Here is a 48,438-nt window from a genome sequence, read left to right as displayed (position 1 = left end):
ACCGTCCGCGCCCGCAAGGACCTCATCGCCGCCCGTGTCGCGATGGCCAATCAGCTCCGCGCCCACCTCGAACATGTTCTGCCCGGCGTGATCGGGCTGTTCCGCGACATCGACTCCGCGATCACCCTGAGTTTCCTCACCCGGTTCGCGACTCAGGACAAGGTCGACTGGCTGTCGCCACGCAGACTGCAGAACTGGCTGCGCGGCGTCTCCTACCCCAACCCGGCACGAGCCGGGCTGCTGCACGCCCATCTGCTTGCGGCTACCCGCGGGACCACCGGTCCTGAAGCCACCGCCCGGGCGCACGTCACCGCTGCGTTGGTGGCTGGGCTTACCGCCCTGCGGGAGCAGATCAGCGCGCTGCAGGAGCAGATCGAGATCCAGTTGCTGCAGCATGCCGACGCGGCGGTGTTCACGTCCCTGCCCCGGGCTGGGATCGTGCGAGCGGCCCGGCTTCTGGCTGAGATCGGTGACGCCCGCGGCCGCTTCCCGACGCCGGAGGCACTCACCTGCCTGGCCGGGGCTGCGCCCTCGACCAGGCAGTCCGGGAAGGTGAAAGTCGTCGGCTTTCGCTGGGCCGTCGACAAACAACTCCGTGCAGCGGTCATCGACTTCGCCGGCGACTCCCACCACGCCAACCCCTGGGCCGCCGACCTCTACCGGCGGGCCCGGGCTCGGGGCCACGACCACCCCCACGCCACGCGAATCCTCGCCCGCGCCTGGCTACACGTGATCTGGCGCTGCTGGCAAGACGGCGTCGCCTACGACCCCACCCGCCACCGAGCTCTGCAGGCCCTTCTCGCCTCCGCCGCTTGACACAGGGCTACTCATGCCTACCGCCCCGGGAGTTCCCCGCCCAGCCTCGGGCGGGCACGCACTGCCTTATGCCCGATCGCGTCCGCGTCCTATTCGGCCTCGGCCCTTGCGCAGCGATGCTGTCGGCAGCATCCCCTCAATTCACCAACTACAGGTAAGAAGGACCCGGCCGGCCTGGTGATCGGGCAGGTCACGCCTTGCAATCAGGGCAGACGTCGTCACCAGTGGTCGTCGTTGGTCGCTGACGATCGGCCTCCGACGGCCTGGTGACGGCCTGGACCTGGTCCTTGTCGACCCCTTGACCCCCAGGCAACCAACACTTCCACGTGAGCTGCGGCTTCGTGGCCCGTGGCCTGCCGCAACGGTCCGCTATCGTCCGCCCTTGTCCGCTGGCGTCCGCACCGGTCGTCACTCAGTTGGTCACCGAAGGGCATGTGACGCGATGACTATGCTGCCGCCGTGAGAGCTGTCTGGTTCATGTGGGCAGGTTCGTTTCTCAGCCTCGCCAACATCGCGGCCGGTTGGAGCTGGGCCTTAGCTGACGCCGATCTTCGTGTTGGAACCTCCGCCCCTCAGGGTATCGACTGGAGCCAGGCGAGCGCGTTGTTGGGCGTACCGGCCGCGGTGACGGTCGTTTTGATGACAGCCACTATCCGTCGTTCACTGGCTTTGCTATGGGTGGGTGCCGTCGCGATGGGATTGCTATTCATCCCGTGCGGTTGGGCGCTTCTCATCGACCACGCAGGGATGGACGGGGCCAGCCTCGCTCCATGGGCTTGGGCCGCCCATCTAATCGCCATTTTTCTCGCCCTGCCCACTGTGGTCATCGCGCCTTGGCTGCACGGCCGCGACACCCGACACTGAGGCCGACCGGTGTGGCCCGCCGGCCCGGTCGATGCCGGCCCGTCTTCCACGACATCGGTGCCGTGGTCCACTTCCTGCGGAAGGTGGTCTGGATCGTGCCCGACTTCACCGTCGAGCGGTACCGCGACCAGCTCGCCGCCCTGCACGAGCGGATCCAGACCGACGGGCCCTTCGTCGCGCACGCCCAGCGGATCCTGGTCGAGGCCGCAGGCCCGGTTGACCGATCCGCTGGGCATGCCCCGATCCGTGCGCCGCCGGGGTGACGTGGTCACCGCTGGCTGCCCCAGAGGTAGACGCCGAATCCGGCAAGCAGCAGGCTTACCACGCTCGCCCCGGCGCGCACGGTGTTCCACCAGGTCCAGCGAGAGGCGTAGTCCGCCCAGATCCGCGCCGCCTCCGCCGGGTCGGTCGGCACACCGGTCGCGTCGAGCGCATCGTTCATCGGCACGTTGAGGGTCACCGTCGGGATGAACGCGCCCACCAGGTACGCGGCCCCGGCCAGGAAGAACAGCAGCGCCGCCGGACGGTGGCCGAGGATCAGCAGCAGTACGCCGGTGATCGTAGCCGCGAGGATGGGACCGAAGAAGGTGACGAAGAAGAGCGGATTCTGGATCTTCTGGTTGATGCTCGTCATGGCCCGGATCGCGGTGCCGGCGTCGGTCGCGTTCAACCCGGGCATCACGGACACGGAGAAGGCGTAGTAGACCCCTGCGATCAGACCGGTCACCGCCAGGGTCACCGCCGCCGACCAGGCTGCCAGCGTACTCATGACGATCAGCCCCGATCCGGCTGTTCGGTCGCCCAGACGCCGGTGGCGGCGGCGTCCCGCGCATAGTCCGCGAAGTCCCGGGGCCGGCGGCCCAGAGCGCGTCGCACACCGTCGGTCAGGTGGGCGTTGCGCCCGTCCAGGACCTTGCCGAACAGGTCTGTCAGGACGGCCACCAGCTCGGCGGGCACCTGGTAACGCGCCATTACCTCGGCGTACTCCTGTGGGGAGACCGACTGGTAGGTGATCGGTCGCCCGACCGCCTTGGCGATCTCGGCGGTCGCCTCGGCGAAGGTGAGCAGCCGGGGCCCGGTCAGTTCGTAGAGCTGACCCACGTGGCCCGCCTCGGTCAGCGCCGCGACCGCGATCTCGGCGATGTCGTCGGCGTCGACGAAGGGCTCCCCGACGTCGCCGGCCGGGAGCACGATCTCGTCGCCGCGCACCGAGTCCACCAGGAAATCCTCGCTAAAGTTCTGGCTGAACCAGCTCGCCCGCAGGATCGTCCACTTCGCGCCGGATCGCTGTACCACCTGCTCGCAGAGCTGAGCCGCCTCCTCGCCCCGGCCGGAGAGCAGGACAATCCGCTCGACGCCGCCGGCCACCGCCTGCTCGACGAACGCGCGGATTGTGGCGGGGGCGTCCGGTGCGGCCAGGTCCGGGTAGTACACCAGGTACACCGACCCGACCCCTTCCAGCACGCCGGCCCAGGTGCTCTGGTCGGTCCAGTCGAACCGTGGCTCGCCGGAGCGGGAACCGACCCGTACCGGACGGCCGAGGGCGGTGAGGCGGTCCACCACGCGACGACCAGTCTTGCCGGTGCCGCCGAGGACCAGGATGGGCTGTTCGTGCACGTTCTCTCTCATGTCACTAGTCAAGCCGGGCGGGGCCTGACCGGGAATGAGTGAGACGCTCGGCTCCATGTCTGGGCGTCTCACCAGGGTTCTTCTAGCTTGGGGCGTGTGGACGCACTGGCGGGGCTGTTGGACGGGCCGAGAGCGCGCGGCGCGTTCCTGCTCCGATCGGTGTTCGACCCGCCGTGGTCGGTACGGATCCAGGATCGCGCACCACTCACCCTGGTGTCCGTGCTCCGTGGTGACGCGTGGGTGGTGCCGGACACCGGCGCCCCCGTCCGGCTTCGCCCCGGCGATGTGGCGGTCATCCGGGGTCCGGAGCCGTACACGATCGCCGACGATCCGGGCACTCCGCCGCAGGCGGTGATTCACCCCGGCGAGCGCAGCACCACTCCGGCCGGGGAAGAGTTATGCGCCGTGATGGACCTGGGCGTACGCACCTGGGGCGAGCGGCTGGACGGCTCGGCCGTGCTGCTCAGCGGCACCTACCAGTTCCACGGGGAGGTGAGCCAGCGCCTGCTGCGGGTGCTGCCGGCGCTGCTGGTGCTGCCGGATGAGGCGTGGAACAGCCCGCTGGTCCCGTTGCTCGCCGACGAGATGGACAAGGACGAGCCGGGCCAGGAGGTGGTCCTCGACCGGTTGCTGGACCTGCTGCTCATCGCCGTACTACGGGCCTGGTTCTCCCGTCCGGAGGCGGCGGCCGCGACCTGGTACCGGGCACACGGCGATCCGGTGGTGGGCCTGGCGCTGCGACTGCTGCACGACCAACCGGCCCACCCCTGGACAGTGGCGACGCTCGCCGCCCGTACCGGGGTGTCCCGGGCCGCGCTGGCCCGCCGGTTCACCGAGCTTGTCGGTGAGTCGCCGATGGCGTACCTCACCGGTTGGCGACTCGCCCTGGCGGCCGATCTGCTGAGAGAGCCGGACGCCACCATCAGCGCGGTGGCCCGCCGGGTCGGCTACGGCAGTCCGTTCGCGCTCAGCGCCGCGTTCAAGCGGGTACGCGGGGTCAGCCCGGCCGAACACCGGATCCACGTGGAGGGGTTGGCGGCGGTCTGAACCCGCTCGCCCTCCGGCGGTCACTGGGTCCGGGGCGACGGTGTCGTCGCCCCGGACCCGGTCGGCCGCGTCGGCGGCGGTCTAGAGACCGATCCTGCCGACGCCCACACCGGCCGTGACCCTCGCCGGGGCGGTGCCGGGATCATCGACCGTGTACGGGTAGTAGGTGCGCGGCTCGACCACGGTGCCGGCAGTCTGCGGAGTGCCGAGTTGACGTACCTGTTGTTGCGCTCGACCAGCCGGCCGGGGCCGCTCTTGTCGTAACCGACGTAGCTCGGGTGGGCCACGTTCTCGAAGTAGTTCCCCTCCACCAGCACGCCGGCGTTCTCGTGGAGGCGATCCCGTAGAGGGCGTTTCGGTAGTAGTTGTTCAGGACGTGCACCAGGTCGGCGAAACGCACCCGGGGGTGTCGTTGGTCGGTGCCGTCGAAGAAGTTGTGGTGGTACGTCACCCGCAGCTTGCCGAGGTCGGCCGGGTAGTTGTCCGAGTGGCCGACCAGGGCCGACTTGCTGTGGTGGTGGAAGTGGTTCCACGACACCATGATGAAGTCCGACTCGCGCTTGATGTCGAGCAGCCTGTCGTAGCCGTCGGACAGGTCGTTGCAGTCGATCCGAGACGGCACCCACCCGGCTCGGCGAGCAGTTCCTGTGAGCTGCTGTTCCTTGCTGCTGTACAAGATCGAAAAAGGCCGTCTCCGACTAGCGGAAACGGCCTTTGACCTGGGGTGGAGCTGAGGGGATTTGAACCCCTTACACCCGGCGTAGCGAGAGAACGTCATCAATCAGACCCATCGACGCTGTGAGCAGGGCGTGACCTGCCGATGTTTGCTAACGCTTGTCGCCGTTGATTGCTCTCAGTTGTAGTGGATCTGTACCTGATGATCTTGTCCGCCATGCCGCCACGCACCCTGCCGGCTCCCTCTCCCAGCCATCCCGGAGTGCCCGAGGCCCCGCCGGAGGCGCACCCGTCGTTGCCTATCGGCGGGCAGTAGTGGCAGGCATGACAAGCAGGGCGTTCGGTGTCCGTGTCGGAACTGTTCGGCGAACAGCGACGGCTGATTGCCCTTGTCGGTGAACACGTAGCCGCCGTCGCCGCGGCAGACATAGGTCGGCGGTGTCGGTCTGCGCGTGCGCGGCGTCGCCAGTAACCACCGCCCCGGTAGGTCCACCACGTCCGGTGGGGCGTCGACCTGGGTGACCTCGGTGGTGGTATCCGGGACGCGGGTCTGGGCGGATGACCACGGCCTGCCCATGCAGCATCGCCGAGAACAGCTTCCCAGCACGGGCCGCCCGCGCAAAAGGGTCGGCGGCCCACCGGGCGGTAACTCCGGCCCGTCGTTGGATCACGTCCCGAGTCAGTCTTTTACTAGTTAAGATACCTCAAAATAGAGGCTACTACCTAGAACGGACGTTTGGCACGGCGCATGCGGCGTCGAGCGCTGGAAAGCATCAATCGGCGGGAAGTGAACACGGCGCCATGCATGCCTCGTCAGGGATGGTGGCCAGCGGTAGAGGGATGGGTTATCCGCATAACCGAGCATGGGATGTGGCACGCGTCAACGTTAGACTGAAATAAATCTATAGGAGTACAGTCCGATGACGACGGCGCGGGCCAAGGTGCTACGCACTGAAGGGACGTCGCAACGTGCGACGTTCCTGGAACTCTTCTTCGACCTGGCGTTTGTGTTCACGCTTACCCGGCTGTCGCGCGAACTGGGAGAGCACCTCAGCTGGATCGGCGCCGTACAAACAATGGTATTGCTGCTAGCGGTATTCTCTATCTGGAGCCTTACCGCGGCTATGTGCGACGTGTTCGATCCTATGAAGCCGTCGATCGAACTGCTGATCTTCGCCACCATGGTGGGCAGCCTGGTGCTTGCCGCCGCCATGGCCGACGCGTTCGGCGAGCGAGGGCTACTCTTCGCCGGCACGTACATCGCAATCCACATCGGCCGCAATCTTTTCTTGATCATCGCCATAGGCGGTCAAGAGGTGCATCGCCGCGACGCCAGTCTGACGCTGATCTGGTACGGGATATCCGCCGTGCCGTGGATTACGGGGGCATTCGCACAAGGCACAGGACGCCTAGCGCTGTGGGCGGCCGCGGTAGTCCTGGAATACACCGCCACCAGGATCGGTTTCCCCGTACCCGGGCTCGGCCGCATGACCACGTCGTTGGTTGTCAACACAAGCGAGCATCTGGCTGAACGCTATCGGCAGTTGTTCACCGTCGCGCTCGGCGAGTTGATCCTGATCGCGGGAGTCGCACACGGCGCCGGCGACTTCGAGGCCCACCGCAACGCGGCGTTCGCGGTGGCATTCCTGATCACGGTGCTGTTGTGGCGGATCTATATCTACCGGGCCGGTGAGTTCATGGACGCAGCTGCCGCAAAGGCCCGCGCGCCGGTCCGGCTGGCCCGAGCGGTATCACAATCACACGTAATCATGGTGGCCGGAGTCGTGGTCACCGCTGTGGGCCAGGACCTCACCATCATCCATCCAACGGGACATACAGAACCGGCCTGGGTCGTCGTCATTCTCGGCGGGCCCGCGCTGTTTCTGCTCGGGCGTGCCGCCTTCGAACGCGCCGTCTTCGCCCGCGTACACGCAGGTCGGCTGATTTCTGCAATGCTTCTACTGGTCGCCATCGCACCGGCAGTGCTCATACTGGCCGCCAAGGCACCGGGGATGCTTCCACTGTCGCCGTTGGCAGTGGCAAGCGCCACCACCGCGGCCCTTCTCGGCACCGCCATCTCAGATACGGTCCGCATGCACCGACACCCGGCCATTGTGGCGCCGACAGGCGGACAATCTATCGCGACAGGCGAAAGCATGCCGCCGTAAGGCCGCCAACGGCGCCGCAACGGCCGGAGACCGTCAAGCCCACCTTGACACCGAATCCAACGCCTACGCCGGCCTGCGGCGCTGGGCACACATGCTCGGCCTTGGCGGTCACTTCGTCACCAAGGCCCGCCGCTACTCCGTCACCTTCGGCCTGCTTCCAGGTACCCGAGCCACCTACCGCCGCACCGGAGACGACGACACCACCAATGCCATCACCGGCGGCACCCTCACCTACATCGGGTCCGGCTGGCTTAGCGACGGTGACGCCCTGCTTGCCAACACCGCCGCCAGACAGCGACGAGAGAGCCGACGCGTCGGCCGGGAAGAAGTCGCCCACGCTGCATGGCTCGTCGGGGCCGCCGCATGAGCCGAGACCTCACCCCGCGCTGGTACTCGCCCGCCGAGGTCGCCGTCCTGCTCGGCTTCGGTCTGTCCAAGGTCAAGATGAAGATCGCCACCGGCGAGCCGCGCTCCATCAAGGACGGCAAGTACCGCCGCATCCTCCCCGAATGGGTCGACGACTACATCCGCGAACGGGTCGAACGCCGGGAGGCTGCCTGATGCCCGCACGCGCTCGTGCCAACGGCGAAGGCTCGATCTTCCCGTACCGGAACGGCTTCGCCGCGTACGTCTGGGTCGAGAAGCCGGACGGCAAGCGGGGCCGGAAGTGGGTCTACGGCAAGACCCGCGAGGAGGTCCACGACAAGTGGATCAAGTTGCACGGGCAGGCCAAGGCCGGCCCTGTGGCGACCCGCTCCCCGACGGTGGGGAGTACGCCGGCTACTGGCTGCGCGAGATCGTCAAGCCGAACCTCGCCCCGGGCAGCTACGTGACCTACGAGGTGGTGGTCCGGCTCTACCTCGTGCCGGGGCTGGGCCGGAAGCGCCTCGACAAGCTCCGGGTCAGCGATGTCCAGACGTGGATCAACGAGGTCGGGCGGACCTGCCAGTGCTGCGCCCAGGGCAAGGACGAGCGGCGCAAGCCTGCCCAACGTCGCTGCTGTGCCCTCGGCCGCTGCTGCCAGGACCTGCCCTCGGCAACCAGCGTCACGCACCTGCGAACCGTGCTCCGGACGCTGCTGTCCCAGGCGATCACCGAAGGGCTGATCACCCGCAACGTCGCCTCCCTGGTGAAGCTGCCCCCGGTACGGAAGCGGAAGCGGAAGGCATGGACGAGCGACGAGGCTCGGCGGTTTCTGGAGTCGGCCCGCGCCGACGACGACCCGCTCTACGCCGCGTACGTCCTGGTCCTGGTGCTCGGTCTGCCCAAGGGCGAGATTTTGGGGCTCACCTGGGCTGATGTCGACCTCGACGCGGGGGAGTTGACCATCGATCGGCAGCTCCAGCGGGTCGGTGCCGAACTGCTGCACCGGGAGACTAAGACGGCCGCCTCGGACGCCACCCTGCCGCTGCCGGACGTCTGCACCGTGGCGCTCGGCCGCCGCTGTGCCGCCCAGAACGCCTCCCGGGACGCCGCCGGCTCGGCCTGGCAGCCGTCGGACCTCATCTTCACCACCCGCTACGGCCGCCCGGTCGAGCCGCGCAACGTGAACCGCTTCTGTGACCGGCGTTGCGACGCGGCCGGGGTCCGACGGATCACCGTCCGGGACGCCCGGCGGACCTGCGCGTCACTCCTGGCCGACCTGGACGTGCACCCCCGGGTGGCGATGCAGATCCTCCGGCACGCGCAGTTCGCCATCACCATGGAGATCTACACGGTGGTCTCCTCGGCGGCCACCCGTGACGCCCTCAAGCGGCTCGGCAGCGCGCTGGACCGGTAAGGCGCTACTGCTGTACTTCGCCGCTGTACCAGCCAAGATCGCGGCTCCAGCGGCCCTCGAAAGGGCCGCTGACCTGCGGAGGAGTGGGCCGCCAGGGACTCGAACCCTGAACCTATGGATTAAAAGTCCACAGCTCTGCCATTGAGCTAGCGGCCCGCGCGCTCAGGTTACCGGACGGTGCCCGCCGACGACTCTCGGCTTCCGGCCGGTCGGTCGATGCCTGCCTGCCGCACGTTGCATGGGTGCGGGCGGGTGGGGAACCAGACCGGGCATGAAACTGAGCGGCACCCCGGCGGTGGCGGCGTCCGGCGAGGAGGTCGGGCCGGACGGCGTACGTGGGCCGGGCGGGGAAGTGCACGCCTGGCTGCCCGGCCAGAACCAGACCGTCTGCGGGTTGGCGCTCAGCCGGACCCGTCTGCGGCGCTTTCCGCACGTGCGCTTCGACTACTCGGGCACCGACGTGCTCACCGAGGCCGACCCGATCGGTTGGATCTGCCCTCGCTGTCTCGCGGCGACGGCCGGGCGGCGGGGAAAGGAGAAGCACGGCTGGGTCCGGGACTCGCCCCGCCCTTGATCCCGAGTCGATCAAACCGCGCCGCGCCGCGCCGCGCCGGGCCGGGCGGTTGGCGGGCGGCTGGGCGGGTACGGGGTCGGACATGCGGATCGTGGTGGTGGGGGCGAGCGGCAACGTCGGTACGGCGCTGCTGCGGCGGCTGCGCCGGGAGCGGGGCGTGGAGCTGGTGGGGGTGGCTCGGCGGCTGCCCGGCCCGGAGGCTGGCGAGCCGTACGACCAGGTGGAGTGGCACTCCTGCGACATCGGCTCTCCCGGGGCGGTCGGGCAGCTCGCTGAGGTGTTCGCCGGCGCGGACGCGGTGGTGCATCTGGCCTGGCAGATCCAGCCCAGTCACGACCAGCGGGTGCTGCGCCGCACCAACGTCGACGGCAGCCGGGCGGTCTTCGACGCGCTGGTCCGGGTGGGCGTGCCGGCGCTGGTGTACGCCTCCTCGGTCGGGACGTACGCTCCCGGCCCGAAGGACCACCCGGTGAGTGAGCGCTGGCCGGCGACCGGGGTGCCCGGCTCGTCGTACAGCGAGAACAAGGCGGAGGTGGAGGCGCTGCTGGACGGGATCGAGCAGGACCACCCGACGCTGCGGGTGGTTCGGCTGCGACCCGGGCTGATCTTCCAGCGGGACGCCGGCGCGGAGATCACCCGCTATTTTCTCGGCCCGCTGGCGCCGGTGCGGCTGCTGCGCTTCGGCCGGATCCCGCTGGTGCCCACCCACCGCCGGCTGCGGATGCAGGCGGTGCACGCCGACGACGTGGCTGACGCGTACGCCAGGGCGGTGCTGGGTGACGCGCGCGGCGCCTTCAACGTCGCCGCGGACCCGGTGCTCACCCCGGAGCTGGTGGCCCGGCACTTCCATGGCTGGACGGTGCCCGTCGCCGCGCCGGTGCTGCGGGTGGCGGCGGCGCTGACCTGGCGGGCGCGGCTGCAACCCGTGGACGCGGGCTGGGTCGAGCTGGGCCTGAACGCGCCGCTGATGTCCAGCGAGCGGGCGGAGACGGAGCTGGACTGGCATCCCAAGATCAGTTCGCTCACCGCGCTCAAGGAACTTTTTGCCGGGATGGCCGGCGGTGACCACACCACCAGCCCGCCGCTGTCCGGCGCGTCGAACCTGCCCGGCCGGCCGGGCGGTCTGCTCCGCGCCCGCGCCGCCGGCCAGGGCAACCCGTACTGAGGTCAGCTCAGTTTCGAGCCGCTCACGGTGGGGTTGCGGGCGCCGAGGAAGAAGATGCCGGGGAAGCCGCGGGTTTCGAACTTGGCGCTCGGATTGCGGCGCAGGGTGGACTTCTCGATCGTCATGGTGCCGGTGCGGTTGTTGCTGACGAAGAAGATCGCGCCGCCGCCCTCGTTGGCCTTGTTGTTCTCGATGATGGTGCCGGCGATCCGCACGGTGAACTCGTTGCCGTCGCAGTAGATCGCGCCGCCGCTGCCGCCGCCGGGCGTGCCGGACTTGGCCGGGTTGGCGCCGCTACCGATCGCCTCGTTGTGGCTGAGCACGCTGTTCAGCACCACCCAGGAGACGCCGATGCTGCTCAGCGCGCCCCCGTTGGAGCAGGAGCCGCCCTGGCCGGCGGAGCCGCCGAAGGTGCTGCCAACCACGTACACCGGCTTGTTCTCGTACTGGCTGAGCACCCGGATGGCCGCGCCGCCCAGGTCGGGGCCGGTCCGGTCGCAGCGGTTGCGGACGAACCGCGAGTTGACCACCTTGAGCCGCCCGCCGCGTACGAAGATCGCCCCACCGCCGCCGCCCTCGACCTTGTCCCCGGTCGAGTTGCCGTCGGCGAAGGTCAGGTTCTGCACGGTCAGCTGCGGATGGTCCTGGTTCTGGCAGTGCGATGTGGTCCAGCCCTGGGCCTCGTCGCAGGTGTTCATGTAGAGGATGCGGCGCTTCCCCTGGCCGCTCAGCGTCACCCTGCCGCCGCCGTCCAGCACCACCTTCGGCCCGTTGGCGTTGCGGACCTTCGCGGTGGCGGCCATCTTGATCGTCACCGGGGCCGGCCCGCAGTTGAACGTGATGATGCCGCCGGCGGCGACGGCCTTCACCACCGCCGCGGAGGTGCAGCTCGCCGGGGTGCCGGAGCCGATGGTCCGGGTCGACTTCGAGGTGTCCACCGCCCGTGCCTCGGCCGGCACGGTGGCGTTGCCGTTCGGGTTGCCGGCCGCGAGCGCCTTGCCGGCCGGCTTCGGGCTCGGGCTGGCCCCCGGGCCACCGAGGCCGTCCCGGGCCGCCGGGGCGACGCCCTGCTCGCCGGTGGCCAGCGCCTCCGGCTCGGCCGACGGGCTGGGCTGCGAGGCGGCCGGAGCCGGGTCGTCGGGCGCGCAGGCGGGCAGGGTCGCGGTGGCGACACCGAGGACGAGCAGGGCGACAAGCGACGTCATGCGCACCCCGTGATGCTAGGAGCCGCGACGGCGCGGGAGCGAATTCGCCATGCGGGTTTAACCCGTGGCTAAGGCTGGGGGGGTCAGAAGTCGGCGAAGAGGTACGGCACTCCGCGCGGGAAGATGCTCCGCAGCTCCGCGGCGGCGTCCGCCGGCACCTCGCCCAACCCCCGCAACGGCAGCTCCGCCGGATCCAGCACCCCGTACGCCAGGGCGGAGAGCCCGGCGGCCGTGAGCGTGGCGGTCGGCGCGCTGCCGGCGGTGTCGGCGACCAGCTCCAGCGCACCGGTCGTGCCGTCCAGCAGGTGGGTGCCGGCCAACCAGCGGTCCCCGGTCAGCTCGATCCGTACCCGGCCGGGCCCGGCGGGCAGCCCTCGCAACGCGTCCAGCGACAGCACCCGGGCCATCGGGGCGGACGAGCTCGGCACGACCGTTCGCGCCTCGACGTGCACGTCCAGGTCGGTCAACCACAGCTCCGGCAACTCGTCCGGCGGGACCTGGACGGTGATCCGCTCGACCTGGTCGACGTGCCGGGCGAAGAACTGCAACAGCAGCGTCCGCGCGAGCGGGTCGGTGACCAGCAGTTCGTTGCCGTGCAGCGTGCCGCCGTGCTCGTCGATCCGGTAGGTCACCGCGCCGGTGACCTCGCCGGCCACCCGGGCGGTGACCAGCCAGTACTCGTCCCGGTCGCGCAGCCCGACGGCCCGGTAGTCCGGGAAGGTCGAGAACCCGTGCCGCTCGTGGAGGCAGCGCTCGGTAAAGGCGCGCCACGCCGGATAGCCGGCGGCGATGCGCTCCCAGCCCACCTCGCCGGGCAGGTCCGCGCGGAGCAGCGACCCCAGGTTCGCCGGGGTGAAGGTGGCCCTGCGCGGCTTGGGCAACCCGACGTAGCCGAACCGGGCGTAGAAGCTGGGCCGGAACGGGTAGAGCGCACTGAGCGCGTGCCCCTCGTCGCGCATCTCGTCGAGGAGTTGGTGCAGCAGCGTCCGGACGTGCCCCTGGCGGCGGGCCAGTGGATGGGTGGCCACCCCGGCGACGCCGGCCATCGGCAGCACCATCCCGCGCAGGTTCTGCCGCATCGGGATGGCCGTGACGGCGGCCAGCGTGTCGCCGTTCTCCTCGGCGATCAGCGTCCGGTTGCCCTCGTGGTAGGGCAGGTAGTCGCGGAACTCCTGAATCCGGGCGGCGCCGAGCGGCGACGACTCGAAGGCGTATGCGGCCAGCGGGAAGCTGGTGGTGAGACGGTCGTCGTCGGTCACCCGGCGGATGGTCATCGACCCATCCCAACCGGCTCCGACATCGGCCGCAACCGGATTGGGTGAATCCGTCAACGGGTGCCGACGTCGGAGACGACGACGGTGACGTTGTCCGGTGCGCCGGCGTGGTGGGCGAGCTTCACCAGTTGCTCGCCGCACTGCTGGCGGTCGGTGTACATGCCCAGCGTCGCGCCGATGGCTTCGTCCTCGACGTAGTCGGAGAGCCCGTCGCTGCACAGCAGCAGCCGGTCGCCGGGGACCACGGTCAGCACGCCGATCGCCGGTGGGGTGTCGGCGCCCTGCACGGCCCGGGTCACCAGGGACCGCTGAGGGTGGTGCCGGGCCTGCTCGGGGGAGAGCGAGCCCTGGTCGACCAGCGACTGGACGAAGGTGTCGTCCCGGGTGAGCTGGGTCAGCTCCCCGTCGCGCAGCAGGTAGCAGCGGGAGTCGCCGACCTGGGCCAGCACCAGCGTCTCGCCGGCCAGCAGCGCCGCGGTGAGCGTGGTGCCCATCCCCTCGCGGGTCGGGTCGACCGTGATGGCGGCGTGGATGCGCTGGTTGGCGGTGCTGACGACGGCGCGCAGGGCGTCGGCGGCCCCGTCGGAGTCGGTGGGTGGGGCCAGCTCGTCCAGGATCCGGATCACGATCTCGCTCGCCACCTCGCCCGCGGGCAGCCCGCCCATGCCGTCGGCGACTGCGATCAGGCGGTCACCGGCGAGGGCGGAGTCCTCGTTGTTGGTCCGGATCAGGCCGATGTCGTTGAGGATGACCGAGCGGAGGATCAGCGTCATGGGGTCAAGCTTGCCAAGAACACCCCGTCTTCGTCTCTACGCACTACTGCGAAGGGTCGAGAAATGCTGCCGATGTGCACGTTCGGGCCCACCGGGCCGTGGCTCAGCGGCGTGGATAGCGCAGCAGCAGGCTGGCCGCGACCTCCTCGTCACCCACCGCCGTGTAGCTGTGCGGCACGTCGGAGACCCAGCGGATGTGACCGCCGGCCGGTGCGGTCAGCGGCGCGTCGGCCGGGCCGGCGCGCAACACTCCGGCGAAGACGGTGATGTGCTCGGTGACCCCCGGCTGGTGGGCGGGGGAGAGCTGCCCCGGCCCGGGCGCGACCCGCATCCGGTACAGCTCGTAGGTCGCGTCGGCGTCGGTGAACACCTCCAGCAGGGTGGCGCTGACCGCGGTGCCGTGCACGGTGGTGGGCGCGGCGGCCGGCTCGGCCAGCACTGCGGTCAGCGGTACGCCGAGCTGCGCGGTGACCGCCCAGAGCGTCTCCAGGGTCGGGTTGCGGGTGCCGTGCTCCAGGCCGGAGAGGGTGGCCTTCCCGACGCCGGCGAGTCGGGCGAGTGTGGACAGCGAGATCCCCCGCTCCTCGCGCAGGGCGCGGACCCGGCGGCCGACGACGGCGGGATCCACGTCGAGGCCCGGACGGCGGGCTGGTGGTCGGTGCGGCACCCGGCTATCGTGCTACACGCTGTCGTTCCGTAAACGGAACAGTGGGAGGTTGGGATGGCCGGACGGGTGCAACCGCTGCTGGCCGGGGTGGTGACCGCCCTGGTCGGCTTCGCCAGCTCGTTCACCGTCGTGCTGGCCGGCCTCCGGGCAGCCGGCGCGTCGGACGCGCAGGCGGCCTCCGGCCTGCTCGCCCTCTGCGTGGCGTCCGGGCTGGCCGCCGCCTGGCTCGGCTGGCGGTACCGGATGCCGATGAGCGTCGCCTGGTCGACGCCGGGCGCGGCACTGCTGGTGGCGACCGGGTCACCGCCGGGCGGGTGGCCGGTCGCGGTGGGCGCCTTCCTCGTCTCCGGCCTGCTGATCGTGGCGGCCGGACTGTTCCCGCCACTCGGTCGGGCGGTGGCGGCCATCCCGAAGCCGGTGGCCGGCGCGATGCTCGCCGGGGTGCTGCTGCCGCTGTGCACCGCGCCGGTCCGCGCGCTGGTCGAGCTGCCCACGGTGGCCGGCCCGGTGGTGGTCGGCTGGCTGCTGCTGCACCGGTACGCCCGCCGCTGGGCGGTACCCGGCGCGCTGCTGGTGGCGGTGGCGGCGATCGCGCTGACCGCGCCGCCGGCGGGCCTGACCGGTGCCGCACTGACCCCGTCGGTCGCCCTGACCGCGCCGGCCTGGAACGCGTCCGCGCTGGTCGGGCTCGCCCTCCCGCTGTTCCTGGTCACCATGGCGGCGCAGAACGTGCCCGGCATGGCGGTGCTGGTCGGCTACGGCTACCGCCCACCGTTCGGCGCCGCGCTGCGGGCCACCGGTCTGGCCAGCCTGCTGGCCGTCCCGGCCGGCGGGCACGCGGTGAACCTCGCGGCCATCACCGCCGCGTTGGCCGCCGGCCCCGACGCGCACCCGGACCCGGAGCGCCGGTGGGTCGCCTCGGTAACCGCCGGCGTCGGCCTGGCCGTGCTCGGGCTGGGTGCCGGCGTCGCCACCGCGCTGGTCGCGGTCGCCCCGCCGATCCTCATCGAGGCGGTCGCCGGGCTGGCGCTGCTGGGCGCGCTGGCCACCGCGCTCGCCTCGGCGGTGACCGACCCGGCGACCCGGGAGGCCGCCGTGGTCACCTTCGTGGTGACCGCCTCCGGGGTGACGCTGCTCGGTGTGGGCGGCGCGTTCTGGGGTCTGGTCGCCGGCTGCCTGATGCTGCTGCTCTTCCGCCGCGCAGGGGATCAGGCGGGGACTCACTCCTCGGCGGGCAGGTCGGCCACGCCGACCGCGAGGCGCACCCGGCCGTCCGAGACGGCGGCGATCCGGTCGGCCGGGACGTACACCGCGCCGGCGTCCACCAACTCGGTGGAGACCTTCAGGTAGCCGCTGTGCAGCAGCCGTGCCGCCAGATCGGCCGGCACGTCGGGCTCCTCGACCGCGGTGGCCTCGATCAGCTCGTCCAGGCTGCTGCCCGGGTCGGTGGCCGGTGTCTGGACGGTCACCGCGTACGGGTCGCCCCGCTGGACGAGATCCACCGTGCCGACCTCGGCGCCGGCGGGGTCGATCACCGGCATCCCGGTGGTGATCCGCGAGATGGTCGCCTGCTGCTCGTCCTGCTGATCCATCCCATCGCGGTTCCCGGGGCGGTACGCCGCTAAACGCCGTCGCCGCCCCGCCCGACGCTCAGTCAGCCGGCCGCTCCCGCCCGTTCAGCTGTTGGGGAGGGTCCAGCCGCCCGGCGGGCGCGGGGACAGCTCGCGCCAGGTGTCCGGGCCGTCGAGCAGCGCCCGGACCGTCTCCTCGGCCTCGTCCGCACTGCCGTACTCGTAGAACCGGGAGATGCCCTCGGCGCCGCCGGCCCGCTGCTCGACGTGCCACCGGTCGGCGTCCACCCGGAGGAAGACGTCCCGCCGGGCCAGCCGCCCCCATTTCCCGTTCCACCAGTGCTTCCGCTGCTCCATGGGCGGACTCTATCGAACACACGTACGAGAAGGTGCGGCCCCTGCGGGAATCCCACAGGGGCCGATGTGCATCCGTCGGTCAGCGCGGCGCCGGCGGCTCCGTGCGGCGGCCCAGCACGTCGTCGAGCGCACCGCGCTGCTGGCCAGGGGTGGCGTGACCGGCGGAGAGCAGCGCGTCCCGGATCTCGGTGAGCAGCTTGATCTCCTCGCTCGGCGCCGCCGGTGGCGGCTCCTCGCCCCGCTGCCGCCGCTCGGCGAGCTTGTTCATCGGGAACACCACGAAGAAGTAGAGCACCGCCGCGGTGAGCAGGAAGGTAATCAGGGCGTTGATGAACCCCGCCCAGTCCATGAAGTTGCCCTTGCTGATCTCCCACTGGCCAGCGAACTGGTCTTCCCCGCCGCCGACCAGCTTGATGATCGGCTTGAGGAACGAGTTCGTGAGAGCGGTGACCACGCCCGTGAACGCGGCGCCGATGACGACACCGACCGCCAGGTCGATGACGTTGCCGCGCATGATGAAGTCTTTGAAGCCCTTGAGCATCCGTACTCCCGAGGTGTCCGGTTTTCCGTCCGGCACAACCTATGCCCCTCCGGCGGGCTCCAGAAAAGCGCCGGCTTCGATCGCTGCCCGCCCCGGGTCGCCGGCCCGGATCGCCTCGACCAGCCGGGTGTGGTCGACGTAGCGCTCGGGGGTGAGCGCGTCCCCCATCGCCTGGGCGACCGTGCTGCGCAGGGCGGTGCCGACCGAGGCGTACAGCTCGGCGAGCATGGCGTTGTGCGCGGCGGCGACCACCGCGGTGTGCAGCGCCGCGTCCGCCTCGACGAACACGTCCACCCGGCCGCCGCGCCAGGCCGCCTCGCGCTCGGCGAGCGCGCCGTCGAGCGCCGCCATGTCCTCCGGGGTACGCCGCAGCGCGGCGAGCCGGGCGGCCTCCACCTCGAAGGCGCGCCGTACCTCGATCACCTCGGTCATCCGGTCGTCGCCGAGCCGGCGGGCCACGACCGGCGCCAGCTCGTCGGTGGACACCACGTACGTGCCGGAGCCCTGCCGGCACTCCAGCACCCCGGCGTGCACCAGGGCGCGGACCGCCTCGCGGACCGTGTTGCGCCCGACGCCCAGCGCGGCGACCAGCTGTGGCTCGGTGGGGATGCGCCCGCCGACCGGCCACTCGCCGCCCAGGATCCGGGCCCGGAGCTGCTCAGTGGTCTGCCGGACCCGATGGCCGCGGGGCGGCACGGGCGGCGCGGAGGAGGAATCGACCGACGGTGGCACTGGTTACATCACCGGTCCCGAATTCATCCCATGATTGTAGGTTAGAGGTCATGACCCCGCCACCGACCGCCGCTCCGGCGCCGCCCGCCCCCGTCGATCCCGCCCTGGCGAGCGACCCCGGCGCGGGCCGCCGGACCCACCCGGCGACCGGCGGCGCGCTCGTGCTGGTCGGGATGCTGCTGGTCGCGCTCAACCTGCGCGCCGCGGTGACCAGCCTCGGCGCCCTACTCGACGAGGTCCGCGACGGGCTGGGGCTCTCCGGAACCACCGCCGGCCTGGTCACCACCCTGCCGACCATCGCGTTCGCCGGCCTCGGCGCGCTCACCCCGTGGCTGGTCCGCCGGGTGGCGCCGGCCCGGATCCTGGTGGTCGCCATGCTCGCCCTCGTCGCCGGTCAGGTGCTCCGGGTCACCACCGACTCGACCTGGGTCTTCCTGCTCACCAGCGCGTTGGCGCTGGCCGGCATCGCGGTCGCGAACATCCTGCTGCCGATGCTGGTCAAGCAGCACTTCCCGCACCGCACCGGCCTGGTCACCGGGGCGTACACGATGGCACTGACCGCGGGCACGACGGTGGCCGCCGCCTCCGCGGTGCCGATCGCGCACGCCTTCGGGTCCTGGCGGGCCGGGCTCGGCATCTGGGCCGCGATGGCCGCGGTGGCCGTACTCCCGTGGGTGCCGCTGGCGCTGCGGACCCGGGCGTCCGCGCGGCGGGCGACCCCGACGGCGGCCGTCGCCCCGGCGGCGCGGGTCCGGCCGGCGCGGACGCGCCTGGGCTGGGCGATGGCCCTCTACTTCGGCGCCCAGTCGCTCAGCGGGTACGCGATCATGGGCTGGCTCGCCCAGCTGTTCCGGGACGCCGGCTACCAGCCCGAGTCGGCGGGGCTGCTGCTCGCCGGGGTGACCGCGCTCGGCGTGCCGATCGCGCTGCTGATGCCCACCGTGGCCGGCCGCCTGGCGACGCTGCGCCCGCTGGTGCTCGGGCTGACCACCGCGTCGGCGCTGGCCTACCTCGGGCTGGCGCTGGCCCCGCACGGCGCTGCCGTGCTCTGGGTGATCCTGCTGGCGATCGGCCAGGGCGCCTTCCCGATGATCCTGACCACCATCGGCCTGCGCGCACGGACCGCCGAGGGGACCGTCGCGCTGTCCGCGTTCGCGCAGAGCACCGGGTACGTGATCGCCGCCCTCGGCCCGCTGCTGGTCGGCATCCTCTACGAGGTCACCGGCGCCTGGACCGCGCCGATCGGGTTCCTGCTGGTCGCGCTCGCCGTGCAGACGGCGGCGGGCATGGCGATCGCCCGTCCCCGCTACGTCGAGGACGAGTGAGGAGCGGCAGCGGTCAGGAGGAGGCCGGCGTCGGGTCGCCGGCGACGGCCTGATCCACCGTCGGGTAGGTCTGCAGCACCTCGACCAGACCGCTCACCTCGAGGATGCGCAGCACCCCCCGCTGCGGGGCGGCCAGCCGCACCACGCCGCCGGCCTCGTCGCAGCTGTTCTTGGCGCGGACGAAGACCGACAGACCGGTCGAGTCGCAGAACGAGACCTCCGCCAGATCGAACACCAGCCGGTTGCGGCCCTTGTCGAGCAGGTCGGTGATCTGGTCCTGCAACTGGGGTGCGGTCGCCATGTCCAACTCGCCCGCGACCGACACGACGACCACGTCGCCGCGCTGTTCCGTGTGCACCGTCAAGGACATTCGCCAGACCTCCTGTTATCGGGGGAACGGTATCCCACGATGGGGGTCACACGCAGAACGGGAGCCGGGATCCGGTGACCATCGTCATTCCATTGCTGCGGGGCAAGTAGTGCAGCAGCCCCCGGTGATAGAGTCCGCCCGGTCCAGGTCGAGGGGGGTTTCGCAATGGCGTTGAGCGCCGAGGAAAGTGGTCGGCTCGCCGCGCTGCTCGGCGGACACGCCGAGCGGGTCACGCAGCGGTGGACCGAGATCGTCGCCCGTTCGCTGCGCGGCCGGTTGAGTCAGGCTGAGCTGCGCCGGCAGGTCCAGGATCTGCACAGCGCCCTCGTCGCCGCCGGCGAGCACGGCGCGATCGACCTGTCCGCCGACAACGCCGCCGAGCTGCGCGCCGCGCTCTCCGACCTGTCCCGTGGCCGGGCCCGGCAGGGCTTCTCCGCCACCGAGACCGCGATCAGCGTCTTCGCGCTCAAGGAGGTGCTGGTCGGGCTCGTGGAGGAGGCCGGCGGCGACAACGCGCTGCGCGACTACGTCGCCTTCTCCGGTCTGGTCGACGAGCTGGGGCTGTTCACCTTCGAGAGCTTCGTCCGCACCCGGGAGAGCCTGATCGCCGACCAGGCCGAGCAGCTGCTCGAGCTCTCCACGCCGGTGGTCAAGCTCTGGGAGGGCGTGGTCGCCGTCCCGCTGGTCGGCACCCTGGACTCGGCCCGGGCCCAGGTGGTCATGGAGCGGCTGCTGCAGACCCTGGTCGACACCGGCTCCCCGTACGCGATCATCGACATCACCGGCGTCCCGGCGGTTGACACCCAGGTCGCCCAGCACATCCTGAAGACCGTGGTGGCCGCTCGTCTGATGGGCGCCGACTGCATCATCTCCGGCATCCGTCCGCAGATCGCGCAGACCATCGTCGCGCTCGGGATCGAGTTCGGTGACATCGCCACCAAGGCGAGCCTCGCCGACGCGCTGCGCCACGTGCTGCGACTCAACGGGGTGGAGACCGCCCGCCGCCAGCCGCGCCGGGACGCCTGATGGAGCGCGTGCCGATCCTCAAGATCGGTGACATCCTGCTCGTCTCCATCCAGCTCGACATGTCCGACCAGACCGCGGTCCAGCTCCAGGAGGACCTCGCCGAGCGGATCGTCGCCACCGGCTGCCACGGCGTGATCATCGACATCACCGCGCTGGACATCGTCGACTCCTTCGTCGGGCGGATGCTCTCCACCATCGCGTCGATCTCCAAGGTGCTCGACGCGGAGACGGTGGTGGTCGGGATGCGCCCCGCGGTCGCCATCACCCTGGTCGAACTCGGGCTGTCGCTGAACGGCATCCGTACCGCGCTGAACGTCGAGCGCGGCATGGAGCTGGTCGCGGCGGCCCGCGCCGATGAGCTCGACTACCAGCTCGACGACGATCCGGACGCCGAGACGGCCACGCCGTGACCGCGGGCCTCGACCTGGGTCACCCGCAGGCGCAGGCGATCCGGAGTGACGAGGACGTGGTGCGCGTCCGGCAGCTGGTCCGCGCCGTGGCGGTGGCCGTCAAGCTCTCCCTGGTCGACCAGACCAAGGTGGTCACCGCGGCGAGCGAGCTGGCCCGCAACACCCTGGTGTACGGCGGCGGCGGCACGGTGGAGGTGACGACCGTGGACAACGGACGGCGCCGCGGGGTCCGGATCGTCTTCGTCGACTCCGGGCCCGGCATCCCCGACCTCGACCTGGCCTTCACCGACGGCTACACCACGGGCGGCGGGCTCGGTCTCGGTCTCAGCGGCGCCCGGCGACTCGTCGACGAGTTCCAGATCGAGACGTCGGCGGAGACCGGCACCCGCATCTCGGTCACCAAGTGGTCGCGGTGAACGGGGACCCGGTCACCGACAGCGGCGTCTGGTTCCGGGTGGAGGCCGGCAGCACGGCCAGCTCCGTCCGGCGTGCCGCCGAGCGCCTCGGCGAGCAGGTGGAGCTGGGCCAGCCGCGCATCGCCGACCTGGCCATCGTCGCCGCGGAGCTGACCAGCAACCTGGTCAAGCACGCCGAGGACGGTGTCCTGCTGCTCCGGCCGGTACGCCGCGCCGGGCAGGCCGGCGTGGAGCTGGTGGCCATCGACTCCGGGCCCGGCATGGCCGACCTGAGCGTCTCCTCCCAGGACGGGCACTCCACCGCCGGCACGCTCGGCATCGGACTCGGGGCCATCGTCCGGCAGGCGAGCTGGTTCGACGGATACTCGCTGCCCGGCCGGGGCACCGTCCTCGCCGTGCAGGTCTGGCCCGCCGAGCCGGCCCAGCCGTCCTGGGCTGGTGCCCTCACCCGTCCGCTGACCGGCGAGACGGTCTGCGGTGACGGGTACGCCGTCCGGGTCGCCGACGGCCGGCACCAGGTGCTGGTCAGCGACGGCCTGGGGCACGGCCCGCTGGCCGCCGCCGCCACCGAGGCGGCGCTGGCCGCGTTCCGCGACGCGCCGGCCGGCCCGCCGGCAACGGTCGTCAGCCATCTGCACCGGTCCATGTCGTACACCCGCGGTGCGGCGCTGGCGGTCGCCGAGCTGGCGCCGGAGGCCGGGTTGCTGCACTACGCCGGGCTGGGCAACATCACCGGCGTGGTGGTCGAGGGCGACGGTCAGCGCCGGGGGCTGGTGTCGCTGCCCGGCATCGCCGGGCACCAGCGGCCGACGATCCGGGGGTACGACTACCCGTTCGGCCCGGGCGCCCGGCTGGTGATGCACAGCGACGGAGTGGTCGACCGCTGGCGGTTGACCGACTACCCGGGCCTGGCCGAGCGGTCCCCGCTGGTGATGGCGGCGACCCTGCTGCGCGACGCCGGCGTACGGCGCGACGACGCCTGCGTGCTGGTCGCGAGGTCCTGGGCATGACCGGGGAGCCGACCGCGCAGCCGCTGCTGCAGATGGCGCTGCGGGTCGAGCAGGACATCTTCGTGATCCGCCAGCGGGGCCGTGAGGTGGCCGCGGTGGTCGGCCTGGAACACCAGGACCAGATCCGGATCGCCACCGCGCTCAGCGAGGTGGCCCGGGACCTGCTCCACGCGGTCGGGGGAGCGGACGTCTCCTTCCACGTCGACGCGGGTGTCGACGGCCGGTTCCACCTCCGCGCCGACCTGGCTCCGGCGGCCCCACTGCCGGACGGCCGGTACGAGCCGCAGTCCGGCGCGGTGTCCCGGCTGGTCGACACGCTGAGCGTGTCGAGCGTCCAGGGGGCTACGGTCGTGAGGATGTCCCGACGAGTCCCGGCCAACGCGCCGACGCCAACCCCGGAGCGGCTCGCCGAGTTCCGCGCTGAACTCGGCCGTACCGCGCCGGCCAGCGCGCTGGACGAGCTGACCGTGCAGAACGGGCAGCTCATCGCGGCGCTCGACGAGGTACGCAGCCAACGCGACGAACTGGCAGTGCTGAACGAGGAGCTGGCCGAGACCAACCGGGGCGTGCTGGCGCTCTACAACCAGCTGACCGAGGAGCTGGAGGAGACCAACCGGGGCGTGGTCGCCCTCTACGCCGAGCTGGACGAGAAGTCGGCCCAGCTGCGCGCGGCGAGCGAGTCCAAGAGCCGGTTCCTGGCCAATGTGAGCCACGAGCTGCGCGCTCCGGTCACCGCGATCATCGGGTTGGGGCGGCTGCTCACCGACTCCTTCTCCGACCCGCTCACCGCCGAGCAGGCTCGCCAGGTCGACCTGATCCGCTCCTCGGCGGCGGACCTGCTCACGCTGGTCAACGAGCTGCTCGACCTGGCCAAGGCGGAGTCCGGCCGGATCGAGCCGGACTGGGCCGAGGTGGACCTGCGCCCGGTCTTCGGCCAGCTGCGGGGCACGCTGCGCGCGCTGGCCACCCGGCCGGAGGTGGAGCTGGTGGTCGAGGAGCCGCCCGCCCCGGCCGTGCTGCGTACCGACGAGGTGCTGCTCGGCCAGGTGCTGCGCAACCTGCTGCACAACGGGTTGAAGTTCACCGAGCACGGTGAGGTGCGACTGCGGGCCGAGCAGCGGGACGACCGGTGGAACTTCACGGTCAGCGACACCGGCCCGGGCATCGCCCCCGAGCTGCACGATCGGATCTTCGAGGAGTTCTACCAGGTGCCGGGTGCGACCCGGGTCGGCGGCACCGGCCTCGGCCTGCCGTACGCCCGGCGGCTGGTGACACTGCTCGGCGGGACGCTGGAGTTAACCAGCGAGCCGGGCCGGGGCAGCACGTTCACAGTTTCCCTGCCCGTGGGCGGAGTGTGACGGTGGACGGCGGGCCGGCGACCGTTCTGGTGGTCGATGACAGTCGGACAAAGCGTTACCTGCTGGTCAGCTGGCTGACCCGGGCCGGGTTCACCGTGCTGGAGGCGGAGAACGGCGCCGAGGCGCTGGCGCGGGTCGAGGTGGACCGGATCGACCTGGTGGTGCTCGACGTCCGGCTGCCCGACGTGAGTGGCTACGAGGTCTGCGAACGGATCAAGGCGGCGCACCCGGCGATGCCGGTGATCCATGTGTCCGCGCACGCCGTGGACGTCGCCGACCGCGCCCAGGGGCTGACCCGGGGCGCGGACGCCTACCTGACCGAGCCGATCGAGCCGGAGGAGCTGATCGCCACCACCCGGGCGGTGCTGCGCTACTACCGGGCCCGGCAGCGCGCCGAGCTGCTCGCCGAGCGGCTGCTCGGGCTGGCCGACACGACGGTGGCGGTGCACGCCGCGCCGACCTTCACCCGGCTGCTGGAGGCCGCCGCAGCGGGCGCCGCGCAGATCTTCAAGAGCCCGGCGGCGGTGATCGCCGAGACGTTCGACGGCGACTGTCTCGCCGGGATCTGCACGGGGCCCGGCGCCGAGGCCACCGTGGTGCCGTGGGTCGTCGACGACGCCGGAGTGCCCACCGGCTCCACCGTCCGGGTGGAGGCGCCGGCGCGTTGGGGGCTGCTCGACTGGCCGGCGGACGACTCGGTGACCGTGGCCGCCGCCCGGCTGCGGGAGGACCGCGCCCCGCTGTACGTGGTGGTCCCGACCGCCACCCAGACCGCCCGGACCCCGGTGCTCGTGCAACTCGCGCAGGCCGTGGCGGCGGCCGTGGAGGCGCAGCGCTCGTTCGACGAGGAGCACCGGATCGCGGTGACCCTGCAGCGCAGCCTGCTGCCACGCCGGCTTCCCGACGTGGCCGGGCTGGACCTGGCGGTGCGCTACGAGCCGGCCAGTGCCCAGACCGAGGTGGGCGGTGACTTCTACGAGCTGGTGATGCTCGACGGCCACCTGCTGCTGGCGATCGGCGACGTGGCCGGCCACTCGCTGCACGCGGCGACCGTTATGGCCGAGCTGCGGCACGCGGTGCGGGCGTACGCGGTCGAGGGGCACCAGCCCGGCGAGATCCTGCACCGGGTCAACGAGCTGATGCGGACCCTGCTGCCGAACGAGCTGGCCACCCTCTGCGTGCTGCTGCTGCACCCGCCGACCGGGCGGGTCCGGCTGGCCAGCGCCGGTCACCTGCCGCCGGTGCTCAGCCTGGACGGCAAGGTCGAGTTCGTGCAGCACTCGGCGCCGCTGCTCGGCGTCCGCGCCCCCCGTCCGGCCGACCTGGAGTTCGTGGTGCCGGCCGGAGCCACGCTGGTGTTCTACACCGACGGGCTGATCGAGCGTCGGGACGCCACCATCGACGAGGGGCTGGCCGCGCTCGCCGCGTCGTCCAGGACGGTGGACGCCGACCTGGAGCGGTTCTGCACCCGGCTGCTGGTGGAGCTGGCCCCACCGGAGATCCAGGACGACGTGGCCGTGATCGTGCTGCGCCGGCACTGAACCGGCGGCAGCCCGGCCCGCCGAGCACTCAGTGGACCGATCGGGCGTACGCGGCCGGTGACACCCCAGCGACGGCCGTGAAGTCACGGACCAGGTGCGCCTGGTCGCTGTAGCCGAGGTCGGCGGCGAGGCCCGCCCAGTTCAGCGGGCCTCCGGCGGCCTGCTCGACGGCCTCCTGGAGGCGGTAACGGCGGATCACCCACTTCGGGCCGACCCCCACGTATTCCGTGAACAGCCGTTGCAGCCGGCGGACCGGGAGGTCGTGGCGCGCGGCGAAGTGGTCGACCCGCAGCACCGTCCGGTCGGTCCGGATCGCCTCGGCCAGCCGGACGGCCTCCTCGACCGCCGGGTCCGGCTCGGGCGCCCAGGCGGTGAGCAGGGCGTCCAGCGCGCGGCAGCGCTCATCGTCGGTGCCCGCGCACACCGGGTCGTCGGGCGGGGCGAGCCGGCCGGCGGGCAGCGGCAGCCGGCGGCCGGTCAGCTCGGCGACCGGCCGTCGCCAGAACGGGTGGAAGCCACCGGGCCGGAACTGGACCCCGCAGACCCGGCCGGTGCCGGTGAGGGTGATTCGGAACAGGTTGCGGCCCACCCCGGCCACCTCACCGGCCTCCGGCCCGTCGCCGTCGCGCCGGAACACCACGTTGACCGCCGGGTGCGGGACGACCCGCTGCTCGAACGGTGCGCTCAACGCCCAGTCGATCAGCCAGTAGTGCTCGACCCACGGGCGTAGCGACTCCGCCGGCAGGCGCCGCCGGAAGTGAACCTCGCGCAGCAACCGGCCCGGGTCCAGGATGCCCCGGCTGTCGCCACGCGGTCGCTGTCGCATTTTTTCAAGACCACCCTCATACGCTGGCCCTATGGCCACTCACACTAGCGATCTGCTGGCGGCTGCCGCGCCGCGAACCGTCGACGTTGTGCGCGGCATCGCCGACGATCAGCTCGACCTGCCCACGCCGTGCCGCGACTACCTGGTCCGGGACCTGCTCAACCATCTGTTCGAGGTGGTGGTGAACTTCCAGGAACTGGCGGTGAAGCGGCCGGTGGAGTGGTCCGAGAAGCCCGACCACCTGGCCGACGGCTGGCGGGACCGGTTCGAGACGGAGACCGGCCGGCTGATCGCCGCCTGGTCGGACCCGTCCACCCTGGAGGGCTTGTCGCCCGGCATGGGCATGCCGCAGACCGTCGTCGGTGGCATGGCGCTGCTGGACCTGACCGTGCACGGCTGGGACCTCGCCGTCGCCACCGGCCAGGCGTACGAGCCGGCCCCCGAGGCGGTGGCCGAGCTGCACGGCCTGGTCGAGCAGTTGGGCCCGACCGCCCGCAAGATGGGCGTCTTCGCCGACCCCACCCCGACCCCCACCACCCAGGACCCCAAGAACCTGCACCACCTCCTGGCCCACACCGGCCGCACCCCCACCTGGCCCTCCATCTCGTGAGCATTCTCCGGCGGTCTTGAGGATGTCCTGGCCGCACGGTGTTCCCGGGCGCCGGGCCGGAGCGCATCTCAAGGTATTTGTCGACGTTGGTCCGCAATCAGCCGTGTTGACTGACAATTATCGATGGGATAAATTCCCATGACTGCTTGATACGAGGGTCTCAATTACGGGGGTAAGGCGCGATGAAGAAGCGGGCTTTCTTGCTTGCGGTTGCCGCTACGGCATCCGTTCTCGTCGGCGTGTCAGGGTCGGCCCAGGCCGCACCGACCGGCTGTTCGGCGACCGCCGTCGGTTACGGCTCCGGCGCATACTGCAGCGGCGGCACCGGAGAGTTCAGGGCAAAGACGCGTTGTGACAAGCCGTGGGCCCCGGACTACGACCGTTACGGCGCCTGGATGGGCGTTGGCACCTGGTCGTCTTTTGCCAAATGCGACAACGGGCACGTCGCTTTCAACGCGACGTGGCAGACGCGGTAGTCAGATCTCTGGATCGCGTGCTGCTCGCGCGGTGAATCCGAAAAGGAAACGCTCGTCGGGTCCGGCGCGGCCGCGCCGCGCGCCTACTTCGTGGCGCAGGACGCACTCGACCGGGAGCAGAGCCTGCGCGACGGTGTCGACACGGGCGCCGACTCGTTCTATCTGTCCACGATGGATCTGGTCGACTCGGCGGTCGCGCTGGCCGTGCTGATCGCCGCCGGAGGGCTGATCGTCGCGCTGGTGGAGGGGGTCGTGTCCCGCCGCCGGGCGTACGCCGCCCTGGTCGCCACCGGCGTACCGCGGGCCACCCTGAGCCGCTCCGTCGCCTGGCAGGCGCTGGCTCCCGCCGTGCCGGCGATCGTGCTCGCCCTCGGCGTGGGCACGCTGCTCGGCCGCGGGCTCTTCCCGAAGGCGACGACGGGCATGTCGTCGGCGGAGATCTGCGACGCCACCGCGGCTCTCTGCGACGATCCGGTGACCCGCCAGCAGTACGTCCGGGTCGTGGAGACCGCCGGGCCGAGCGGATTCCGGAGGTACCGCTCGAACAGTTGGCCTGGCTGGGCGGTGGCGCCTTGGCTGCAGTGCTGGTGACGGTCGGTGTCGGGCTGCTCTTCCTGCGCGCCAGCACCGCCGTGGAGGAGCTGCGTACGACCTGAGCGGATGTAACGCCCCAGGTAGCGGTGCCGCTGTCTGCACCAGAGACCCGGACCATCGGGTTTCCGGCGCCGGACCGGACGGTTCGCGGCGCGGTAAGGGTGGGAGTTCGGCAGATGCACAATCAACCGGGCGGCGCTCCGCCGGTGTTCGTCGATGGGACCGGCCGGCGTCGCCGCCTGACCGTCATCGCCGGGGCCGCGATGGCTCTCGGCCTGCTCACCAGCCTCGGGCTTATCGCCGCCGGGCTCTTCCTGGACACCTCGGTGCCGCTGCCCGGCTGGTCCGACGACCCTCGTGCACCGCTACCGGTGGAGGCCGGCGTGGACGGGATCAACCAGCCGCAGGTCGCCGATCCGCCGTCGCCCTCTCCGGTGACCGGCACATCGGCCTCTCTGCCCAGCCCCACCCCGACCGCCGGCCCCCGGCGCTCCGGCCCGCCGGCCACGGCCAGCGTGCCCCCATCCGCCACCGACCAGCCGGGCCGGGGCGACGAGCATCGCAACACCGCGAGGCCGAGCAGGCCGCCCGGTAAGCCGCAGTGACGATGGCGCGACACGTGGCCCGGCGCGATCCGCGGGCACACTGGCTACTTCTTCTGCTCGGACTGCTTCTGCTGCTCGCGGCGCTCACCGTCAACGGCGTGGTGACCGGTATCGCCGGTGGCTCCGGTGCCCCCGCCGCCGATGGTTCCGTCACGGCCGGCGTACCGGCCCGGGTCGGCTCGGGCGGCCCGGTATTGCGGCTGGATCGGGCGGAGCCAGTCAGCCGAGCCCTGCCGGACCGGACAATCGCGCTGACCTTCGACGACGGGCCGGACCCGCGCTGGACCCCGCAGGTGCTCGACGTGCTGCGCCGGCACGGCGCACACGCGACCTTCTTCGTGGTCGGGGCCCGCGTCAACGAGCATCCGGAGCTGGTTCGGCGGATCCTCGCCGAGGGCCACGAGATCGGGTCGCACACCTTCACCCACGCCAACCTCGCCGCCGTGCCGGCGTGGCGGCGTGACCTGGAGCTGTCACTGACCCGTAAGGCGATCGCCGCGGCGACCGGCCAGGAGACCACCCTGCTCCGGCCACCGTTCTCCTCGGTGCCGACCGCGCTGACCGGGCCCGAGTACGCCGCGCTGCGCGCCGCCGCTGGGACCGGGCACGTCGCGGTGCTCGCCGACCGGGACACCAGGGATTGGCAACGCCCAGGTATCGACGAGATCGTGCAGGCGGCCACTCCGAAGCGGGGGCAGGGCGCCGTGGTGCTGATGCACGACGGGGGCGGCGACCGGGCGCAGACGGTGGCTGCGCTGGACCGACTGCTGCCCACCCTGACCGGCCAGGGCTACCGGTTCACCACCGTCTCCACCGGCATCGACGCCTCGCCGTCGATGGTTCCGGCAGGCGGTGGCACGCGGTTGAGTGGCGCCGCACTGCGCTGGACCCAGACCGGTGCCCGCTGGTCGGCTGGTGCGATGAACCTGCTGCTCGCCGTCGCCCTGGTGCTCGGCGTGGCGCGTCTGGCGGTGCAGGTCTTCTGCGCCCAACGGCACGTGCGCCGGGTCCGCCGGCAGCGGCCGGGCCGGGCAGAGGTACGCGCCCCGGTGTCGGTGATCGTTCCCGCGTACAACGAGGCGGCGAACATCGCCGCCACGGTCCGTTCCCTGGTCGCCAGCGGGTACCCGGCGCTGGAGGTGATCGTGGTGGACGACGGATCGGACGACGGCACCGCCGACATCGTCGAGCGGATGCGGCTGCGCGGGGTACGCGTGATTAAGCAGGCCAACGCCGGCAAGCCGGCGGCGCTGAACACCGGCATCCGGGCCGCCCGGGCGAACCTGCTGGTGCTGGTGGACGGCGACACCGTGTTTCAGCCGGACACCGTGCACCGGCTGGTGCAGGGCTTCGCCGACCCGTCGGTCGGCGCGATCAGCGGCAACACCAAGGTCGCCAACCGGCGCCGGCTGCTCGGCCGGTGGCAGCACCTCGAGTACGTGATCGGCTTCAACCTCGACCGGCGGATGTACGACGTGCTGGAGTGCATGCCGACCATCCCCGGCGCGATCGGTGCGTTCCGCCGGGAGGTGCTGCTGCGGGTAGGCGGGGTGCCGGCGGACACGCTGGCCGAGGACACCGACCTGACCATGCAGGTGCTCAGGGCCGGGTGGCGGGTGATCTATGAGGAGTCGGCCATCGCCTGGACCGAGGCCCCCTCGTCGCTGCGCCAGCTGTGGCGACAGCGCTACCGCTGGTGCTACGGCACGATGCAGGCGATGTGGAAGCACCGGCACGCGCTGCGCGAGTCGGGTGCCGGCGGCAAGCTCGGGCAGCGCGGGCTGCCGTACCTCATGGTCTTCCAGATCGTGCTGCCGCTGACCGCGCCGGCGGTCGACGTGTTCGCCGTCTACGGCCTGCTCTTCCTGCCCTGGTCGACCCTCGCCCTGGCCTGGGCCGGGCTGCTGTTGCTCCAGGCGGCCACCGCCGGCTACGCGCTGCACCTGGACCGGGAGCGGTACGGGCCACTGTGGGCGCTGCCGTTCCAACAGTTGGTCTACCGGCAGCTGATGTACCTGGTGGTGGTGCAGTCGGTGGTCACCGCGCTGATCGGCAACAGGCTGCGCTGGCAGCGGATGGTGCGTACCGGCGAGGCCGCGGCGCTGGTCGGCGCCGGTCGCCGCTGACCGGCCGGCACTGCCGGTCCCCGGACCTGACCGGCCTGCTGATCTCCTGGTCCGCCGGTCAGGTCGGGGCGTGGAAGAGGCCCGCGGACCAGGAGATCAGCAGGCCGACGGCAGCGGAGCAGCAGCAGACGAGCAGGGCGGCGGCCACCACCGCGAGGATCATCCAGGCGGATGCGCGCCGGGCCGCACCCGGCGGCGCAGCGGTCCCCGCCTCGTCCTCGTCGGTCATGGCCGCCCCCCGATCACCGTCCGGCGCGGCCGAGGCGGTCCAGGATCCAGGCGTTGATGAACGCCTCCTCGCGCCAGGCGTCGTAGCGGCCGCTCGGGCCGCCGTGCCCCGCGCCCATCTCGGTCTTGAGCAGGTAGTCGCCGCCCGGGGCGACCGCCCGCAACCGGGCGATCCACTTCGCCGGCTCCGAGTAGAGCACCCGCGTGTCGTTGAGGCTGGTCACCGCGAGGATCGCCGGGTAGTCCACCGGCGCCACGTTCTCGTACGGCGTGTAGGACTTCATGTACGCGTACACCTCGGGGTCGTCGAGGGGGTTGCCCCACTCCTCCCACTCGGTGACGGTCAGCGGCAGCGACGGGTCGAGGATCGAGGTGAGGGCGTCCACGAACGGCACCTGCGCGACGATCCCGGTGAACGCGTCCGGGGCGAGGTTGGCCACCGCGCCCATCAACAGGCCCCCGGCCGAGGCGCCCCGGGCGACCAGCCGGTCGCTGGCCGTCCAGCCGGCCTTGACCAGGTGTCGGGCGCAGGCGACGAAGTCGGTGAAGGTGTTCTTCTTGGCCAGCAGCTTGCCCTGGTCGTACCAGCGCCGGCCCAGCTCGCCACCACCCCGGGTGTGCGCCACCGCGAAGACCACACCCCGGTCCAGCAGCGACAGTCGGGCCACCGAGAACCACGGGTCCATGCTGGCCTCGTACGAGCCGTAGCCGTACAGCTCGCAGGGGGCCGAGCCGTCCCGGGGCGTGCCGACCCGGCAGACCAGCGAGATCGGCACCCGGGTGCCGTCGTCGGCCAGCGCCCAGTCGCGGTGCTGCTCGTACTCGGCCGGGTCGTACGGCCGCCCGTCCGGCCCGGGCAGCACCGGCTTCTGCCTGCGCAGCACCATCTGCCGGGTGACCAGGTCGTAGTCGTACACCGAGTCCGGGGTGACCAGCGAGGAGTAGCGCAGCCGGACCTGCCCGGTGCGGTACTCCGGGTTGGCGTCCAGCCCGACGCTGTACAGCGGCTCGGGGAAGTCGATGTCGTACTCGTCGCCGCTGCCGACCGGTAGCACCCGCAGCCCGGTGAGCCCGTCGGTACGCAGTGACACCACCAGGTGGTTCGCGAAGGCGTCCACGGCCTCCAGCCGGGTGCCGGGGCGGTGTTCGATCAGCGGCACCCAGTCGCCGGGAACGTCCGCCGAGGTGAACGCCAACGCGAAGTCCTCCGCGCCGTCGTTGTGCATGATCAGGAAGCGGTGGCCGTGGTGCTCCACCGTGTACTCGACGCCCTGCCGCCGCGGCGCGATCACGGCCGGCGCGCCGGTCGGGTTGGCCGCCGGGATCACCAGCACCTCGCTGGTGACTTTGCTGTGGATGTCGATCAGGATGAACTTCTCCGACCGGGTCAGCTCCACGCCCACCCAGAACCGCTCGTCGTCCTCCTGGTGGACCACCACGTCGTCGGCGGCAGCCGAGCCGAGGGTGTGCCGCCAGACCCGGTTCGGCCGCCAGGCGTCGTCCACCGTCACGTAGAACAGCACGGAGGCGTCCGTCGACCAGGCCGTGCCGTAGAAGGTGCCGGGGATCTCGTCCGGGAGCAGTTCGCCGGTGGTCAGGTCCTTCACCCGCAGCGTGAACCGCTCGTCGCCGGAGAAGTCGGTGGAGTAGGCCAGCCAGCGCCCGTCCGGGCTGACGTCGAAGGCGCCCAGCGAGAAGAAGTCGTGCCCCTCGGCCAGCAGGTTGCCGTCGAGCAGCACCTCCTCACCGTCCAGCGGCGCGCCGTCCGCACTGACCGGTGGGTCGGTCTCGGAGTCCCGGACCGCGCGCCGGCAGTGCACCCCGTACTGCTGCCCCTCCACCGTCCGGGTGTAGTACCAGTGCCCGCCCTTGCGGGTCGGCACGGTCAGGTCGGTCTCCCGGGTGCGCTGCCGGATCTCCTCGTACAGGTCCGCGCGCAGCTCGGCCAGGTGCGCCGTGCGCTCCTCGGTGTACGCGTTCTCGGCGGTCAGGTAGGCGAGCGTCTCCGGGTCGTCCTTGGCGGCGAGCCAGGCGTACTCGTCGACGACGGTGTCGCCGTGGTGGGTGCGCTCGGCGGGCACCCGCTTCGCCGTGGGCGGGGCAGTCTCGGTGGTCACGGCGGCCACGTTACCGGCCGGCCCGCTCCGCGCGCCGGACCAGCGGCATCCCGATAGTCGCCACCACGGCATTCGAACACATGTACGATGACCGACATGGCTGCAGCAGCGAGTTCCCTCGGCCGGTCCGGAGCCCTCGAGATCACCCGACGGTTGGCGGCGATCTGCGGTCCGCCGTTCGCCCGGCTCGCCGGTCCGGCCGACGAGGTGGCCGGTCGGCCGGCGCGTTGGGTGGCGGTGCCCGGCGGCCCGCACGCCGCGGCCGAGGTGCTGCGGCTGGCCGCCACGCACAACCTGGCGGTGGTGCCACGGGGCGCCGGCACGAAGATCGACTGGGGTGCGACACCCGCGCAGGTCGACATCATGCTCGACACCGGCCGGCTGGCCGGCATCGGTCACGAGCCGGTCGGCGCGCCGGTCGCCGAGGTCGGTGCCGGCACCCCGCTGCGGGCGGTGCAGGCCACTCTGGAGCGCACCGGGCAACGGTTGGCGATGGACGCCCCGTCACCCGGGGCGACGCTCGGCGGGGTGCTCGCCGCCGGTGAGGCCGGCCCGCTGCGGCACCGCCACGGCAGCCCCTGCGACCAACTCCTCGGCGTCCGCTACCTGGGAGCCGACGGCGAGCTGGTCAGCGCCGGCGGTGGCGCACCCGGGCTCGACCTGGCCCGGCTGCTCTGCGGCTCGCAGGGAGCGCTCGGCGTGCTGGTCTCGGCGAGCCTGCGGGTGCAGCCCGTGCCAGCCAGCCGGCTCTGGGTGTCCCGGCCCGTGTGGACGCCCCTGGAGGTGCACGACCTGGTCCGGACGATCCTCGCCGCCCGGCTGGAGCCGGCGGCCATCGAGCTGGACCTGCCGGCCGGGGCGCCCAGGCCGCGCACGCCGTACCCGCCCGGGCATCCGGCGACGACCGCCCGGGAGCGCCACCCGTCGATGTCCGGCCGATCCGGTGCCCCGTCCCGGGCGGGCAACCTGGTGGTGCTGCTCGAGGGTGGCCGGGCCGATGTCACGGAGCGCGCCGAGCGCCTGGTCGGCCTGCTGCACGGGGAGGCGACCGTCGCGCACTCCGCGCCGCCCTGGTGGCGCCGGTACCCGTTCGCGCCCGGCGACACGGCGCTGCGCCTGGAGGTGCCGATCAGCGACCTGCACGCCGCTGTCTATGCGCTGCGCGACGCGGCCGGCGCCCCGGTGCCGGTGCGAGGCTCCGCCGGGCTGGGTGTGGTGCACGCGGCGCTGCCCGGCGCGCTCGCCCCCGACCGGGTGGCGTCCATCCTGGCCGCCGTCCGGGGCGTGCTGCTGGCCCGGCAGGGTCGCTGCGTGGTGGTGTCCGCCCCCGCGCCGGTGCGGCAGGCCGTCGACCTCTGGGGCGAGCTGGCCGGCCTGGCCCGGCTGCGGGCCGCCAAGGAGCATCTCGACCCGGAACACCGGCTCGCCCCCGGCCGCCTCCCCGGCGGCCTGTGACACGAGCGCGCCCGCTGTGGTCGGCCGTGGGTCCAGCCACCGCCGGTGCGTGTCGAGCGGCGGCGGGATGACCGGGTGCGGTCTCAGACCGCGTCGTTGCGGAGCACCAGGATCGCGATGTCGTCCCGAGGCGGCTCGACCGAGAAGTTGATCGCGGCGGCGCGCAGCCGGGCGGCCACCACGTCGGCCGAGTATCCGGCCAGTGGCGCGGCCGCGTCCCGCAGCCGGTCGGTGCCGAACAACTCCCGGCCGCGCCGCCGCTCGGTGACCCCGTCGGTGTAGAAGACCAGGGCGTCGCCCGGGGCGAGCGTGATCTCCGCCGTCGGCGAGGTGATCGTGTCGAGCAGGCCCAGCGCGGTGCCCCCGGCGCCCACGAAACCGGCGCCGCCACCCGCGGCCAGCAGCACCGGCCGGTCGTGCCCGGCCAGGTGCAGCGAGACGTCCAGCCCGTCGCCGTCGCCCGGCCCGACCGCCGCCAGGGCCAACGTGCAGTACCGGCCGCCGCCCCGCTCGACCAACGTCTCGTTGAGTCGCGCCAGCGCCTCCGGCAACGGCTTGCCGTCGCCGACCAGCACCCGGATCACATCCCGGACCAGCCCGGTCACCGCAGCCGCCTGGACGCCCTTGCCCGAGACGTCCCCGATCACCACCAGCCAGCGGCCGTCGAGCATCGGCACCACGTCGTAGAAGTCGCCGCCCACCTCGGCGTCGTAGCCGGTCGGGACGTACTCGGCGGCGAAGCCGATCCCGTCAACCACGGGCAGCACCGGCGGCAGAAGCGACTGCTGGAGCGTCTGCGCCACCCGGCGGCGTTCGGCGTGGATCCGCGCGTTCTCGATGGCCAGAGCGGAGCGCCGGGCCACGTCCTCCAGCACCGACACCTCGTCCGGGTCGTGCCGGTGCCGCTGGTGCCGCCCCACCGTCAGGGTGCCGAGCCGCTGCCCACGTGCGATCAACGGGACCGCGAAACCCTCCATCGGCCCGCCGAGCGGGATCTGCCCCGCGCTGCGGGACGCCTCGCGCAGGCGGGCCTGGATCGAGTCCGGACCCGTCTCGGCCAGCACCTTGTGCAGCTGCGGCAGCACCGACTCGTCCGCGTGGCTGGCCGCCGCCAGCCGCAGCCGGCCCCACTCGTCGGTGGTGTGCACCGCACACCACTGGCCGAGCCGCGGCACCACCAGCTGCGGAATCAGCGCCATGGTCAGCTCGACGTCCAGCGACTGGGCCAACAACTCGCTCGCCTCGGCCAGGAACGTCAGCCATGTCTGCCGGCGGACGTCGGCCCGGCGCAGCCGGTCGTTCTCAAGGTGCAGCGACAGCCGCTCGGCGGTCAGCACCGCCAGCGGCTGGGCGTACGCCGACGGTGCGGCGTCCAGCTCCAGCTCGCCCGCGTACGGGCGGTGCACCGACAGCGGCACCCGGAGCAACTCCGTGTCGGCGCGGGGCTGTCGGCCGAAGCGGGCCAGCACCTGGCGGCCCTGGCCGTCGCCCCGGTCCAGGCGGATCATGCCGCCGGCCGCGCCGACCATTTCGGCCACCCGGCTGAGCAGGTTGGTGGCGAAGTCAGGCAGCGGATCGTCCGCGTACACGTCGGGGGCGGTCTGCATGAGTTCGCTCATCGCGCTGGCGCTCGGCGCGGAGCTGTCGATAGCGGCCCCCGGGCCGGCGCTGCCCGGCATCGACTCGCCACCCGCGGTGCCCTCGGCCGGCGGGTCGACGCCGGGGCGGTCCAGCCGGAACCAGACGCCCTTGCCGGTGGGCAGGTACGTGGTGCCCCAGCGGCTGGCGAAGTGGTCGACCAGCAGGAGCCCCCGGCCCCGCTCGGAGACCTCGTTGATCTCGGTGGCGTCGTTGCGGGTGCCCACGGTCAGCTCATCGCCCGACCCGGGCGCGAAGTCGGAGACGGTCACGGACAGCCCGACCTCGTCCGCCACGACCTCGATGTCCAGTTCGGTACGGGCGTGCTCGACGGCGTTGGTGGTCAACTCCGTGGTGAGCAGCAGCGCCTCGTTGGCCAGCTCGTCCAGGTGCGCCTCGGCCAGCGCCGAGCGGACCACCGCCCGAGCGGCAGCCGGCGTGCGCCGGTCAGCGGGCAGGCGGACACGCCGGACCGCCCCGCTCCGGGCCCCGGCAGTCGCGGGCCCCGCCTCGGCTGACACCCCCGTATCCTCCACCGTCCCCCTACCGGGTGCCAACCCGATCGGCCATTGCCGCCAACTCGCACGAAGGAAGGGCCCCCTGTTAACGCCTGCGGTAGAGCAGGGGCCCCTTCTTAACGTCGACCGGTTAGGCGCGATCGGTGCGGTGCGGCGGGGTTCGGCACCGGGGCGAGGTCCGCGACCGGCCGTTCCGAATCGACGGCATCGAGCGGATTCGAGGGTTAGCAGGAGCTGATCGGCGGGTCGCGAACCCTGGCACTGCGGCGCGCGCGGGCACAATATGGGTGGCGGCGTGTCCGCACGGACCGGCGCCCCCGAGTTGAGCGAGGAATGATGACCACGGCGAAGCAGTCGGTGGCGGATCCGTCCGCAGCCGACCACGAGGCGCTCCTCGGTGAGTTGACCGAGGCGCTGCGGCGGGTCCGTCGCGGCGACCTGAAGGTCCGGCTTCCCCGCCGCGCCGGTAAGGGCGGCGAGGTGGCGGACGCCTTCAACGAGGTGGTCTCGCTCCAGGAGCGCCAGTACCTGGACCTGCGGCGGATCAGCCGGATCGTCGGCCGGGACGGCCGGCTCACCGAGCGTCTGGACGACGAGGGGCTGGACGGGTCCTGGGCGGAGGGGCAGCGGGCGATCAACTCGCTGATCGACGACCTGGGCCGGCCGACCACGGAGATCGCCCGGGTCATCGTGGCGGTCGCGGACGGCGACCTGTCGCAGCACATGGCGCTGGAGATCGACGGCCGGCCGCTGCGCGGTGAGTACCTGCGCATCGGGCGCACGGTCAACACGATGGTCGACCAGTTGTCGTCGTTCTCGAACGAGGTGACCCGGGTCGCCCGTGAGGTGGGCACCGAGGGCAAGCTGGGCGGTCAGGCCGACGTCCGGGGCGTCGCCGGCACCTGGAAGGACCTCACCGACTCGGTCAACACCATGGCGTCGAACCTGACCGGCCAGGTGCGGTCGATCTCGCAGGTGGCGACGGCGGTGGCCAAGGGCGACCTGTCGCAGAAGATCACGGTCGGCGCGCGCGGTGAGGTCGCCGAGCTGGCCGCCACGATGAACTACCTCACCGACACGCTGCGGCTCTTCGCCGAGCAGGTGACCCGGGTGGCCCGCGAGGTGGGCACCGAGGGCAAGCTGGGCGGCCAGGCCGAGGTGCCGAACGTGGCCGGCACCTGGAAGGACCTCACCGACAGCGTCAACTCGATGGCGTCGAACCTGACCGCGCAGGTCCGCAACATCGCCCAGGTCTCCACGGCGGTGGCGCGGGGCGACCTGTCGCAGAAGATCACCGTGGCGGCGCAGGGCGAGATCCTGGAACTGAAGGACACCGTCAACACGATGGTGGACCAGCTGTCGTCGTTCGCCGACGAGGTGACCCGGGTGGCCCGCGAGGTAGGCATCGAGGGCAAGCTGGGCGGTCAGGCCCAGGTACGCGGGGTCTCCGGCACCTGGCGGGACCTCACCGAGAACGTCAACCAGCTGGCCGGCAACCTGACCAGCCAGGTCCGCAACATCTCTCAGGTCTCCACGGCGGTCGCCAAGGGTGACCTGTCGCAGAAGATCACGGTGGACGCCCAGGGCGAGATCCTGGAGCTGAAGAACACGGTCAACACGATGGTGGACCAGTTGTCGTCGTTCGCCGACGAGGTGACCCGGGTCGCGCGCGAGGTGGGCACCGAGGGCAACCTGGGCGGCCAGGCGCAGGTCAAGGGCGTCAGCGGTACGTGGCGGGACCTGACGGACAACGTGAACTCGATGGCGTCGAACCTGACCAGCCAGGTCCGCAACATCGCCTCGGTGACCACGGCCGTCGCGAAGGGCGACCTGAGCCAGAAGATCACGGTGGACGCTCGGGGCGAGATCCTGGAGTTGAAGTCCACGGTCAACACGATGGTGGACCAGCTGTCGTCGTTCGCCGACGAGGTGACCCGGGTGGCCCGCGAGGTGGGCACCGAGGGCAAGCTGGGCGGCCAGGCGCAGGTACGCGGGGTCGCCGGCACCTGGCGGGACCTGACCGACAACGTCAACTCGATGGCGTCGAACCTGACGGCCCAGGTGCGCAACATCGCCCAGGTCTCGACGGCGGTGGCGAAGGGTGACCTGTCACAGAAGATCACGGTGGACGCTCGGGGCGAGATCCTGGAGTTGAAGTCCACGGTCAACACGATGGTGGACCAGTTGTCGTCGTTCGCCGACGAGGTGACCCGGGTGGCCCGTGAGGTGGGCACCGAGGGCAAGCTGGGCGGTCAGGCGCAGGTGAAGGGTGTCTCCGGCACCTGGCGGGACCTGACCGACAACGTCAACTCGATGGCGTCGAACCTGACCAGCCAGGTCCGCAACATCGCCTCGGTGACCACTGCCGTGGCCAAGGGCGACCTGAGCCAGAAGATCACGGTGGACGCGCAGGGCGAGATCCTGGAGCTGAAGTCCACGGTCAACACGATGGTGGACCAGCTCTCGTCGTTCGCCGACGAGGTGACCCGGGTGGCCCGTGAGGTCGGCATCGAGGGCAAGCTGGGCGGTCAGGCGCAGGTGAAGGGTGTCTCCGGCACCTGGCGGGACCTCACCGAGAACGTCAACCAGCTCGCCTCGACGCTGACCACCCAGCTGCGGGCCATCGCGCAGGTGTCCACGTCGGTGACCCGCGGCGACCTGACCCAGCGGATCGCGGTCAAGGCGCAGGGCGAGGTCGCCGAGCTGAAGGACAACATCAACCAGATGATCGTCACCCTTCGGGAGACGACCAAGAAGAACGCCGAGCAGGGCTGGCTGGACTCGAACCTGGCCCGCATCGGCGGTCTGTTGCAGGGCCAGCGGGACCTGGGCGAGGTCTGCCGCATGATCATGACCGAGGTGACCCCGCTGGTCGACGCCCAGCTCGGCGCCTTCTTCCTGGCCGACGACACCGACGGCAGCATGCGGCTGCGGTTGACCTCCTCCTACGGGTACGTGGCGCGGGGGCACGACGTCACCTTCGGGCCGGGCGAGGGGCTGGTCGGGCAGACCGCGCTCTCCCGCCGGACGATCCGGGTCAGCGCCTCCCCGAACAGCCGGCTCACCCTGCGCTCGGGGCTGGCCGAGACACCCCCGTCCGATCTGGTGGTGCTCCCCGTGCTGTTCGAGGGGGAGCTGCTCGGGGTGATCGAGTTCGCCAGCGTGGCGGCCTTCTCCGAGCTGCACCTGTCGTTCCTGGAGCGGCTGGTGCTGACCATCGGCATCGCGGTCAACACCATCCAGGCCAACCGGCGTACGGAGGAGCTGCTGGCCCAGTCGCAGCGGCTGGCGCACGAGCTCCAGGAGCAGTCCGCGGAGTTGCAGCGCACCAACGCCGAGCTGGAGGAGAAGGCCACGCTGCTCTTCGAGCAGAAGGGCAACATCGAGACGAAGAACCGGGAGATCGAGCTGGCCCGGCTCGGCCTGGAGGAGAAGGCGCAGCAGCTCACCCGGGCCTCGGCGTACAAGTCGGAGTTCCTGGCCAACATGAGCCACGAGCTGCGGACGCCGCTGAACTCGTTGCTGCTGCTGGCCCGGCTGCTGGCGGAGAACTCGGAGCAGAACCTCAACCCGAAGCAGATCGAGTTCGCCCGGACCATCCACAGCGCCGGCTCGGACCTGCTCAGGCTGATCGACGACATCCTGGACCTGTCCAAGATCGAGGCAGGGCGGATGGACGTCGAGCCGACCGAGATCCGGTTCGCGGAGATTCGCGGCTACGTGGAGCAGGCGTTCGCACCGGAGGCCGAGGAGAAGGGCCTGGACTTCCAGGTGCGGGTGAGCAAGGATCTGCCGCCGGCGCTGGTCACCGACGCGCAGCGGTTGCAGCAGATCCTGCGCAATCTGCTCTCCAACGCGGTGAAGTTCACCGACAACGGCGCGGTGACGTTGCGGATCGGCCCGGCGGCGGAGAACGTGGTGTTCGACGTTCCGGCGTTGACCAACGCCCAGCAGGTGATCGCGTTCACCGTGATCGACACCGGGATCGGCATCTCCGACGACAAGCTGTCGATCATCTTCGAGGCGTTCCAGCAGGCGGACGGCACCACCAGCCGCCGTTACGGTGGCACCGGCCTGGGCCTGTCGATCAGCCGTGATCTGGCTCGGCTGATCGGCGGCACGATCACGGTGGCGTCGGCGCCGGGGCAGGGGTCGACCTTCACCCTGTTCGTGCCGCACGTGCTGGCCCCGGATGCGGTGGTCGCGCCTGCGCCACCGTCCCCGCAGCGTGCCGGCCTGCCGTCGTCGCTGCTGATGCCGCCGCTGGAGCTGCTGCCGCAGCGGCCGGAGGCGCCGGCCACCCGACAGCTGGACGGCGCGACCGTGCTGATCGTGGACGACGACGTGCGCAACGTCTTCGCCCTGACCAGCGCGTTGGAGCTGCACGGGATGACCGTGCTGTACTCGGACAACGGGGCGGACGGCGTCCGCCTGCTGGCCGAGCATCCGGAGGTGGACATCGTGCTGATGGACGCCATGATGCCGGACCAGGACGGGTACGAGACCACCCGCCAGATCCGGCGTAGCCACCGGTTCGCCGACCTTCCGGTCGTCTTCCTTACCGCGAAGGCGATGCCGGGCGACCGTGAGTCGGCGCTCGCGGCCGGGGGCAGCGACTACATCACCAAGCCGGTAGACCTGGACGATCTGATCGAGTTGATGTCGTCCTGGATCAGCGGCAGCCGGACCGAGGAGACTTCGTGACCCAGATGGCCAAGGCGCTGCTCGTGGACGACCGGCGGGAAAATCTGATGGCCCTGGAGGCGATCCTCCAGGGCCTGCCGGTTCAGTCGGTGGCGGTGGAGAGCGGCGAGGCGGCGCTCAAGCAGCTGTTGGTGGACGACTTCGCGGTGATCCTGCTGGACGCGCAGATGCCGGACATGGACGGCTTCGAGACGGCCAGCCACATCAAGCGCCGGGAGCGGACCCGGCACGTGCCGATCATCTTCCTCACCGCCGCTGACCGGGACGCGCAGCTCGCCCTGCGCGGGTACCAGGTGGGCGCGGTGGACTACCTGACCAAGCCGTTCGATCCGTGGGTGCTGCGGGCCAAGGTGTCGGTCTTCGTCGAGCTGTGGGTGAAGACCCGGCAGTTGGCCGCCCAGTCGGACCTGGTGCGGGAGCGCGACACGCAGTGGCGGCGGCTCACCGACGCGGTCGACGAGGCGACCACGCTGCTCCGCTCCGACGAGCCGGAGAGCCGGGACCGTGCGGTGCGGCTGCTCGAGCAGGCCCGCTGGGGCAACACCTCCTGACCGGGACGCTCAGGCCTCGCCGGGCCGGATGTGGCCGGTGGCGGCGCGCCGGGCCCGCCAGCGCTCGCCCAGCGAGTCGATTTCCTCTTGCACGAAGAGGAAGAAGTCGCGCATCTCGGCCACTCGTTCGCCGGCCGGCGTGTCTGGCCCGAGGGCGGCCACCCCGGACTCGGCGACGTCGATGAACGCCTTGTAGATCCCGGTCTTGGTGATGGTCGCCTCGTACCAGGGGTTGTCCGGCATCCGGTAGCGATCCCGGCGGGACCTCGGGACCGGTTCGCGGACCAGCATGCTGAACTGGGTGAGGTAGCGGACCGCACCGCTGACCGCCGCCGCGCTCACTCCGAGCCGCTCGCCGATCTCGGCGGCGGTCAACGGGTCGTCCGAGCTCATCACGGTGAACAGCACCCGGGCGGCCATCCGCGGAGAACCGACCTCGGCGAAGGTCAACGCCATCCGCTCGACGAATAGGTGCACCGGGTCGTGGCCGTCGGTGGCTGCCATGACGATCTCTCCTGCCTGCTCGTGTGGCCCCGATGGTGCCCCGGATCTCACAGTCTTCACAACTTTGTGAAACGAGTGTAGCTTCCGATACATGGAAACTCCCATTGAGGTGTCCGGCCTGGTCAAGACCTTCGGCCGGACCCGGGCGCTCGACGGTCTCGACCTGACCGTCCGCGCCGGCGAGGTGCACGGCTTCCTCGGCCCGAACGGCGCCGGCAAATCGACCACCATCCGAGCGCTGCTCGGCCTGCTGCGGGCGGACGCGGGGGCCGTCCGACTGCTCGGTGGTGACCCGTGGCGCGACGCGGTGGCCCTGCACCGCCGGCTGGCGTACGTGCCGGGCGACGTGACGCTCTGGCCCAACCTCTCCGGCGGGGAGGTCATCGACCTGCTCGGCCGGATGCGCGGCGGTCTCGACCCGGCCCGCCGGGCCGAGCTGCTCGACTCGTTCGAGCTGGACCCGCGCAAGAAGGGCCGGGCGTACTCCAAGGGCAACAGGCAGAAGGTCGGCCTGGTGGCCGCCCTCGCCTCGGACGCCGAACTGCTCATCCTGGACGAGCCGACCTCCGGCCTGGACCCGCTGATGGAGGAGGTCTTCCAGCACTGGGTCCACCGGGCGAAGGCCGACGGCCGCACCGTGCTGCTCTCCAGCCACATCCTGGCCGAGGTGGAGGCGCTCTGCGACCGGGTGACGATCATCCGCAACGGTCGGGACGTCGAGACGGGCACCCTGACCGACCTGCGCCACCTGCGACGAACCTCGATCGAAGCCGAGCTGACCGGCCCGGTCGACGGGCTGGGGAAGCTGGCCGGCGTGCACGACCTGCGCGTGGACGGGCCCCGGGTGCGCTTCGACGTGGAGAACGGCGCGCTGGACGCCGCCCTGCGCCGACTCACCGAGATCGGCGTACGCAGCCTGGTCAGCCAGCCGCCGACGCTGGAGGAACTGTTCCTGCGGCACTACCAGGCCGAGCCGGCGGTGCGCTCATGAGCGCGTTCACCGGCACGAGGCACCTGGTGCGACTGATCCTGCGCCGGGACCGGGTCGTGCTGCCGATCTGGATCCTGCTGCTGGCCGTGCTGCCGGCCAGCTACGCCGGCACGTACGCCGAGCTGTACCCGACCGCCGCCGAGCGGGCCACGTACCTGGCCGGTACGGCGAGCAACCCGTCGATCGTCGCCCTGCTCGGCCCGGTGTACGGCGACAGCGTCGGCGCGCTCACCGTCCAGCGGGCCGGCCTGCTGGCGTTGATCGCCGCACTGGTCAGCGTGCTCACCGTGGTCCGGCACACCCGGACGGAAGAGGAGGCCGGCCGGCGCGAGCTGCTCGGCGCCACGGTGCTGGGCCGGTACGCCGGGCTGACCGCCGCGCTGCTGGTGACGTACGCCGCGAACCTGCTTCTCGGCCTGCTCACCGCCGGCAGCCTGGTCGCCGCAGGCCTGCCCGGTGCCGGCTCGCTGCTCTTCGGCGCCGGGCTGGCGCTCACCGGCATCGTCTTCGCCACGCTCGGCGGGCTGGCCGCGCAGCTCACCGAGAGCGCGACCGGGGCGCGCGGGATCGGCCTGGCCGCGCTCGGGCTGGCCTTCGTGCTGCGGCTGGCCGGCGACGCGGGGGGTTCCGGCGGCACCGGCGGGAGCGCGGAGTGGCTGAGCTGGCTCTCCCCGCTGGGCTGGTCGGCCCGGGTTCGGGCCTTCGCCGACGAGCGCTGGTGGGTGCTGCTGCTGCCGGTGCTGTTCAGTGCGGTGGTCGCGCTCGTCGCGTACCCCGTCTCGGTGCGCCGCGACCTCGGCGCCGGGGTGTTCCCGCCCCAGCTCGGCCCGGCGACCGCGGGGCCGCGGCTGGCGGGCCCGTTCGGCCTGGCCTGGCGGCTGCATCGGGGCCAGTTGCTCGGCTGGACCGTCGGGTTCGGGCTGCTCGGCCTGGTGCTCGGCGGCGCGGCGGATGCCGCCGGCGACGCGGTGCAGGGCAATCAGCAGGTCGCCGAGATCCTGGCACGGTTGGGTGGCACCTCCGCGCTCGCGGAGGCGTACCTCGGTGGGACGTTGAGCCTGACCGCGCTGGCCGCCGCCGGGTACGGCATCCAGGCCGCGCTGCGGGCGCGGGCGGAGGAGACCGCCGGGCGGGCTGAACCGCTGCTCGCCACGGCGGTGAGCCGGACCCGCTGGCTGGCGGCGCACCTGCTCTTCGCCCTGCTCGGCCCGGCGGTGGTGCTCTCCGTGACCGGGCTCGCCACCGGGCTGGCATACGGCCTCAGCGTGGGCGACGTCGGGGGCGAGCTGCCCCGGCTGCTCGGTGCCGGCCTGGCCCAGGTGCCGGCGGCCTGGGTGCTGGCCGGGCTGGCGGCGTTGCTGGTCGGCTGGCTGCCCCGGTTCTCCACGGGCGCCTGGGCGGTGCTCGCCGGCTGCCTGCTGCTCGGTCAGCTCGGTGCGGTGCTGGAGCTGGACCAATGGGCGCTGGACCTCTCCCCGTTCACCCACACCCCACAGGTCCTCGGCCCCGACTGGACCGTCACCCCGCTGGTCGCCCTGGCCGCCGTGACAGCCGCCCTGACCGCGGCAGCCCTGAAAACCTTCCAAACCCGGGACGTCCCCACCCCCTGACCGGCCCGATCCAAGGCGTTGATCATGAGGTTATTGCCGACAAATGGGACAGGAAGTGGCAATAACTTCATGATCAACAGGGGAGGCGCGGGCCGGCGGGGAGGGGGAGGGGTCAGCCCGCGGGCTGGTCGTTGCGGATCATCAGGGCGCTGCGGAGGCCGGTGATGTCCAGGACGCGGATCAGGAAGTCGCCCACGTGGGTCAGCATCAGCAGGCTCTGGGCATGGCTGGCCTTGCGGCTGAGCACGACCAGGGTGCCCAGGCCCTGCGAGTCGCAGAAGGTGACGCCACCCAGGTCGAGCACGATCCGCGGGGGCGGGTCGGCCAGCACCTCGTTGACCACGGTGGAGAGCTGCGCGGCCGTGAGCATGTCGATCTCACCGGCCAGGCGCAGCACGGCTTCGTCGCCCGTCCGGTGGAGCGTGATGGACAGTTCGGCGCGATCCACCCGGTCAGCCTAGCGCGATCCGGACGACCCGGCCTGTCGAGGCCGACAGCCACCGCCGTCCCGTGTCGGCGCCGCGGCCGGGGGCCGGAGGCGGGTGAGCCCGGTAACCCCAGCCCGGGGTGGCTGCTGATTGGCCGTCCGCCGCTGACACAATGGCGGCATCGTGACCGACACCTTCTCCGCCGGATCCGGCCGCTACCCGGCCGACGCTCCGGCCTCCGAGGCCCTGTTCCACCGCGCCCGCGCCATCGTGCCAGGCGGGGTGAACTCCCCTGTGCGCGCCTTCCAGGCGGTCGGCGGCACCCCCCGCTTCATGGTTCGAGGCGAGGGTCCCTGGCTGCACGACGCCGACGGCCGCCGCTACGTGGACCTGGTCTGCTCCTGGGGTCCGCTGATCCTCGGGCACGCGCACCCGGAGGTGGTGGACGCCGTGCAGGCCGCCGCCGCTCTGGGCACCAGCTTCGGCACCCCCACCCCGGCTGAGGTGGAACTGGCCGCCGAGATCGTCGACCGGACGCCGGTGGAGCAGGTACGCCTGGTCAACTCCGGCACCGAGGCGACCATGTCGGCGATCCGGCTGGCCCGCGGCTTCACCGGCCGCTCCAAGATCGTTAAGTTCGCCGGCTGCTACCACGGGCACGTCGACGCGCTGCTCGCGTCCGCCGGCTCCGGCGTGGCCACCCTGGGCCTGCCCGACTCGCCCGGCGTCACCGGCGCGGCGGCCAGCGAGACGATCGTGCTGCCGTACAACGACATCAGGGCGGTCGAGGAGGCCTTCGCCGCCGAGGGTCCGCACATCGCCGCGGTGATCACCGAGGCCGCCGCCGGCAACATGGGTGTGGTCGCCCCCCGCGACGGCTTCAACCAGCAGCTCGCCCGGATCGCGCACGCGCACGGCGCGCTGCTCGTGGTGGACGAGGTGATGACCGGGTTCCGGGTGTCCCGCGCCGGCTGGCACGGCCTCGACCCGTCCGACGCCGACCTGTGGACGTACGGCAAGGTCATGGGTGGCGGGCTGCCCGCCGCCGCGTTCGGCGGGCGCGCCGAGATCATGGCGCGGCTCGCCCCGGCCGGCCCGGTCTACCAGGCCGGCACGCTCTCCGGTAACCCGCTGGCCTGCGCCGCCGGCCTGGCCACCCTGCGGCTGGCCGACGACGAGCTGTACCGCCGCCTCGACCAGACCGCCGCCGTCGTGGGCAAGCTGGCCGCCGACGCGCTGGCCGCCGCCGGGGTCCCGCACCGACTGTCGTACGCGGGCAGCATGTTCTCCATCTTCTTCACCGACGCCGACGTGGTCGACTACGACAGCGCCCGCACGCAGCAGGTGCCGGCGTTCAAGGCGTTCTTCCACGCGATGCTCGCCGCCGGCGTCTACCTGCCGCCAAGCGCGTTCGAGTCGTGGTTCGTGTCGGCGGCGATCGACGACGCCGCTCTGGAGCAGATCGCCGCCGCGCTGCCGACGGCGGCCAACGCGGCGGCAGCGGCGGGTCACGGGGGGTAGCGGTGAGCGCGAGGAGTGAGCCGGTTTTGCGAGCCCCGCAGTCGCGAACGAGGGGGGCGCAGCAGTGAGCAAGACGGTGGTCCACGTGCTTCGGCACGGCGAGGTGCACAACCCCGACCAGATCCTCTACGGCCGGCTGCCCGGTTTCCGCCTCTCCGAGCTGGGTGTGCAGATGGCCAAGGCCGCCGCGCAGGGGCTGGCCGAGCGGGAGATCGTGCACGTGGTGGCCAGCCCGCTGGAGCGCGCACAGCAGACCGCCGAGCCGATCGCCGCCCAGTTCGGGCTGCCGGTCGGGGTGGACGAGCGGCTGATCGAGAGCGCCAACTGGTTCGAGGGCAAGAAGGTGTCGCCGGGCGACGGGTCGTTCCGCGACCCGCGCAACTGGTGGGTGCTGCGCGACCCGGTGACCCCGTCCTGGGGCGAGGCGTACCGGGTCATCGCGGAGCGGATGTTCGCCGCCGTGCACGCCGCCCGGGTCGCCGCCGAGGGACGCGAGGCGGTGCTGGTCTCGCACCAGCTCCCGATCTGGACGCTGCGCCGGTACGTCGAGCGCAAGCGGCTCTGGCACGACCCGCGCAGGCGGCAGTGCGGGCTGGCCAGCCTCACGTCGTTCCACTTCGACGGCGCGAAGGTGGTGGGCATCGGCTACAGCGAGCCGGCAGCGCACCTGATCGCCCTCTCCGCGACCGCCCGGACGGCCAAGGGCGCCTGATGAACGCCCGGAGGTGGACCGCCGGCCTGCTCGCCACCGTCGCCGCGGTGGCGCTGGTCGGCTGCACGTCGCAGGGCCGGGAGAAGACCTGCACGACCACCTCCGACGGGGTCATCGAGTGCGCTCCGGACCAGCGTTCGGCACCTCCGACGCTCGCCGGTGAACTGCTCACCGGCGGCAGCTACGACGTCAGCGAGGCCCGCGGCCAGGTCGTGGTGGTCAACTTCTGGGGTTCCTGGTGCGCGCCGTGCCGCGCGGAGGCGGACGACCTGGAAGCGACCTACCAGGCCACCAAGGGCTCCGGGGTGAACTTCCTCGGCATCAACGTGCAGGACCAGCGGGACAAGGCCAAGGCGTTCGAGGAGGGCCGGGTCACCTATCCGAGCCTGTTCGACCCGCCGAGCAAGCTGGCGCTCGCCCTGGACATTCCGCCGAACAGCATCCCGGCGACGGTGGTGCTGGACCGGGAGGGCCGGATCGCCACGGTGATCCGGGCGGCGGTCAAGCAGGAGGGCCTGCAACCGATCGTCGAACGGATCGCGGCCGAGAAACCGGCGCCGAACTGATGGGCGAGACCTTCCGGGAGTTGGCCCTGAGCGGGCCGCTGCTGCTCGCCATCGGCGCCGCGGCGCTCGCCGGCCTGGTCAGCTTCCTCTCCCCATGCGTGCTCCCGCTGGTCCCCGGCTACCTCTCGTACGTCACCGGCCTCGCCGGCTCCGACCTCGAAGGCAGTGCAAGGAAGGGCACCTTATTAACGCCTGCGGTAGAGGAAGGGCCCCCTCTTAACGCTGCGGAGGCACGCGACGGCGACGGCGGGGGTGTCGCGGTAAGGGAGCGGATCGCACGGGCCGGTGCCGTCAAGGGCCGGGTGCTCGCGGGAACGCTGCTCTTCATCGCCGGCTTCACCGTCGTCTTCGTGGCCACCGCGAT

Annotated in this window: 46 protein-coding genes, 1 tRNA gene and 3 pseudogenes (1 of these 50 running past the window's edge); 31 read left to right on the top strand and 19 right to left on the bottom strand. The window is 71.8% G+C overall.

From position 1 onward, the window contains the following. The 3 genes from ACFYPS_RS29275 to ACFYPS_RS29265 all read left to right on the top strand — a co-directional run. Positions 1 to 816, top strand: an 816-nt coding sequence (locus ACFYPS_RS29275) for a transposase (protein ID WP_387328530.1), incomplete at its 5' end; no start/stop codon positions are given. A gap of 459 nt (positions 817 to 1,275) precedes the next feature. Continuing rightward, positions 1,276 to 1,680, top strand: a complete 405-nt coding sequence (locus ACFYPS_RS29270; RefSeq protein WP_354967233.1) for a hypothetical protein — start codon at positions 1,276 to 1,278, stop codon at positions 1,678 to 1,680. Positions 1,681 to 1,742: 62 nt separating this feature from the next. Continuing rightward, the gene (locus ACFYPS_RS29265) at positions 1,743 to 1,943 is read left to right on the top strand and encodes a hypothetical protein (RefSeq protein ID WP_354967234.1); all 201 of its coding nucleotides are present in this window, start codon (positions 1,743 to 1,745) and stop codon (positions 1,941 to 1,943) included. 5 nt (positions 1,944 to 1,948) lie between these two features. Here ACFYPS_RS29265 and ACFYPS_RS29260 read toward each other — a convergent pair whose 3' ends face one another. Next, entirely contained in the window at positions 1,949 to 2,449 is a 501-nt protein-coding gene (locus tag ACFYPS_RS29260) for an anthrone oxygenase family protein (protein WP_354967235.1), read from the bottom strand. Between the two features lie 5 nt (positions 2,450 to 2,454). Then, positions 2,455 to 3,309, bottom strand: a complete 855-nt coding sequence (locus tag ACFYPS_RS29255) for an NAD(P)H-binding protein (protein ID WP_354967236.1) — start codon at positions 3,307 to 3,309, stop codon at positions 2,455 to 2,457. A 96-nt stretch (positions 3,310 to 3,405) separates the two neighbouring features. Here ACFYPS_RS29255 and ACFYPS_RS29250 point away from each other — a divergent pair, with 96 nt between their 5' ends. Then, positions 3,406 to 4,356, top strand: coding sequence for an AraC family transcriptional regulator (locus ACFYPS_RS29250; RefSeq protein WP_354967237.1), 951 nt, complete (start codon positions 3,406 to 3,408; stop codon positions 4,354 to 4,356). A 142-nt stretch (positions 4,357 to 4,498) separates the two neighbouring features. Here ACFYPS_RS29250 and ACFYPS_RS29245 read toward each other — a convergent pair whose 3' ends face one another. Then, positions 4,499 to 4,978, bottom strand: coding sequence for a hypothetical protein (locus tag ACFYPS_RS29245; RefSeq protein ID WP_354967238.1), 480 nt, complete (start codon positions 4,976 to 4,978; stop codon positions 4,499 to 4,501). Between the two features lie 973 nt (positions 4,979 to 5,951). Between ACFYPS_RS29245 and ACFYPS_RS29240 the strand changes: the two genes are divergently transcribed. The 4 genes and pseudogenes from ACFYPS_RS29240 (at position 5,952) to ACFYPS_RS29225 (ending at position 8,979) form a co-directional block, all read left to right on the top strand. Then, positions 5,952 to 7,199 (top strand): low temperature requirement protein A, encoded by a 1,248-nt coding sequence (locus ACFYPS_RS29240; protein WP_354967239.1) that lies wholly within the window; start codon positions 5,952 to 5,954, stop codon positions 7,197 to 7,199. Then, positions 7,195 to 7,566 (top strand): annotated as a pseudogene (locus ACFYPS_RS29235) (replication initiator); the annotation flags it as partial. The gene ACFYPS_RS29240 and the pseudogene ACFYPS_RS29235, both read left to right, overlap by 5 nt. Continuing rightward, the gene (locus ACFYPS_RS29230; RefSeq protein WP_354967241.1) at positions 7,563 to 7,760 is read left to right on the top strand and encodes an excisionase family DNA-binding protein; all 198 of its coding nucleotides are present in this window, start codon (positions 7,563 to 7,565) and stop codon (positions 7,758 to 7,760) included. The pseudogene ACFYPS_RS29235 and the gene ACFYPS_RS29230, both read left to right, overlap by 4 nt. Further along, positions 7,760 to 8,979: pseudogene (locus ACFYPS_RS29225) on the top strand (tyrosine-type recombinase/integrase). Before ACFYPS_RS29230 ends, ACFYPS_RS29225 begins: the two are co-directional and overlap by 1 nt. 84 nt (positions 8,980 to 9,063) lie before the next feature. On the opposite strand, the gene ACFYPS_RS29220 reads toward ACFYPS_RS29225, so the two are convergent. Beyond that, a tRNA-Lys gene (locus tag ACFYPS_RS29220) sits at positions 9,064 to 9,135 on the bottom strand. Between the two features lie 115 nt (positions 9,136 to 9,250). On the opposite strand from ACFYPS_RS29220, the gene ACFYPS_RS29215 reads away from it, so the two are divergent. Further along, positions 9,251 to 9,553: a hypothetical protein gene (locus tag ACFYPS_RS29215; RefSeq protein WP_354967242.1), complete on the top strand. Its 303-nt coding sequence runs from the start codon at positions 9,251 to 9,253 to the stop codon at positions 9,551 to 9,553. 82 nt (positions 9,554 to 9,635) lie between these two features. Beyond that, on the top strand, positions 9,636 to 10,718 hold the full coding sequence (locus tag ACFYPS_RS29210) for an NAD-dependent epimerase/dehydratase family protein (protein WP_354967243.1): 1,083 nt from the start codon (positions 9,636 to 9,638) through the stop codon (positions 10,716 to 10,718). A gap of 2 nt (positions 10,719 to 10,720) precedes the next feature. Here ACFYPS_RS29210 and ACFYPS_RS29205 read toward each other — a convergent pair whose 3' ends face one another. From ACFYPS_RS29205 to ACFYPS_RS29190, 4 genes are all read right to left on the bottom strand, one after another. Then, positions 10,721 to 11,923: a hypothetical protein gene (locus tag ACFYPS_RS29205; RefSeq protein WP_354967361.1), complete on the bottom strand. Its 1,203-nt coding sequence runs from the start codon at positions 11,921 to 11,923 to the stop codon at positions 10,721 to 10,723. Positions 11,924 to 12,006: 83 nt separating this feature from the next. After that, positions 12,007 to 13,182, bottom strand: coding sequence for an enhanced intracellular survival protein Eis (gene eis / locus ACFYPS_RS29200; protein WP_387328521.1), 1,176 nt, complete (start codon positions 13,180 to 13,182; stop codon positions 12,007 to 12,009). 68 nt (positions 13,183 to 13,250) lie between these two features. Then, complete coding sequence (locus ACFYPS_RS29195) at positions 13,251 to 13,970, bottom strand: PP2C family serine/threonine-protein phosphatase (RefSeq protein WP_354967245.1); 720 nt, start codon at positions 13,968 to 13,970, stop codon at positions 13,251 to 13,253. Between the two features lie 103 nt (positions 13,971 to 14,073). After that, entirely contained in the window at positions 14,074 to 14,637 is a 564-nt protein-coding gene (locus ACFYPS_RS29190) for an XRE family transcriptional regulator (protein WP_354967246.1), read from the bottom strand. A gap of 54 nt (positions 14,638 to 14,691) precedes the next feature. Between ACFYPS_RS29190 and ACFYPS_RS29185 the strand changes: the two are divergent. Beyond that, a pseudogene (locus ACFYPS_RS29185) lies at positions 14,692 to 15,762 on the top strand (benzoate/H(+) symporter BenE family transporter); the annotation flags it as partial. Between the two features lie 95 nt (positions 15,763 to 15,857). Here the strand turns inward: ACFYPS_RS29185 and ACFYPS_RS29180 are convergent. The 4 genes from ACFYPS_RS29180 to ACFYPS_RS29165 all read right to left on the bottom strand — a co-directional run bounded on the left by ACFYPS_RS29180 (position 15,858) and on the right by ACFYPS_RS29165 (position 17,838). After that, entirely contained in the window at positions 15,858 to 16,229 is a 372-nt protein-coding gene (locus ACFYPS_RS29180) for a hypothetical protein (RefSeq protein WP_354967247.1), read from the bottom strand. An 84-nt stretch (positions 16,230 to 16,313) separates the two neighbouring features. Continuing rightward, complete coding sequence (locus tag ACFYPS_RS29175; RefSeq protein WP_089018164.1) at positions 16,314 to 16,565, bottom strand: hypothetical protein; 252 nt, start codon at positions 16,563 to 16,565, stop codon at positions 16,314 to 16,316. A gap of 79 nt (positions 16,566 to 16,644) precedes the next feature. Continuing rightward, complete coding sequence (gene mscL, locus ACFYPS_RS29170) at positions 16,645 to 17,106, bottom strand: large conductance mechanosensitive channel protein MscL (protein ID WP_354967248.1); 462 nt, start codon at positions 17,104 to 17,106, stop codon at positions 16,645 to 16,647. 39 nt (positions 17,107 to 17,145) lie between these two features. Then, entirely contained in the window at positions 17,146 to 17,838 is a 693-nt protein-coding gene (locus tag ACFYPS_RS29165) for a FadR/GntR family transcriptional regulator (RefSeq protein WP_354967249.1), read from the bottom strand. 50 nt (positions 17,839 to 17,888) lie between these two features. Between ACFYPS_RS29165 and ACFYPS_RS29160 the strand changes: the two genes are divergently transcribed. Continuing rightward, positions 17,889 to 19,163, top strand: coding sequence for an MFS transporter (locus tag ACFYPS_RS29160; protein WP_387328514.1), 1,275 nt, complete (start codon positions 17,889 to 17,891; stop codon positions 19,161 to 19,163). A gap of 13 nt (positions 19,164 to 19,176) precedes the next feature. Here the strand turns inward: ACFYPS_RS29160 and ACFYPS_RS29155 are convergent, their stop codons facing one another. Beyond that, entirely contained in the window at positions 19,177 to 19,533 is a 357-nt protein-coding gene (locus ACFYPS_RS29155) for an STAS domain-containing protein (RefSeq protein ID WP_354967250.1), read from the bottom strand. Positions 19,534 to 19,698: 165 nt separating this feature from the next. Between ACFYPS_RS29155 and ACFYPS_RS29150 the strand changes: the two genes are divergently transcribed. From ACFYPS_RS29150 to ACFYPS_RS29125, 6 genes are read left to right on the top strand one after another with little or no spacing between them, the layout of a single operon-like run. Beyond that, positions 19,699 to 20,559, top strand: a complete 861-nt coding sequence (locus ACFYPS_RS29150; protein ID WP_354967251.1) for an STAS domain-containing protein — start codon at positions 19,699 to 19,701, stop codon at positions 20,557 to 20,559. Continuing rightward, positions 20,559 to 20,969: an STAS domain-containing protein gene (locus tag ACFYPS_RS29145; protein WP_354967252.1), complete on the top strand. Its 411-nt coding sequence runs from the start codon at positions 20,559 to 20,561 to the stop codon at positions 20,967 to 20,969. The genes ACFYPS_RS29150 and ACFYPS_RS29145 overlap by 1 nt, the downstream gene beginning before the upstream one ends. After that, entirely contained in the window at positions 20,966 to 21,385 is a 420-nt protein-coding gene (locus ACFYPS_RS29140; protein WP_354967253.1) for an ATP-binding protein, read from the top strand. The genes ACFYPS_RS29145 and ACFYPS_RS29140 overlap by 4 nt, the downstream gene beginning before the upstream one ends. After that, positions 21,382 to 22,395, top strand: a complete 1,014-nt coding sequence (locus tag ACFYPS_RS29135) for a SpoIIE family protein phosphatase (RefSeq protein WP_354967254.1) — start codon at positions 21,382 to 21,384, stop codon at positions 22,393 to 22,395. Before ACFYPS_RS29140 ends, ACFYPS_RS29135 begins: the two co-directional genes overlap by 4 nt. Then, positions 22,392 to 23,753: a sensor histidine kinase gene (locus ACFYPS_RS29130; RefSeq protein ID WP_354967255.1), complete on the top strand. Its 1,362-nt coding sequence runs from the start codon at positions 22,392 to 22,394 to the stop codon at positions 23,751 to 23,753. The genes ACFYPS_RS29135 and ACFYPS_RS29130 overlap by 4 nt, the downstream gene beginning before the upstream one ends. A 2-nt stretch (positions 23,754 to 23,755) precedes the next feature. After that, the gene (locus ACFYPS_RS29125) at positions 23,756 to 25,294 is read left to right on the top strand and encodes a SpoIIE family protein phosphatase (RefSeq protein ID WP_354967256.1); all 1,539 of its coding nucleotides are present in this window, start codon (positions 23,756 to 23,758) and stop codon (positions 25,292 to 25,294) included. Positions 25,295 to 25,322: 28 nt separating this feature from the next. Here the strand turns inward: ACFYPS_RS29125 and ACFYPS_RS29120 are convergent, their stop codons facing one another. Continuing rightward, a complete protein-coding gene (locus ACFYPS_RS29120) occupies positions 25,323 to 26,120 on the bottom strand; it encodes an AraC family transcriptional regulator (protein WP_354967257.1) in 798 nt (265 codons plus the stop codon). 31 nt (positions 26,121 to 26,151) lie between these two features. On the opposite strand from ACFYPS_RS29120, the gene ACFYPS_RS29115 reads away from it, so the two are divergent. From ACFYPS_RS29115 to ACFYPS_RS29100, 4 genes are all read left to right on the top strand, one after another. Then, the gene (locus ACFYPS_RS29115; RefSeq protein WP_387328507.1) at positions 26,152 to 26,730 is read left to right on the top strand and encodes a TIGR03086 family metal-binding protein; all 579 of its coding nucleotides are present in this window, start codon (positions 26,152 to 26,154) and stop codon (positions 26,728 to 26,730) included. Positions 26,731 to 27,296: 566 nt separating this feature from the next. Then, complete coding sequence (locus tag ACFYPS_RS29110; RefSeq protein ID WP_354967260.1) at positions 27,297 to 27,797, top strand: FtsX-like permease family protein; 501 nt, start codon at positions 27,297 to 27,299, stop codon at positions 27,795 to 27,797. Positions 27,798 to 27,976: 179 nt separating this feature from the next. After that, entirely contained in the window at positions 27,977 to 28,405 is a 429-nt protein-coding gene (locus ACFYPS_RS29105; RefSeq protein ID WP_354967261.1) for a hypothetical protein, read from the top strand. 2 nt (positions 28,406 to 28,407) lie between these two features. After that, positions 28,408 to 30,531, top strand: coding sequence for a bifunctional polysaccharide deacetylase/glycosyltransferase family 2 protein (locus tag ACFYPS_RS29100; protein ID WP_354967262.1), 2,124 nt, complete (start codon positions 28,408 to 28,410; stop codon positions 30,529 to 30,531). A 58-nt stretch (positions 30,532 to 30,589) separates the two neighbouring features. Here ACFYPS_RS29100 and ACFYPS_RS29095 read toward each other — a convergent pair whose 3' ends face one another. Then, a complete protein-coding gene (locus tag ACFYPS_RS29095) occupies positions 30,590 to 30,760 on the bottom strand; it encodes a hypothetical protein (RefSeq protein WP_354967263.1) in 171 nt (56 codons plus the stop codon). A 13-nt stretch (positions 30,761 to 30,773) separates the two neighbouring features. Further along, positions 30,774 to 32,876 carry a S9 family peptidase gene (locus ACFYPS_RS29090; RefSeq protein ID WP_354967264.1) on the bottom strand — a complete coding sequence of 701 codons (2,103 nt, stop codon included), beginning with the start codon at positions 32,874 to 32,876 and terminating at the stop codon, positions 30,774 to 30,776. 96 nt (positions 32,877 to 32,972) lie between these two features. Between ACFYPS_RS29090 and ACFYPS_RS29085 the strand changes: the two genes are divergently transcribed. After that, positions 32,973 to 34,331 (top strand): FAD-binding oxidoreductase, encoded by a 1,359-nt coding sequence (locus ACFYPS_RS29085; protein WP_354967265.1) that lies wholly within the window; start codon positions 32,973 to 32,975, stop codon positions 34,329 to 34,331. An 83-nt stretch (positions 34,332 to 34,414) separates the two neighbouring features. Here the strand turns inward: ACFYPS_RS29085 and ACFYPS_RS29080 are convergent, their stop codons facing one another. After that, complete coding sequence (locus tag ACFYPS_RS29080; RefSeq protein WP_387328501.1) at positions 34,415 to 36,490, bottom strand: SpoIIE family protein phosphatase; 2,076 nt, start codon at positions 36,488 to 36,490, stop codon at positions 34,415 to 34,417. Positions 36,491 to 36,823: 333 nt separating this feature from the next. On the opposite strand from ACFYPS_RS29080, the gene ACFYPS_RS29075 reads away from it, so the two are divergent. After that, positions 36,824 to 41,191, top strand: a complete 4,368-nt coding sequence (locus tag ACFYPS_RS29075; RefSeq protein WP_387328498.1) for a HAMP domain-containing protein — start codon at positions 36,824 to 36,826, stop codon at positions 41,189 to 41,191. Further along, positions 41,188 to 41,742, top strand: coding sequence for a response regulator (locus ACFYPS_RS29070; protein WP_354967268.1), 555 nt, complete (start codon positions 41,188 to 41,190; stop codon positions 41,740 to 41,742). The genes ACFYPS_RS29075 and ACFYPS_RS29070 overlap by 4 nt, the downstream gene beginning before the upstream one ends. 9 nt (positions 41,743 to 41,751) lie before the next feature. On the opposite strand, the gene ACFYPS_RS29065 is transcribed toward ACFYPS_RS29070, so the two are convergent. Next, a complete protein-coding gene (locus ACFYPS_RS29065; protein ID WP_354967269.1) occupies positions 41,752 to 42,246 on the bottom strand; it encodes a MarR family transcriptional regulator in 495 nt (164 codons plus the stop codon). A gap of 91 nt (positions 42,247 to 42,337) precedes the next feature. Here ACFYPS_RS29065 and ACFYPS_RS29060 point away from each other — a divergent pair, with 91 nt between their 5' ends. Beyond that, positions 42,338 to 43,237, top strand: coding sequence for an ABC transporter ATP-binding protein (locus tag ACFYPS_RS29060; RefSeq protein ID WP_354967270.1), 900 nt, complete (start codon positions 42,338 to 42,340; stop codon positions 43,235 to 43,237). After that, a complete protein-coding gene (locus tag ACFYPS_RS29055) occupies positions 43,234 to 44,847 on the top strand; it encodes an ABC transporter permease (protein WP_354967271.1) in 1,614 nt (537 codons plus the stop codon). Before ACFYPS_RS29060 ends, ACFYPS_RS29055 begins: the two co-directional genes overlap by 4 nt. A 112-nt stretch (positions 44,848 to 44,959) precedes the next feature. Here the strand turns inward: ACFYPS_RS29055 and ACFYPS_RS29050 are convergent, their stop codons facing one another. Further along, positions 44,960 to 45,295: an STAS domain-containing protein gene (locus ACFYPS_RS29050; protein ID WP_053652159.1), complete on the bottom strand. Its 336-nt coding sequence runs from the start codon at positions 45,293 to 45,295 to the stop codon at positions 44,960 to 44,962. A gap of 163 nt (positions 45,296 to 45,458) precedes the next feature. On the opposite strand from ACFYPS_RS29050, the gene hemL reads away from it, so the two are divergent. From hemL to ACFYPS_RS29030, 4 genes are all read left to right on the top strand, one after another. Next, positions 45,459 to 46,796, top strand: coding sequence for a glutamate-1-semialdehyde 2,1-aminomutase (gene hemL / locus ACFYPS_RS29045; RefSeq protein ID WP_354967272.1), 1,338 nt, complete (start codon positions 45,459 to 45,461; stop codon positions 46,794 to 46,796). Positions 46,797 to 46,860: 64 nt separating this feature from the next. Then, entirely contained in the window at positions 46,861 to 47,508 is a 648-nt protein-coding gene (locus tag ACFYPS_RS29040; RefSeq protein ID WP_354967273.1) for a histidine phosphatase family protein, read from the top strand. Then, the gene (locus ACFYPS_RS29035) at positions 47,508 to 48,074 is read left to right on the top strand and encodes a TlpA disulfide reductase family protein (protein WP_354967274.1); all 567 of its coding nucleotides are present in this window, start codon (positions 47,508 to 47,510) and stop codon (positions 48,072 to 48,074) included. The genes ACFYPS_RS29040 and ACFYPS_RS29035 overlap by 1 nt, the downstream gene beginning before the upstream one ends. Then, on the top strand, positions 48,074 to 48,438 hold the 5' portion of the coding sequence (locus tag ACFYPS_RS29030; RefSeq protein WP_354967275.1) for a cytochrome c biogenesis protein CcdA. Its footprint extends 505 nt past the window's final position; the window shows 365 of its 870 coding nt (coding positions 1-365); the start codon lies at positions 48,074 to 48,076; its stop codon lies beyond the right edge, outside the window. Before ACFYPS_RS29035 ends, ACFYPS_RS29030 begins: the two co-directional genes overlap by 1 nt.

Origin of the sequence: Micromonospora sp. NPDC005087 (assembly GCF_042872965.1) — a bacterium.
Lineage (GTDB): Bacteria > Actinomycetota > Actinomycetes > Mycobacteriales > Micromonosporaceae > Micromonospora.
The sequence above is the reverse complement of the archived record's forward strand: the minus strand, read 5'-3'. Positions and strand labels throughout refer to the sequence as shown.

Excerpts from the sequence above, each read along its gene's own strand:
- ACFYPS_RS29260 (WP_354967235.1), bottom strand. The coding sequence starts at position 2,449 with ATGAGTACGCTGGCAGCCTGGTCGGCGGCGGTGACCCTGGCGGTGACC.
- ACFYPS_RS29255 (WP_354967236.1), bottom strand. The coding sequence starts at position 3,309 with ATGAGAGAGAACGTGCACGAACAGCCCATCCTGGTCCTCGGCGGCACC.
- ACFYPS_RS29240 (WP_354967239.1), top strand. The coding sequence starts at position 5,952 with ATGACGACGGCGCGGGCCAAGGTGCTACGCACTGAAGGGACGTCGCAA.
- ACFYPS_RS29230 (WP_354967241.1), top strand. The coding sequence starts at position 7,563 with ATGAGCCGAGACCTCACCCCGCGCTGGTACTCGCCCGCCGAGGTCGCC.
- ACFYPS_RS29215 (WP_354967242.1), top strand. The coding sequence starts at position 9,251 with ATGAAACTGAGCGGCACCCCGGCGGTGGCGGCGTCCGGCGAGGAGGTC.
- ACFYPS_RS29210 (WP_354967243.1), top strand. The coding sequence starts at position 9,636 with ATGCGGATCGTGGTGGTGGGGGCGAGCGGCAACGTCGGTACGGCGCTG.
- ACFYPS_RS29205 (WP_354967361.1), bottom strand. The coding sequence starts at position 11,923 with ATGACGTCGCTTGTCGCCCTGCTCGTCCTCGGTGTCGCCACCGCGACC.
- ACFYPS_RS29195 (WP_354967245.1), bottom strand. The coding sequence starts at position 13,970 with ATGACGCTGATCCTCCGCTCGGTCATCCTCAACGACATCGGCCTGATC.
- ACFYPS_RS29180 (WP_354967247.1), bottom strand. The coding sequence starts at position 16,229 with ATGGATCAGCAGGACGAGCAGCAGGCGACCATCTCGCGGATCACCACC.
- ACFYPS_RS29175 (WP_089018164.1), bottom strand. The coding sequence starts at position 16,565 with ATGGAGCAGCGGAAGCACTGGTGGAACGGGAAATGGGGGCGGCTGGCC.
- mscL (WP_354967248.1), bottom strand. The coding sequence starts at position 17,106 with ATGCTCAAGGGCTTCAAAGACTTCATCATGCGCGGCAACGTCATCGAC.
- ACFYPS_RS29160 (WP_387328514.1), top strand. The coding sequence starts at position 17,889 with ATGACCCCGCCACCGACCGCCGCTCCGGCGCCGCCCGCCCCCGTCGAT.
- ACFYPS_RS29155 (WP_354967250.1), bottom strand. The coding sequence starts at position 19,533 with ATGTCCTTGACGGTGCACACGGAACAGCGCGGCGACGTGGTCGTCGTG.
- ACFYPS_RS29150 (WP_354967251.1), top strand. The coding sequence starts at position 19,699 with ATGGCGTTGAGCGCCGAGGAAAGTGGTCGGCTCGCCGCGCTGCTCGGC.
- ACFYPS_RS29145 (WP_354967252.1), top strand. The coding sequence starts at position 20,559 with ATGGAGCGCGTGCCGATCCTCAAGATCGGTGACATCCTGCTCGTCTCC.
- ACFYPS_RS29130 (WP_354967255.1), top strand. The coding sequence starts at position 22,392 with ATGACCGGGGAGCCGACCGCGCAGCCGCTGCTGCAGATGGCGCTGCGG.
- ACFYPS_RS29120 (WP_354967257.1), bottom strand. The coding sequence starts at position 26,120 with ATGCGACAGCGACCGCGTGGCGACAGCCGGGGCATCCTGGACCCGGGC.
- ACFYPS_RS29115 (WP_387328507.1), top strand. The coding sequence starts at position 26,152 with ATGGCCACTCACACTAGCGATCTGCTGGCGGCTGCCGCGCCGCGAACC.
- ACFYPS_RS29105 (WP_354967261.1), top strand. The coding sequence starts at position 27,977 with ATGCACAATCAACCGGGCGGCGCTCCGCCGGTGTTCGTCGATGGGACC.
- ACFYPS_RS29100 (WP_354967262.1), top strand. The coding sequence starts at position 28,408 with ATGGCGCGACACGTGGCCCGGCGCGATCCGCGGGCACACTGGCTACTT.
- ACFYPS_RS29095 (WP_354967263.1), bottom strand. The coding sequence starts at position 30,760 with ATGACCGACGAGGACGAGGCGGGGACCGCTGCGCCGCCGGGTGCGGCC.
- ACFYPS_RS29085 (WP_354967265.1), top strand. The coding sequence starts at position 32,973 with ATGGCTGCAGCAGCGAGTTCCCTCGGCCGGTCCGGAGCCCTCGAGATC.
- ACFYPS_RS29075 (WP_387328498.1), top strand. The coding sequence starts at position 36,824 with ATGACCACGGCGAAGCAGTCGGTGGCGGATCCGTCCGCAGCCGACCAC.
- ACFYPS_RS29065 (WP_354967269.1), bottom strand. The coding sequence starts at position 42,246 with ATGGCAGCCACCGACGGCCACGACCCGGTGCACCTATTCGTCGAGCGG.
- ACFYPS_RS29060 (WP_354967270.1), top strand. The coding sequence starts at position 42,338 with ATGGAAACTCCCATTGAGGTGTCCGGCCTGGTCAAGACCTTCGGCCGG.
- ACFYPS_RS29055 (WP_354967271.1), top strand. The coding sequence starts at position 43,234 with ATGAGCGCGTTCACCGGCACGAGGCACCTGGTGCGACTGATCCTGCGC.
- ACFYPS_RS29035 (WP_354967274.1), top strand. The coding sequence starts at position 47,508 with ATGAACGCCCGGAGGTGGACCGCCGGCCTGCTCGCCACCGTCGCCGCG.